The following is a 57,234-nucleotide window of genomic DNA, read 5'->3' as shown; positions in this document are numbered from 1 at the left end:
TTGTGCTGCTAATTGATCTAAGCTATCTAGTAATGGTTTTTCTAATTTGTAGTTTTCCGTACCAATAAGTGTTGTACCTTTAAATGCCAAATGTTCGAGAAAGTGGGCTACACCAGTTTTTCCGTTAGGCTCATCGACTCCACCTACATCTGCATATGTTAAAAAAGAAACAACAGGAGCTTGATGGCGTTCGAGAACAATAAACTTCAAGCCATTGTTGAGACGGAACTCTGTTAACTGCTTAATAACCCGATTTAAATAAGGTTGAATCGATGTTTGAGCAGTGTTTGGGGTTTGTGTCCTAGCGACAGCAACTTCCGGTAGTAAACTCCACCAAAGGAGTATTACTGCCATGAAAGTGACAGAAAGTCGTTGTAATTTCGATGAGAGGAGCATAGGAATAGGACTGTGAACTTCTCTTTGTCTTCTTTTTACTACCCTTTGGTATAAGCAACGCAACTTATTCATACGCAACAATAGAGGTAAAGATCCATTACAACACAACAAAAATAGGTTACTTTGCCAACAGGGTCTTAATCTTGTATTAAGGTTTCTGTATTTGTTGTACTTGACGTTAGACAATAATGCTACACATCCTGTTCCGGATAGTTTACGATAAGTTTTATGCGAGTTTTTAATTCTCCCCCACCATCAGAAGCTCAAACACGCGACCGCATTTTACAGGCTGCTAGGCGGTTATTTGCTTCTCAAGGATTTGATGGTACGACAACCCGTGATTTAGCACAAGCGGCTGGGGTGGCGGAAGGCACTCTGTTCCGTCATTTTTCTAATAAAAAGGCAATATTAGTTGAGGTCGCAACTAGTGGGTGGGTGGAGATTCTCACGGACTTGCTCACAGAACTGAGTGAAATGGGTAGCTACAAAGCTGTAGCTCAGGTAATGCGCCGTCGGATGTGGAATATGCAAAAAAATGCCGATTTAATGCGGGTTTGTTTTATGGAGGCGCAGTTTCATCCAGACTTACGCGATCGCATTCAATTAGAAGTCATTGAGAAAATGACCGATGTTGCCGAAGCATTCTTTCAAACTGCGATGGATAAAGGTATCTATCGCAAAATGGATGCAAAACTCGTTGCCAAAGTTTTCTTGGGAATGTTTGCCATTGCGGGTTTTTCTAACAACACCCTTATGGAACCTGACGCTTCTCCAAAACAAATCCAAGAAATGGCAGAAGGGCTGGCTGATATTTTCTTAAATGGAGTGCTTGCACAAGAATAATGGCTCATGGCTAATTGCACTATTAGCTATTAGCCATTAGCACTTAGCAATTTTGCTTCATAGCTCCATTGTTGAACGCGATCGACAGAAGGGCATAAATCTCGCCGTTGCATTGTTGCTACTACCAAGCGCATAATTTGTTGATGCAATTTGTACGCCGGAATAGCAGCCAACTGTGCAGTAGAACCAATACCGGCGTGCAGTAATAAACCGCAATGCTGGATTCCTACACTGGGAATGCGAGCCAAATCGGCTAGAGCCACCCACTTGTTCACGTACTGAAGATGAATTTTTAATTTATTTGCCAGCGCTAACCGAGTTGCTGGGGTTTTTCCCTGTTTAACCAACGCTGCAGTGGTGGTAATCCCGCAGTCTTGCAGTTGGGATTGTTCTTGCTGGCTCAATCCAGGCAATTGTTCAATGGGCCAATCGCAAGGTCGTATGCTATTCGTAATAGCTTTTTGTTTGAGAGACATTCCTTAAAAAAAAACGGTTCTCTTATATTATAAGCAACAACCCCACGGCTTCAACCAGGGGTTTTTAGTTGTTAAAAAAATCTGTAAACTTCAGCTATTTAGTATTGTAAAACATTGGCTCTTCGCTATCATGATTGACTTGCTGCTCAAGTTCCCAAACCAGACGCCATTTATTATCCAAAAGTGTTGCCCGATCCGTTTTAATACAACTTAAATTTGCACCACATAAGTTGGCTCTGCTTAGATTAGCGCCCTCTAAATTAGCGCCCTCTAAATTAGCGCCCTCTAGATTCGCATCGCTCAAGTCGGCATTCTTCAAATTAGCACTACTCAGGTTCGCACCTCTCAAGTCTGCACCACTAAGGCTAGCATCCTTCAGTTTTGCTTCACTTAAATTAGCATCTTGTAGAATGGCACTCTTGAGGTTAGCATTCCTAAGCCTGGTACTAGTCATATAGGTTCTGCTAAGGTTGGCACCTATAAGTATGGCATTGCTAAGATTTCCACTCCATAAGTAGGCACCACTCAGGTTGGCTTCACTGAGATTAGCTTCCTTCAAATCAGCACCACTCAGGTTGGCTTCACTGAGATTAGCTTCCTTCAAATCAGCATTGCTGAGGTTAGCATTGCTAAGATTAGCTTCCTTCAAATCAGCATTGCTCAGGTTGGCACCTACAAGCTGAACACTGCTAAGGTTGGCTTTTTGAAAGTTAGTATTTTTGAGGTTGGCACCTGTTAACTGAGCATCGCTGAGGTTACTATTTGATAAGTTAGCTTCACTGAGATTGGCATGGTTCAGGTTAGTACCACTTAAATAGGCATGGTTAAGATTAACACCTACTAGGTGAGTCTGGCTCAAATTTTCAAGGATTAAATTAAGGTGCCCGCTGTCTTTCTCTTGAGATGATGAAACCAGAATTTTTTGAACTAAATTTGCTTGATTAATAAGTTCTTGTTCTCTAATATTTTCACATGATTTTTTAGCTTGAACTATTTTCAATAGCTCTTGAGATTCTTCTGAAAAAATCTGTTTTTTTTTATTTAAAGCCAGCAATAAAATACACAAGCCTAAATACAAAGCCACAACGAACCAAGGTGGATTACCTTTTGTTAGGAGAAGAATGACTGTAAAGCCAAAACCAACCAAAAATAATTGCTTGGCTAAGAAAACCAACTTAGCCTTAGCGTCCTCATTAGAACTAAGTTTTTTCTGGTTGGCTATGTCCATGCTCGATTCCTCCTTGTGTTTTTTGAAATCATTTCTTTAATTAGTTGGCAAAATATAATGAAAACATTAGATTTTTCATTATTGTAATCATCTTCTTTGTCGTCTCAGTCAAAATCCCTTGTCTTTCAATAAACAAGCGCGATGCCTTGTTTATGTTTTAACAGAAATATTTTGCTAAAGCAAAATATTGTGAAGACAGGTAGAGCGATAGCTTCGCTACAGCAAAGCGGCAGTTCGCTAAGTGTGCTTTATTTCTAAGGCAATACAACTTCCATTAGTTTAACTGTCAATGCACCTTACCAATCAACTTGATTTGAAGCTGAGATTGAGTCTAGTTTTTCAGCTAATGCTTTCAATAGTTAATTTTTGCTAGAAGTATTAAAACAGAATTCTCCTCAGTAACCTAGATTATTTTAAAACCCAAGATGAGTTGGGTGCAACTTGCTTAATTGGGACTTCGTAATATAGTTTCATTGCTTTGCTAAAAATTTATGGTTGTTGCCAAGAATACAATTTTGAGAAAATTGGTATATAATTTTACGTCTTAACTACACCTTGATTAACAAGACAAATTATTGAGACGCATACTTTTTGTACGTAGAGCGCTGGAAATTGGGTTATACTTACATCTTCAGTTGCAGTAATGAGATTTTTGTTTTGTGGACTGTATTTCATTGCTACACTCCCAGTAAAAAACTACTAAGCTGAATATATAGCGCGTTAAAACTTGCTGGCTAACTACCTGTAACCTAACTCATTATGTTTGAAGCACTAGCTGACCGTTTAGAAGGTGCCTGGAAGAAACTCCGGGGTCAGGACAAGATTTCCCAATCCAACATTCAAGAGGCTTTGAAGGAAGTACGTCGTGCCCTGTTGGAAGCAGATGTCAATCTCCAGGTAGTTAAAGATTTTATTACCGAAGTTGAAACCAAGGCACAAGGGGCTGAGGTGATAGCTGGGGTTCGTCCCGACCAACAGTTCATCAAAATTGTTTATGATGAACTCGTTCAGGTGATGGGAGAGGAAAACGTTCCCCTAGCGCAAGCCGCAAGTTCTCCTACAATTGTCCTTATGGCAGGGTTGCAGGGTACTGGTAAAACAACTGCTACCGCTAAGTTAGCCTTGCATCTACGCAAATTAGAGCGCACTTGCTTGATGGTGGCAACAGACATCTATCGTCCGGCAGCTATTGACCAGTTGGTAACATTAGGTAAACAAATTGATGTACCAGTCTTTGAACTGGGAACCGATGCCGACCCAGTAGAGATTGCGCGACAGGGCGTAGAACGCGGCAGGGCAGAAGGTGTTGATACAGTCATTATTGATACTGCGGGGCGTCTGCAAATTGATGAAGACATGATGGCAGAGTTAGCCCGCATTAAACAAACCGTCCAACCCCATGAAACGCTCTTGGTGGTGGACGCCATGACCGGTCAAGAAGCAGCAAATCTTACCCGTACCTTCCACGGGCAGATTGGTATTACTGGGGCAATTTTGACTAAAATGGACGGTGACAGCCGTGGCGGGGCGGCACTATCCGTGCGGCAAATTTCGGGTGCCCCAATTAAGTTTGTTGGTGTGGGCGAAAAAGTAGAAGCCCTACAACCGTTTTATCCCGATCGCATGGCTTCGCGTATCCTCGGGATGGGTGATGTCCTGACCTTAGTAGAAAAAGCTCAAGAAGAAATTGACCTTGCTGATGCTGAGAAAATGCAGGAGAAAATCCTGTCAGCAAAGTTTGATTTTACGGACTTTCTCAAGCAGATGCGCCTGCTGAAGAATATGGGTTCTCTCGGGGGCATCATGAAACTTATTCCTGGGATGAACAAGCTCTCAGATGACCAACTCCGGCAGGGGGAAACCCAACTAAAACGCTGCGAAGCGATGATCAATTCCATGACAGCGCAAGAACGGCGAGATCCTGATTTGTTGGCAAGTTCTCCAAGTCGTCGCAAGCGCATTGCCAGAGGTTCTGGCTATAAGGAAGCAGATGTTAGTAAGTTGGTCGCTGACTTCCAAAAGATGCGTAATCTCATGCAGCAAATGGGCCAAGGACGTTTTCCGGGAATGCCAGGAATGCCAGGAATGTTTGGTGGAGGCATGGGCAACCCCTATGCAGCAGGTAACCGTCCGCCTGCCCCTGGTTGGCGGGGCTACACTGGTGGTGATACCCCTAAAAAGAAGCCCAAGAAAGACAAAAAGAAGAAAGGTTTCGGAACACTGTAATTAGTGGATAGTGGGTAGTGGTTGGTGGTTAATAGCTAACTCCCAACTACTATAACTACTAACTCCCAACTACTAACTACTAACTCCCGATTAGTGCTAAAATGATATTTTTAGCAACATACGTTCGGCAGCCTACCCTTAGGGAGTAGCTTGTAACTATAGTAGGGACGCCTCGCTTTGGGAGAAGAACGCCCGAAAAAGTCGTCCTCAGGAAGTCTGTACAATAGTGCTTCCTAACGAATAAACTACAAACGGATTCGTAGCAACAGGAGAATGATTTCTAAACCATGATTAAACTGCGCTTGAAGCGATACGGTAAGAAGCGGGAAGCGAGTTACCGCATAATCGCAATTCAGAGCCTCGCTCGCCGCGATGGTCGTCCCTTAGAAGAACTGGGATTCTACAACCCCAGAACTGATGAAGTAGCCAAATGGACGGGGATTCCTGTTAATCGTCTGTTGGAATCCGAAAGGCAAAAGTTGTTGCAATTGGAAAATCACCTCCACGAACGGGTAGTTGGGCAACAGGAAGCCGTGTCAGCCGTTGCAGCAGCTATTCGTCGCGCCCGTGCGGGGATGAAAGACCCCAGTCGTCCCATCGGTTCCTTCTTGTTTATGGGACCTACAGGCGTAGGAAAAACCGAACTTGCCCGTGCTTTGGCACAATTTCTTTTTGATTCTGCTGATGCCTTGGTACGTTTGGATATGTCCGAGTATATGGAGAAACACTCGGTTTCCCGTTTGGTGGGTGCGCCTCCAGGATACGTGGGTTATGAAGAAGGGGGACAGCTTTCCGAAGCCATTCGCCGCCGCCCTTACTCCGTGGTGCTGTTGGATGAGGTGGAAAAAGCTCACCCCGATGTGTTTAATATTCTTTTGCAGGTGCTGGATGATGGTAGAATTACTGATTCCCAAGGACGGAAAGTAGATTTTCGCAACACCGTAATTGTTATGACCAGTAATATCGGTAGCGAACACATACTGGATATTTCTGGTGATGACGCGAACTATGAAAGAATGCGGAACCGAGTTATGGATGCTTTGCGTTCTCACTTCCGTCCCGAATTTCTCAACCGGGTTGATGATATGATTTTGTTCCACACTCTCAATCGCAGCGAGATGCGGCAGATTGTCCGCATCCAACTCAAGCGGGTGGAAAATCTCCTCCAGGAGCAAAAAATCTCTTTTGAAATCTCTTCTGCAGCTTGCGATCGCTTAGTGGAAGTGGGTTACGATCCAGTGTACGGCGCAAGACCCATCAAACGGGCAATCCAGCGAGAAGTGGAAAACCCATTAGCAACCAAGTTGCTGGAGAACACCTTTGTTCCCGGTGATACAGTTGTCATTGACGCAGAAGAAAACGGGCTGACGTTTAGTAAAAAAGTGGTCATGAAAGTCCCAGCACTTCAAAACAAGACCCTCCTAATTGAAGCGTCACGGGAAGCATAAATTGAGGGGCTTATATCAATTCAAAACTCGTAGGGTGGGCACTGCCCACCTTCCTTCCTCCCTCCAAATATCATCTTCTAAGATTTTTATAGAATTGTAGGTTGGGTTGAGGAACGAAACCCAACAAAACCATCTTGAGCAACCAAACCCAACAAAACCGTGTTCAGTAACGAAACCCAATAAAACCATGCATTTGTTCTCAATCCATCAATAAAATGAGGGGTTTAATCGACTCTCAATCAATTTTCCATTATTGTTAGTGATTTAAGATATTCTCTAGATTTTTCAGAAATTATTTCCATCTGAAATGATGATAACTTTAAATACTATCTAAACAGAAAAAGAAAAAATTTATTTATGCAACAATTAATTGCAAAGACGTGCTGTAGTATTTGATTTTGTTAGAAAAAGTCAGAGTAATTATCATAGCGATCGCATAACTGTACAGATACAGCAGATTGCAACGCGGAGTAGGTACAGATTTTTGTAAGGGCGTATGTCCTGCGGACAGGCTGCGCCAACGCGCAGCGTGCTGACGAAGGAAGCATACGGTCGAGAGCCCCCTCAGGAGTCACCAGTCACTCATCACTACTCAAGACTGCCTGCTAAAGCGAGTGATGGGCTGCTAAGTTCTACTTCAATGTGTACAACAAGTCTAATGTTACTTGACGGAACTCATGAGTTAATAGAAACTCCTCTAATTCAGCAATAGCTTGATTTTGCACTGCCCCTCTTCCCAAAACTCTTAACCATAGTGTTTTTAAGGATTCCACAAATTTTGCTGACTATATATCAACAGAGGAGTAAATTTTTTAAAACTGACTGGGAATACTAAGAGTAGCAGTTAAAATTAGACTTTCAACGTATGACTAAGTCCGTTGACTTCACTGTAGCGATCCCTACCTATAACGGGGAAAGCCGTTTACCTAAAGTCTTGGAGAAATTGCGGAACCAGACAGGTGTGGACAACTTGAATTGGGAAATTATCGTTGTTGATAACAAGAGTACGGATGGTACTGCAACACTTGTTAGAGAATATCAAGCTAATTGGTCTATTAATGTACCTTTACGCTACTGTTTTGAAGCTGAACAAGGAGCAGGATTTGCCCGACAACAAGCTATTAAAGAAGCAAGAGGGGAAATAGTTGGTTTTCTTGATGATGATAATTTGCCTTCCCCTAATTGGATAGTAGAAGCCTACAAATTTGCTTTAACGCATCCGAAAGCAGGAGCTTATGCTAGCCAAATTCATGGTGTCTTTGAAGTAGAACCGCCAGACAACATTAAGCCAATTTTATTCTACTTAGCTATTACTGAAAGAGGTGACAACCCTCATCTATTCATACCGCAGAAGAATGGATTTCCTCCTTCTGCGGGATTAGTTGTACGTGGAAATGCATGGAGAGATAACGTTCCTTCTCGATTACTACTGAATGGCAGAATTGGTTCATCCATGCTAGGAAGTGAAGATGCAGAGGCTCTTTCATATATCTATCAAGCAGGATGGGAAATTTGGTATAACCCAAACATGGTAGTAAACCACGTTATACCTTCTCAACGATTAGAAAGAGATTACTTAATTTCTCTGATGCGTGGAGTAGGTTTAGCTCGTTATCATTTACGGATGTTACAACTTAAAAATTGGCAAAAGCCCGTGGCTTCTGTCCTATATTTATTGAATGATATTCGTAAAGTAATACTACATTTTTTACGATATCGTACAGTTATTAAGAATGATGTTGTTGCCGCTTGTGAAATGCAAAGATATTGGTCTACTTTGGTGAGCCCTTTTTATCTAGCCACCCTGCATTTCCAAAGACCATCAAAATAACTTAGCAAACTTTTCTTCTCTTTTATTATCAATGATGCCTAAAGTATCTGTTATTATCCCGGTATACAATGGTGAAAAAACCATTGAAAAAACAGTTAAATCAGTATTAAACCAAACACTGACTGATTTTGAGTTGATCGTAATTAATGGAGATTCTTGTGATTCGACATTTAATATTGTTAATAATATTCAAGACTCCCGTATCAAAATATTTAATTACCCTAAAGCTAATGTAGCTGTTAATCGTAATCGTGGGATAAAACATGCTTCTGGAGAGTGTATTACTTTTTTAGATGCAGATGACCTTTGGACACCAGATAAACTAGAAGAACAGTATAAAGCTCTGCAAGAAAATCCTCAAGCAATGGTCTCCTATAGTTGGACTGACGCAATTGACAATGATGATAAATTTTTACGACCCTGTAGTCATGCTAACTGGGTTGGAAATGTTTATTCAAAGCTATTGTTGGATGATTTTATAGGTAGTGGCTCTAATGCCATGATACGTTCTGTAGCTTTTACTGAGGTGGGTATTTTTAATGAGTCACTTACTAATGCCCAAGATACAGATATGTGGGTAAGGTTAGCGACAAGATATGATTTTGTTCCTATTAAAAAAGTACAAATATTATATCGTATCTCCTCTAATTCTATGTCTTCTGATGTTTTAGGGCTGGAGGTATCCAATTTACGAGTTGCTGAGCAAGCATTTGCCACTGTTCCTTCTTCATTAAAACACTTAAAAGCACATAGAATTGCTAATATCTATAAGCTTCTTTGTTATAAGTCGCTTTCAATGCCTCCAGGGCAACAGAAGACTGCAGCTATTATTCGATTTCTGTGGTTAGCAGTTAAAACAGATCCTTCTCTTCTCTATAAACCTGTTATCTATAAGGCTTGGTTAAAACTTGCTGTCATGACTCTGTTGCCTTCTCAATGGTCTACAGCACTATTAGATAAATTTCCGCGTTTATCTAACACAACTACTTTTTTAGGATATATCAAGCTAGATTTAGCTTGAAAGAAAATCAAACACAGCATAGGTTTTACTTAAGAAGCCAATATACAATGTCTTTTGTATATACTGTAAAGCCTGTAAAGTGACTGGAGTAAATTGAATTATTTGATTCTAGACTTTTTATGAAAATAGCGTATATTACGTCACATAATATTTTAGATAAGAGTGCTTGGTCAAAGCACGAACAAGGATTATGGGCAGCCAGCTATTGTATAAGTAAACATCTTCAAGATGAATCTACTTTTATACAAAATATAAGTCCAATAAACAAAAGTTTTAAAGTATTGACTAAAATAAAATGGAATTTTTACCGATATTTTTTCAAAAAAGATTATTATCGTTGGGCAGAACCAATAGTATTAAAAAATCATGCGTTACAAATTCAAGAAAAATTATTAAGCTGTAATTTTGATATAGTTTTATGCCCGGAAAATGTAATTCCTATTGCATATCTAAATTGTAAACAGCCTATTGTTTTATGGACGGATTCTACTCTAACTTCTCTCATCAATTTTTATCCTCATATGAGTAATTTATGCAAAGAAAATATCAAAAATATTTATGATATAGAATCGGCAGCCTTAAATCGATGCCATCTAGTCATATATACTTCGGACTGGGCTGCCCAAGCAGCTATAGATACTTATGGGATTCCTCCATCTAAGATAAAAGTTCTTCCTTGGTGTGCTAACTTAGAGTGTAACAGAAGCCTTGCAGATATCCAATCCATAGTTGCTGCTAAATCCTCCAGCCCTTGTAAATTACTGTTTCTTGGAGTAAATTGGGTTAGAAAAGGAGGAGACATAGCTTTACAAGTTGTCCAAGAACTAAATAATATGGGTTTAACAACTGAATTAATAGTTGTTGGATGTATTCCAAAGCTTAGTCAAGCATTACAAAAATACGTTAGAGTCATTGAGTTTATAGATAAGTCAAATCAAGAAGATCTAGAAAAACTTAATCAATTATTTCTTGAAGCTCACTTTCTTATTTTACCTTCTTTAGCAGACTGCACTCCTATTGTTTTTTCAGAAGCCAACTCATTTGGTCTTCCAGTTATTTCTACAAATATCGGTGGTATTCCTACAATTATTAAAGATGACCTCAATGGAAAAACTTTTTCCAAAGATGCAAGCTTGAGAGATTATTGTTCTTACATATACTATTTAATTAATAACTATAGTGAATATACAAAGCTAGCATTGTCATCCTTTCAGCAATATCAATCAAGATTAAATTGGGCTACTGCTGTTAATAATGCTAAAGAGTTCATGAGGCAGTTGATATAAAATTTTTAGCTAGACAAAGAATATCATTAATCAGCCAATCCACATTTTCTTATTATCCCTTGTCTAATTAACTTGGCATATAAATTTTGTTAGCAGAAGCATAGGTAATTATTATCTAGCTAGTTGGTATTGTCGTCCCACACCAGCCAATTTTTTCAGGTCAGATTAACTGTAAATGAATCTTTCCAGATATAGGAACCTGAAGTTTGAAGTAGGTAGGCGGAACGAAATACACTTATGTTAAGGAGTGTAAATATCACTATAACCCTTGCAAATGATTTTTGACTCTTGACAAGGGATAACTAAAACCTTAACTTTTACTTGTACCGATCTACCAAGCCTCAATTTCGATGAATGAACCAACGCTGTGGCAGTGTAGTAGGAGCGAGTAGGGAAATCCGAATCACTTTTGGAGGGCAAACAACGCCGTAAAAATGAACATTTGCTTTACTTCAGCATTTAAGATCCTGATTGGTATAGTGCCCTCCACCAGATAGGGTTATTACTCAGATACTGAGAACTAAGGGGCTCTTACCTCAGTTATCATTCAGATACTTGGACTCTAAAGATTACCAATCATGCTAGAACAAGGCACTATCAGTATTCATACTGAGAATATTTTCCCAATTCACACCCTCACCGGTCATAATGACTGGGTTAATGCAGTTGCCCTCAGCAGCGATGGTCAATACGTCGTTTCTGGTTCTTTTGACAACACAATCAAAATTTGGGAATTGGCAACCGCAAAGGAAATTCACACCCTCACCGGTCATAATCACTCGGTTTATGCAGTTGCCCTCAGCAGCGATGGTCAATACGTCGTTTCTGGTTCTGATGACAACACAATCAAAATTTGGGAATTGGCAACCGCAAAGGAAAGAGTTACATTTATAGGTGAAGGGAGTATAAGTTGCTGTGCGATCGCTCCAGATAATACTACAATCATTGCAGGTGACTCGTTAGGAAAAGTACATTTTCTCCGCTTAGAAAATATTGAGGTACAGCCATGAATACCTCACCTCAATTACAGAGAGAATTTCAACAAATTATCTGGGAAAAAAGTAAGAATTTTCTTAACTGTGAATTTGTGTTTAGTGCCATAGATAATTTTCTCCACAAATATAACCGGGGTTATTTCACCATTGTTGGTTCTCCCGGTAGCGGTAAAAGCGCCATCCTTGCTAAATTCGTCAGTTCCAATCCCAACCCGAATCTCAATATTATTTATTACAACGCCCAAGTAGAAGAGAAAAATACTGTTGATGAATTTCTTCAATATGTTTTTACCCAAATTTTTGATATGCTAAATATTATGGTAGAGACACAAAATATTACGTCTCTACATCTGTCTTTATTACTACAGCAAATTAGCGACCAACTCGCACCCAACCAAAAATTAATTATCGCCGTTGATGCGTTAGATGCAATCAACCCGGATAACCAACCACTAGGAACAAACCTGTTGTATCTCCCCCGATATCTTCCCAAAGGGATTTATTTTCTCCTTACCCGTCGTCCCTTCAAAACAGAAAAATCTGGTTTATTAATCGAAGCGCCATCGCAAATTCTCGATTTATCTGAATATGACTTAAAAAACTGGGATGATGAGTCAGCCTTTACCCAACATTGGCAAACAATGCAAGGAGAAGGTTTATCAGATATTGCTGGGAAAATATTGCGGATTCTTGCAGTTGCGGAAGAGGGAATGTCAGTTAGGGAAATCGCCAAGACAATCAATGAAGATGAGTATGACGTAGAAGAAGTGTTAGATAGTTGGTTTGAGTTTTTGCAACAACAGCAAATCGGCAGGGAAATGAAATACAGTTTCTATCATCCCAATTTTCGTAATTGGTTAGTTACAAGAACCATAGCCTCATAAAGGGGAGAAATATAGTATATTTAGTTCCCTCCCCTTGATAAGGGGAGGGTTAGGGAGGGGTATTATCAATGTGTTGCATTCTTTTTCAAAGTGGCATAAGTTGGTAAAAACAAAATCAATTATGTTAAGGAGTATAAAACAGCTAAAACTCTTACAAACGACAAATGACAAAGGACAAAGGACAAATGACGACCCACTTAAGAGCAATAACCAATGTGGTCTTGATTTTCTATCCATCCAGTCTCGCCATTAGAAAAATTGTATCTTTCTAACATCGGAGTTTCATAAAGGTCTATTTGCACCCAGTTTAAATCTTTATTTTTAAAAGCCACAACATTACCATCTGGCTTTACTCTCACCATTAATCTTTGTCCGCTTCTTACTATTGCAATTGGCGTATAGTTCTTATCAGGTTTGGGATAAACCTCATACTCTATGTTCTTCGCGCCTCTGATTCTCCTACAGGATATACCAATAAGTTCATTGTTCTCATCTATCCCTCTAGATGAATCACAAAAATCCAGTACTTTCGTTTGAACATACCCGTATTTTTCTGTTCTTGGCTCAAAAACTGCAATCATTTGAAGACCTTTTCGAGGAGATTCTTGTAACAAAACTTGGTTACCTTTCTCCACAATTTCAATTTGTTGAGATGTTGTAGTGCGTTGTGTAAAAAGAGGAGTATCTGTTGTTGTCTCACGACACCCAAACTCGGGAGGAGAATCTAATTGTTTTGGGCTAGCTTCTACTTGAGTAAATAAAGTTGAATTCCAAAAGATGGTACAAACGATAATAATTTTTGCAGCTTTATAAGCAATCATAGAGCCTGACTTTGGTAGCCCCCTCAAAAAATTCTCGATAATTTTAATTAATTTTTCTGAAAATATCAATGTCGTAGGTTGGGTTGAGGAACGAAACCCAACATCAAAACCCGTAGAGGAACGAAACCCAACACAACCAACACCTTAAACCCAATAACACCACTCAACCCAAAAAAAATCACCCTGAAAGGTACTCTTTTCTATCCATGTTGCATGTAGGGAACTTTGAAGACTGTTTTATCAGTCTTAAAAAAATCTCCTGAAACATAAAAAACACTTTGCTTATGCCTGCTATAGTTAAATACCCTACTCAACGACCCATTTTACAATTTGGTGCATTCGGTCAAATTGTCAAAGAAATGCAAAAAGCTTTAAATCAAAAACTGGTTCAACTGGACACTGTATCGGCATATCCCATGTCGGTTTCCACAACAGGCTACTTTGACCGAGAAACCCAAAATGCGGTGAAATACTTGCAGTGCCTTGCTTTTTTGACTGTAGATGGGATTGTAGGAAAGGAAACCTGGGAATATTTACACAATGGAACTAACAGTCTGCCAGAACTTGGTCTTGGCAGTGAGGGGGCGATAGTCAAAGCAGTTCAAGAGGCATTGAAAGCTGGTGGTTACTACTACGGAAAAGTGGACGGTCTTTTTGGGGCAAAAACAGAGAATGCAGTGCGAGCATTTCAGGCAGAACATTACTTGGTGAGTAATGGTGTTATTCAATCCCGAACTTGGAGTTTGTTAAGCAAGCTTGAGGTTCATGCCTGTCGGTGTAGCATTAACGCCTTTAGCGGTGAGTAGGGTGGGCAGTGCCCACCCTACGTTAGAGACGGTGGGTAATGTCCACCCGAGATGAGAGTAAAATCTATTTATTAAGTTAAATTTGTGGCTTTTAAGCGGATTTGCCGAGGTAAGCTTCTAGAACCTGTGAATTATTTTGAATTTCCTCTGGAGTGCCATCAGCGAGATTTCGTCCTTCTGCAAGTACCCAAACGCGATCGCACAAGGACATGATGACGTCCATATTATGCTCGATAATCAGAAAGGTCATGCCCTGCTCATTCCAGGTAGTGATGCGATCGCATATTTCATCAATCAATCTGGGATTCACCCCTGCAGCTGGTTCATCCAACAAAATTAACTTGGGATTGGTCATGAGCGCCCTTCCCATTTCCAGTAGCTTGCGTTGTCCCCCAGACAAACCTCCAGCATAGTCCTGTGCTTTGTGTACCAGACCGACAGATTCTAATAGAAACATGGCTCGTTCGCGGAGTTCCTTTTGTTCCCGAGCGATTGTTTGTTGTTGGAACTGCACCTGCCAAAAGTTTTCACCCGTTTGTTTTTGAGCCGCCAGCATCATATTTTCCAGCACGGACAACCGCGATAAAGTTCGAGCAACCTGAAAGGTTCTGACCATACCGGCGCTAGCGATTTGATGTGGCTGTAAGTGTTGAATGGGTGTACCGTCAAAAACCACCCGTCCTTTATCTGGGCGGATAAAGTTTGAGAGTAAGTTAAATAAAGTTGTTTTGCCAGCACCATTAGGACCAATCAAGCCAGTGATGCTACGAAAGGGCACTTGAATTTCGGCATTATCGACTGCTTTAATACCGCCAAAACTTTTACAAAGCCCAGTTGCTGACAGCAATGGTATTTGGGATGGCTCTTTATTTACCAAGGGTAAGTTCCTCCTTTTTCCCTAAGATACCTTGAGGACGCGAAATCATCAGTACCATTAAAAGTAGACCTATAATCATAATCCGGAGTGCGCTTAAACGGTCTGCATCCAAAGCGATGATTCTATCTAAATTACGCGTACCTTCATAGTAAATAAAGTAAATAACAGCACCCAAGATTGTGCCGAGATTATTGCCAGAACCACCTAGAATTATCATTATCCAGGCGTCAAAAGTAATCTGGGGTTGAAAATTATCCGGATAAATTGCCGCAAGTTGCCATGCAAAGAAAGCACCAGAAATACCCGCAATTGCACCTCCCAACATTAGGGATTGTAGTTTGTACCAAAAGACATTTTTTCCCAATGCTTTGGGAATTTCCTCATCTTCGCGAATGGCTTTGAGAATACGACCCCAAGGCGATCGCAGCAAAATTTCCAGCCGCCAGAATACAAAAGCCAATACAATGAGAGACAGCAGCATCAAACCTGCGCTTGGGGTGTAATTGTACAAAGAAACCGCACCAGAAATGTAAATGGCTACTATCAGTAATGCCAACAAAATTCCCACGATTAGGCGAGATATAAACTCTTGCTTTTTAGCTGTTTTTTTATTGGAATCAGCGTGTAACTGTTGAGAGGCGCGAATCCACCGCCACAATTGCCACAAACTAATAACAGCAAGTAGAGTCAATAGGGCAATCATCAAAAGTTTAACAAATATATTCGGTACAAGAGTCGCCAGAGGGATGGGATAACTTTGCACGCCAAAGGACCCCGGTTTCCACTCGTTTCCCACGGGTAAATTCTGGTTGTTGACCACAAGCCGAATCACTTCGCCGACACCGATAGTCACAATTGCCAGGTAATCCTCCCGCAACCGGAGAGTGGAAAAACCGATAATTAGTCCCAAAAAAGCCGCTACAATAGCTCCAATGAGGGCAGATAGGGGTATGGGAATGCCTTTCAGGGTTAACAGTGTAGTAGTGTAAGCCCCCAATGTCATAAAGGCGACATGACCAAAGTTGATCAAGCCCGTAAAACCCCACTGTAAATTCAGCCCCAAACCGAACAAAGCAAAAATTGACGTAGAAATCGTTAGAAAAATCAGATACTCGGCCATAAGAAGTTCGCGGTTAGTGGTTAGTGGTTGGGGGTTAGTGGTTAGTGGTTAAAAAGCTACTAACTGCTATCCAATAACGACTAACTCCCCCTTGAGATTGTTAAGCATTACCATCGTTATGGGAACACTATAATTGAGCGTGGTTGGGGTTGTAACATATGAACTTGCTAAGAATTAGAATCCATCATTTAATTGAGCAGTTAGCCGACGAAGACCTAGAGAGTTTTTGGAATACGGTTCACTCCATGCATTGTGACTTTTATATGCTTAAAGCTATACAGGAAGTCAAGCGATCGCAGCAACCTTGGGACACTTTAACCCAAGAAGAAGCGATGCGGCTGTTGATTTTTTCCTAGACGGGGGGATTTTCAGGCTTTGCTCATTCCTCACCGTTCGCTGTTGACAGTTAAGTAGGTTAGTACAAATGAAGTTAAATGGTGAAGGTCATTCTTAGTCATTGGTCAAGAGTCATTTGTACTGGACCGTGAACCTAGGACAAAGGACAAATGACAAATGACAGTAATTAATGGTGACGATTTGTGAGAATGGAAGTGCGCTACGCAAGGTCTTTTTTAAGAGATCTTAAAAGTCTAGAACCTGCGGCATACCAGCGGGTTTATGATTTTGTTTTTATAGAGTTTGCCAAAAAGGGGGTGCTGCACTGCTTACCGGAGATGCGACAGCTTGACCCCGAGGGGATTTTTTATCGTTTTACTGTAGATGATTATTTAATTGGCTTGGAAGTCCGAGGCGAGATTGTCAAGTTCCTGCGGGTCATCCCTATGCCAGATGTTTAAGGTTAAAGTTAAGCCAACACTTAAAACTGTATAAGAGAGACCGAGGAGCGAGCGCACCTTGGCTTAAACTTGTGTTTGAAAATCACTTTACTTGAGATTTCCCTTTGTGAATGGTTAAGCCGCTCATCACTTGCTGGTGCTTGAGCAATTCATGCTGAAAAACCTTTTCGTACAAGCTCAATTCAGAGCTTTGCTGCAATTGGCGAACCTTTTCAACCATTTGTGTAACGGTTTTTTCAGGCTCAGCTTGGATACCATATTGACCAATGACAGTTTCCAGAACGCCCATGTTCTTGTTATCGTCATCGAGCATCTTCCGGATGCGATCGGCGATATCTGAATCGCTGATTTGTCTCAACAACTGTTGCTCATTCTCAATGATTAACTGTTGAATTGCTTTCATATCTGCTAGCTTAATGGCAATAGCAGAACGCTTTGTATCATCTAAAGTTGCAACCATTTTTGGTTCCCCTCTGGAAAGTTCTGTTTTTCATCGTTTCCAATCTAAAATTGGCACAATAATCATTTAGGCTCCATCTTTCTTTTGACCGATAGGTTGGAAAACTTCGGGTAGAAAAAAGAGAATTCTGCTGAAAAAAAGCCTAAATGTACTTTTAGATAGATAATTAAAGAATCTTGATTATTCCACAAGATAGATTAATTTTCTACGCCAATTTTCTAGATTGACGCAAAGAAGGTCAAATAGGAGATTAAAACATAATGCCCGACAGTCCTGGACTGGGAGAGCAGGCGCTAAATAAAGCTGCAGAAATAGGGTTATCTAGCCAGTTAGATGAAGTTGAAAATTTGAATGTAGATATTAAAACAGATCCCCTCAAACTGGTTCAAGGTCAAGTGGATGCAGTGACGATAGAAGGTGAAGGTCTAGTTATGCAAAAAGACCTCCGTATGGAGGAAATAGAAATGCATATAGGTAACGTCGCCATCAATCCCCTGAATGCAGCTTTTGGAAAGATAGAACTGACCAAACCGACTAAAGGTAGGGCACGGGTTGTTCTCATTGAAGAAGATATTAACCGTGCCTTCAACTCTAAGTATATAAGCTCGCAGTTGCAAGAGCAAAAAATTCAGATCGATGGGCAATTCATGACGATTGTTCCCCAACAAGTCGATTTTCATTTACCCGGTAATAGTAAAGTTACGTTGAGTGCTGCTTTAAGTTTGAAAGAAACTAATGAAACTCACAAAGTAGCCTTTTCTGCAGTACCTAAAGTGAGCGCAAATGGACAAACAGTTTCGCTGGAAAATGTAGAGTATGGTGATACACAAGAAATATCTCCAGATTTGACAAAAGCTTTAGTAAATGCAACTAGTAAAATATTAAATTTGAGTAATTTCGATTTAGAAGGAATGTCTCTCCGAATTCAACAGCTAGAGGTTGAACAAGGGAAATTGATACTCCAAACAGAGGCTTTTGTAGAGCAAATTCCTACGGGATAATATTATTGAGGAGTTCGGGAGTTAAGGGCTAGGGTGCAAGCTTTCACCCTTGTGTGTACCCTATTCCCTAACCCCATCCGCGATCGCTAGACTCTTTTATTCCATACAATTACAGGAAGAGACATGACGGAAACTCAAGAAAGAAACACGACACCCTATCCAAATATTCCAGCTTTTCTAGAAAGTGATAACAGAGAGTTTCGCGATACTGGTGTTACCAGTACGGTTTCAGTCGTCGGACACCCCATACATCCAATTCTCGTCCAATTCCCCATCTCCTTTCTTGTCGGGGCGCTGTTAACGGATGCCGTCTTTTGGTTTGCCGGGGATGTATTTTGGGCACGCGCCTCTTTTTGGTTAATCGTTGGTGGCTTGGTAGGAGGTGTAGCGGCAGCTTTAACTGGTATTGTGGACTTTTTAAGGATACCCCGTGTTCGCAAGCGCACTGCTGGCTGGGCACATTTGATTCTTAACGTCGCTGCGCTGCTGTTGAGTATTGTGAACTTAGCACTGCGATGGAATAATCCCGTATCGGCTGTATTGCCTTGGGGACTCGCTATCTCAGTTGTTGTAGCTACACTTCTTGGGGTTTCAGGTTGGTACGGTGGTGAATTAATTTACCGCCATAAAATTGCTGTCATTGGTAACGGGAATCCAAATTACCCATAGCGGCGATCGCATATCTTAACAGATGTAGCGGATAGTTTAGCCATCGTTCAAAATGATACTTTATCCGTTAGACCTGTTACCCAATCTATTGCCAATGCTTTCTAAAAAACCTCCAAACCTTTATATCCTCTCATCTTTGCTCATCGTCGTAGCGATGGGCTTTTTCTTTAAATATTATGTCGGTCCTGCCCATCAATGGGTGAATAATTACGGGGCAGCAGTCTTTTACGAAATATTTTGGTGCTTGTTCGCATTTTTATTTTTTAGAAATCAAGCAGCTGTCTGGCAAATTCCCTTATGGGTTTTTCTTATTACCTGTATACTAGAATTTTTACAATTGTGGCATCCCCCTCTCTTAGAAGAGTTTCGCGCTACGTTAATAGGTAAATGGTTAATTGGCACCACTTTTGCTTGGTGGGATTTTCCTCATTACCTCTTGGGCTGTCTTTTAGGTTGGTTGTGGTTGCAAAAAATTCCAGGAAAAAATTATGCAAAAAAAAGTCAAAGTTAAACCTAATTCAAAAAATCAAAGGATTGAAGAAGAAACAGATGGCAGTCTTATCGTACATTTAAAATCTCCTCCTGTTGATGGTAAGGCTAACGAAGAGCTCGTTAAACTACTTGCAAAAAAATTTGATGTGCCAAAATCTTATATTAGAATTAAATCGGGTTTATCATCCCGGCAAAAGTTAGTCGAAATTGATGGGAATTGATAAACCGATACTATTTGTTTTGGATTTTGAACCACAGATGAACGCAGATGAATGGCGACAATGCTTTGTTCTATCTGCGGGCATCTGGGTGTATTGTTCAGCTAGACAGTCTCTGACAATAACTTAGCACTCAGCAATTTGGAACGGTTTTATTTCTTCTGTGATACTGATATGTCCTGGTTGTGCTTTTACTCGTTCTATCCATGCTTGAATTGCTGGGAAAAGTGACAAATTAAATCCCCCTTCCTCAGCCACATGAGTATAAGCAAATAAACCTATATCAGCAATAGTGTATCGCTCTCCTACAAAGAAATTATGGTTCGATAGGTGTTTTTCCATGATTCCTAGGGCCGCGTAACCAGGTTCGCGTTTTTGCTCTAGAGTTGCACTATATTCTTTAGCTTTCCCTAAAATGGAAATCCAAAATCTTGATGTAGCGATATAAGGCTCATGGCTGTACTGCTCAAAAAACAACCATTGAAGTACTTTTGCTCGTAAAAAGGGTTCATAGGGCAAAAACTCCGTTCCTTCACTGAGATACACCATGATGGCATTTGATTCTGTTAAGTATTTCCCTGGTTTTACTTCCAAAACAGGAATCTTGCCGTTTGGATTTTTACTTAAAAAATCTGCCGTTCGGCTTTCACCTTTGGTGATATTAACCTCTATTCTCTCAAATGGCATACCAATTTGTGTCAATAAAAGACGTATCTTGTAGCCATTACCAGAGGGTAAAAAATCATACAAACGCAGGGTTTCCATGCCAAAAAAAATTGGGATGAATTTGTTGATTGGTCATGCTGTAAAAATACAGCATATTATCGAAAAAAACAAATGAATATGATAAAATTTACAGATATAGAGCATTTTACTAAAAATGAGAATTCTCTGAAAAATAAAAAATAAAAGTAATAATTATTGCTTGGATATTAAATACTTAATATTAATCATTGGTAGAGGAAAAAAGTATGTGTGGAAGATTTACTTTGAGCCAGCCAGCAACAGCCTTAGCACAAAGCTTCCATCTTGAAAAAGCCCCCGACCTAGAACCGCAATATAATATTGCACCTACGCAAATGGTAGCGGCAGTGTTGTATAACCAAGAAAGCGATCGGCGTGAATTGCACTCATTAAGATGGGGCTTAATTCCCTCATGGGCAAAAGACCCAGGAATGGGATCGAAATTGATCAACGCTAGATCGGAAACAGTAGCAGAAAAACCAGCTTTCCGCACAGCTTTTAAACGCCAGCGCTGTTTGGTAGTAGCAGACGGTTTTTACGAGTGGCAGCAACGTGATGGTAAAAAGCAGCCATTTTATTTTCGTTTGCAAAATGAAAATCCTTTTGGTTTTGCGGGATTGTGGGAACAATGGAAATCGCCTCAAGGAGAAACAATAACCTCATGCACGATTTTGACAACCGTCGCCAACGAATTGCTCCAACCAATTCACGATCGCATGCCGGTGATTCTTCAGCAGCAGAATTACGATTTTTGGTTAGATCCGCTCTTAAAGGTACCAGAGATGCTACAACAACTATTGCAACCCTATCCTTCTGAAGCAATGACTGCTTACCCAGTAGGCACTGTGGTTAACAATCCCAGGCACAATAGCCCAGATTGTGTTAAGTCATTGTAAGGAAAATACAGGTGCAAATCAGTTAGATTAGCTATTAAGCAGTAGACTTGTAGCGAGCACCCAAGCGCTGGCTACAGATTTGCGATCGCAATCATGTTGGCGCACCTTCATACAATCTCGATATGCCAAGAACCCAAAGAAAAGATAATTTCATTGACAAAACTTTTACAGTCATGGCGGATTTGATTCTCAAGATCTTGCCAGCAAATCAGAGAGCAAAAGAAGCCTTTGCTTACTACCGAGATGGAATGTCGGCACAATCAGAGGGAGAATACGCCGAAGCCCTGGACAACTATAAAGAAGCTCTAGAACTAGAAGAGGACCCCAACGATCGCAGCTATATCCTGTATAATATGGGGTTAATTTACGCTAGTAACGGCGAGCACGAAAAAGCCCTTGAACTGTATCACCAAGCTCTAGAATGCAACCCAAGCCTACCTCAAGCCTTGAATAACATCGCTGTTATTTACCACTACCAGGGAGAAAAGGCAAAAGAAGCAGGAAACGAAGACCTTGGAGAATCACTCTTTGACCAAGCTGCCGATTACTGGCTCAGAGCTATCCGCTTGGCTCCCAATAATTACATTGAAGCCCAAAACTGGTTAAAAACGACTGGGCGCTCTCAAATTGACGTATTCTTTTAATCAATTGTCATTAGTCCTTTGTTCTGTGTCATTGCCTGAGGACTAATGACAATTGACGAATGACGAATGATTAAGGACTAACTATGATTGACCGTGAACAAGTTCGCAAAGTAGCTCTTTTGGCTCGGTTAGAATTGACACCAGAAGAGGAAGAGCGATTCACCAACCAGTTGGGAAGCATTATTGACTATTTTGAGCAATTGAATGAGTTGGATGTTAGCAATGTGCCACCAACAGCACGGGCAATTGATGTTAGCAATGTAACACGGTCGGATACTTTACAACCCTATAGCGATCGCGAAGCCATTCTTCAGAGTGCGCCCGAGCAAGAAGGCGACTTTTTTAAAGTTCCAAAGATACTTAGCCCTGAAGAGTAGGTCTGAGAAAAGTTAGTAGTTAGTAGGTAGTAGTTAGTAGCTACTAATAACCACCAACCACTAACCACACATTCATCCACCACAAACCTGTTGCAGCGTGGTAACAAATTCCGGGTAAGAAACTGCTGCAGCTTCCGCACGCTGGATATGAGTAGTACCAGAAGCGTTAAGGGCAGCAATTGCCAGACTCATTGCAATGCGGTGATCGGTATAGCTATCGACTTCAGCGCCAGAGAGGGGGGTACCTCCAGTAATTTCCATACCGTCAGGTAATTCTGTGACTTTTGCCCCCATTTTGTTAAGTTGGTGCGCCATGACAGCAATGCGATCGCTCTCTTTCACCCGCAACTCAGCAGCATCTCGAATCGCTGTAGTTCCTATAACGTCACCTTTAGTATGTGGTACCACCACAGTGAAAACTATATGTTGGCGCTGTCCCACGATGAGGTGGTACACGGTAAGAGCAACATCATCGGCAAAATGCCCGGAGATAGATGGCAGCAGTTTGCCAATGTCCGTTGTTTGTTCGCTTACATGTTCACCCACCCCGGAAAGAAAACCATGTTTATGAGCATGGAGTTCGGGCAGTGGAGTGAGTGGAACGTTTGGAGCGATTTGGACTGGCACCTGTTCCAATATGAACCGCACCAACAGCTCAAAGAGTTTTTTAAAGACCTAAACCATCTCTATCGTTCTGAACCAGCTTTGTACACTCAGGATTTTGCTAGAGAAGGATTCGAGTGGATTGACTGTAGCGACAATCGGCACAGCGTCGTGTCGTTTATCCGTAGAGACAAAGACTCGGAGAATTTCGTTGTCACGGTTTGTAACTTTACCCCCCAACCCCATTCTCACTATCGCATTGGTGTTCCAGAACCAGGGTTTTATACCGAGTTGTTCAACAGCGATGCCCGTCAGTACGGCGGTAGCAATATGGGGAATTTAGGCGGTAAGTGGACGGATAATTGGTCATTGCACAGTCGTCCCTATTCACTGGATTTGTGTTTGCCACCCTTGGGAGTATTGGTTCTCAAGTTGGATAAGCAGAAGACGGCAGAAGCGATGGCTGATTCGTAAGCAGTGTCTCTTTTGTAGACGTAGTAGACGTAGGGTGGGCACTGCCCACCAGTAAACTATGCTACATTGGTGGCATTTTAGCGAACTTGGGCAACTCCGGGTTCATGTAATACCAAGGCTGGGCACTAGCTGTGTAAATGTCCATCGCAGGTCGGAACCAGCTTGGGTCATCAAGACTCCCTGCCGTAATACCCATAAGCTCGGGGATCGGGGGCTTGCTAAATAATCGGGAACCGCAGTTCGGGCAAAAGCCTCGACCAACAATGCTTCCGCTATCACCAATTACATTACGGTATTTCACCTCTCCAGTGATAGTGAGTGAATTCTGCGGCACGAGAAGCGCGGAAACACAGGCACTTCCTGCCGCCCGTTGACAATCGCGACAGTGGCAATTCCCCATTGCAATGGGTTCGGCTGAACATTCGTAGCGGACAGCCCCACACAGACAACCGCCGGTAAATTTTGTTGACATCAGAAGTTGATTTTTTTAGACATTTCTAACATTTTTTTAACAAAAGATTTTATTTTTCCCACTTTTCAAGTGGAGAATTCTATACAAAAGTTTTTACGTTTCTTGCTTTTCATACTTTTCATACTAATAAATATAGCTGAATAAAGAATCTGACTTTTCACGTCATGTGGAAAAGCTAACAGAAAACCTAACCCCCCAGCCCCCTTCCCTTGTAGGGAAGGGGGAGAAATCAAAGCTTCTCTAACCAAAAGGAGAACAAAATGAGCAGCGATCGCGTAAACAGTCCAAACATGAAGCTCGAATCGTAGTGTTTAACGTTTCCGACATTAATTTAAAGTGCCAAACAATCCAGGAGCTATTTCTTCTGTTAACTTAGGAAAGAAAGTACGATCGAACTATAAAAAAGCATAAGTAAATAAAAATAAAGACGTAGTAAGAAATAGTAATAACAATGATAAAAGACCTAGAGTTATCAAAGCACTATGCTTACCAAGGGGAAACCAGTAAGGCTGAGCCAATGAAAGAAACTGACTCCATAATTTTATATCAAGGCAATTGATGTTGTAGCCCTTAGTCATGAGAAAACTAATAAACAACTTATGCTTTAAATTTAGTGTAAGTAACAATTGTAAAGAAATTGGAAAGATAAATTTGACATTGCGATCGCACTCTTCACGCCGCTACGAGGTTGCCAGCATTTTGCAACTTATCTAAAAACTTTTTGTTAACTTCACTCTAACTTATCCTTCTTCGCCCACGGAAGTAGGGCTGTACATGGAAACTAAAAATATAAAGACGGAAAAACAACCCTTTCGTTAAATGAGGATTCTTACCATGACTCAGACTGTGACAAACGCTACAACTGCATATTTGCAACAAATTAGTCGAATTCCTTTACTGACCCGCGACCAAGAAATTCAATACGGCAAACAAGTACAGTTAGCAATAGCATTGTATGAAGTGAGATCTAGCTTATTTAATCAGTTAAACCGTTTTCCAACCCATGAAGAGTGGGTTAAGCAAGTTAAAATTTCTCTTGGTAGCGACTATCCCAAAACGGTCTCAAAGCTACAACAAGCGATAACCGCAGGCGAAATGGCCAAACGTAAAATGATGGAGGCTAATTTAAAGTTAGTTGTCTCTATTGCCAAGAAGTATACCAAACATAACGTTGAACTGTCAGATTTGATTCAGGAACGGTATTGCTTATATAGAATAATTCCTAGTTCTCCACCCCCAATCCATAAGGAAAATTAAAAACCTACAAGGGTGCATACATTTCCATTACAAATAAATGCAACAATGTTCGGGAGTTAATACGAAAATGCAAATATCTAGGGTTGAAAATCAAAATAGCACTAGCGGGGATAACTTAGAATTTTTCGTGAATCCAAATTCTACACGTGCGGAATCTGTAGGTGTACTTCACCCCGTGAGTTGGCAATCACTTATCCCGCGCTGGCACTTTGCTATGCTTAATGATGTTGAACGTAATAAAGCATTTGAAACTGCCATAAAACATATTGTGCGTCCAAATTGCACAGTGCTAGACATAGGAGCGGGTTCGGGATTACTGGCGATGATGGCTGCTCGTCATGGAGCTAGTGTAACATCCTGTGAAATGATACAACCAATCGCACAGATGGCTAAGAAAATCATTGCTATCAATGGATTTAAAGACCAGATTAAAATTGTCTCGAAAAAGTCAGACGATCTTGTCGTTGGTCTAGATTTAGCTCAAAGAGCCGATGTTTTAATCACCGAAACCGTTGATTGTGGGCTTGTGGGTGAAGGTATATTGCCAATCATTCGTCACGCTCGGCAAGCATTGTTGACTCCAGATGCAACAATCGTTCCAGCTAAAGCAGTAGTTAAGTTTAGCTTGTTAGAAAGCCATTTAGTACACAATCTGAATTTTGCATCCGACGCAACTAACTTTGATGTTTCGCCGTTCAATGTCTTCTCTACATCTGGGTATTTTCCAGTTCGGCTGTGGATTTGGCCACATCGCTTATTAAGTAAACCCACCACAGCATTTGAATTCGATTTCCGAGTCGATTCACTGAAACCACGTCAGAAAGAAATATGTGTACAAGTCCAACACAACGGGACTGTTCATGGTGTTGTTTTTTGGTTTGAGTTGGATTTAGGTAACGGAGTTGTTTTAAGCAATGCAGTAAATAACGAAAAATCACACTGGATGCAAGCAGTGCAATGCTTTGAACAACCCATGATTGTTCAAAAGGACGAGCTGTTGAAATTAATGGTTCGGCAAAGCGATACTAATATCGATTTTCAGATTACCAAAGCCTTTGAAAATAAGAGGATGTAAAAAATGTTGCTGAAGCTGAAATTTAAGATATCAGCTTCTTGCGATCGCACAACCTTAGAAACTTTTCTCTATGTAGCGATGATTTGAAACGCGCTCGAACCCCTTGCATCATTTTTGACTCACGTTGACTTTGAAGATCTCTTTTGAGTCGTTTGTCTGTCAAGTCAACAAAACTGTTAGCCATTTTTATTTAGATTAAGTAGGTAAAAAATACCATGCAAACAAAAACTCGATTGTCGCAAGAGACCTCTGCTGCTCTGAACATTACTGACTATGATTTTTTCAAGTCATGTTTAGTTGAATATGGCAAATGCGACCTATTTAAGGATACAGAGGAATGGTTGCTTGAAGACAATCCCTATCATCGAACTTTGCGACCGCACATTTTCCATTATTTGGACTTTTCAAAACCTTTAAACCGAAAGAATTTGCTGACTTACAATAGTCTGACTGCTAATCGAACATTGCTAACTGTGTATGAAAGCAATTTTGTCTTCCTGCCGAAACATGATTTTGTTCATAAACGCCAAGATTTTGACAAGTTTTATGATTCAAAACTTCTGGCTTTAGGGAATATTATCAAACCTTGGTTGGAACACTATATTTTCTCATTCCTTGATACTGAAATATCTGTGACTGGTAATTGGAGTGTTGCTGCTGTTGAGGAGTATTTCCAAGAGTATATAGAAACCGTCAAAAAGACAGAAAACAGTCGGGTAATGGAAACAATCGAAGGTTCGACAGATCCAGTCCATGCTGCCAAAACCTTTTTGATTCAATTAGCTGGTGATTTCCTAGTTGAATCTTCAGCAATGTCTAGGAATATTTTGGGCTACTATGGTTCTCTGCAATCAGAGCTATTTAAGATTGTTATTGACGAATACGGCTACGGTGTTCATCAGACAAAACACAGCAAATTATTTGAAGAAACACTCGAAAGTATTGGTTTAGAATCAACGCCACACAGTTATTGGCAATTCTATTTAACATCTTCGCTGATGTTAAATAATTACTTCAATTACATCTGCGCCGACCACTCGAAATTCTTCCGCTATTTAGGAGCCATTTTTTACGCAGAAACAACCTTCATCAAATTCTGCGAACTTACTGCTAAAACCATGAAGAAAATCTTTGGTTCAAGCATTAACAACCGCTATTTTAGCGAACATGTCCATATTGATTATCATCACAGTCGAATGGTGCTGGAAAAGCTGATTAAACCAGCGATCGCCGTTTATGGTGAAGGAATAATTCCTGATATTGTGCGGGGTTTTGAGGAAGCCAGTCTCATATCTGAAATAGCCGACCAAGATTTCATTGACCAGGTGCATTGGGCTGACGACGGGCTGAAGTACAAAGCTTTAGGATCGTCAGTCTACGCGAAAATTCAAGATGGTAGCATCAATCCGAAGATGCAGCAGTTTATTGAGCCTCGCGGTGAATTGTCAGTGACTCACGTTCATGATGGTGATGAGCTTTGTTATATTCAGTCAGGTGTAATGAAGTTCGTTACAGGTCACGATCGCTACACAATACTCAATGCTGGCGAAGGCACGGTCATTCAGCATAATCGACTGCATGGAGCCATCATTGAATCCGAAGAATGCGTGTACAACATCTATTCAATCGGAGACTATCAAAAATGCCTGTTGTAAAATTCGATCCGCATCTATTAAACTTTCTGATTCATGATAATAGGCGTTTCTTCCTCATATCCTTAGACAACGGCATATTCTTAGTAACAGATAATTGTCCTCATCGGGGTGGACCGCTTCATCTAGGCCACTTTGATTGTCAAAAAAGCACTATTGTCTGTCCTTGGCATGAGTTAGTTGTTTCTATAAATCATCTACAACAACATGCTATGCCTTTAGTCTGGCGTAACGATATTGCAGTAGCTGTTTTACCTGAGACAAAGTCGAAGTCAATTGCGTTCAAGCGTCGTCATATATTAGCTACTTCAGAAGTTTCAATTCAGGGGACAAGTTCTGTAATTGTCGAGTAGCAAATAATTTTTTGCAAGAGCCAAGTTTTGACTTCAGCCCTCGGGATCTAAAACCCCACCGTTTACACGGGAGCCAGTACTGTAAGAAGGATAGCCCGACCTAGGTATATGGCGTTGCTCGCAATCGGTAGGGGTTTGAATCCCCAACAGAAATGTACATAGTTGCCTCTTACCGCTTCTAAAACTTTGGACAAAGTTACCCACAATTAGATAAATTTGGACAAACCCAACTCTACGGTATAAGTTCGCTCAACTAGAAGCGCTCGCTCCCCCTCTCCCTCTCCCCCCCTCTCCCCCTCTGCCTTAATGATAAGTCTTTACCCGGACATGATATGACCCATCTCTACAACAATCTTAAGTGACTCAGGAATCTGTCTTTAGGCAATCTGAAGCGTTAAACCCTTTACCTAAAAAGCATTTTCACGCTTTCTCTCTCACTCACTTAAAAAAGTGCATCAGTAAATTTTGCTTGCATCTATTAAAGATTGAAGGTAAGCAAATCAGGTTAACTCGATGAGAAATCGGTAATTAGTTTTTGCTTTCTATAAAAAGAGCTATTAAGGCAAGCAAACTAAGCTTAACAAACCTTAGCTCGTAACAATTTGTTATTAAGAACACAACCAAGATTATGTCTGCATACAACGTTAATTCTTCTCATAACGTCTGTGAATTTACTGTGCCTATCAAATTAAACATTCCCATTCATATTGAGCCGACAGTAGTTCTCAAAAAACCTGATTCTGTTCGTGAGAAAGTACACATACATCTCGAACCAGATATTCGCCTGAATCCAGAAGTACGGGCAGTTCCGCCTGTTTGTCACCAAAATGGCTACGACAAATATCAGTTGCCTGCTTATGAAACTGCACAACCAGCATAACCAATTTCTCTATTCACATTACTAACCAACTAAAGGAGTCAAAAAAATGTCTGAATACAAAGCTGAATCTTACAAAGCTTGCGAATTCAATGTTCCCATCAAATTAAATATTCCCATCCAAATTGAACCCACAGTAGCCATTAAAACACCTAACGCTGTCCGCGAAAAAGTGGCTGTTTACCTCGAGCCAGATATTCGCCTAAATCCAGAAGTACGAGCAGTTCCACCTGTTTGTCACCAAAATGGCTATGACAAATACCAGTTGCCCGCACAACAAACTACAGAACAGTCATAAGTAATATTTTTCATTCACATTATTAACCAACTCAAGGAGTCAAACCAATGTCTGAATACAAAGCTGAATCTTATAAAGCCTGCGAATTCACTGTTCCCATCAAATTAAATATTCCCATTCATATTGAGCCCACAGTAGCCATTAAAACACCTAACGCTGTCCGCGAAAAAGTGGCTGTTTACTTCGAGCCAGATATTCACTTGAATCCAGAAGTGCGGGCAGTTCCACCTGTTTGCCATCAAAATGGCTATGAAAAATACCAATTACCTACATATCAAAATGCACCAGAAGCATAACCAATTTCTCTATTCACACAATTTTTAACCAACCAAAGGAGTCAAACCAATGTCTGAATACAAAGCTGAATCTTATAAAGCTTGTGAATTTACCGTGCCTATTAAATTAAACATTCCCATCCACATCGAACCCACGGTAGCCGTCAAAACACCTGATTCTGTGCGCGAGCAAGTTGCTGTTTACCTCGAACCAGATATCTACCTCAATCCAGAAGTACGAGCATTACCACCCGTATGTCAGCAAAATGGCTACGACAAGTACTAATTGCTTGCACAACAGACATACAGCATTTTTCAAGTAAATAAAGTACATGGGTAGGGGCAAACGGTTGTTTGCCCTTACAACAACCTGTACCTCCTCAGCGTTGTAATCTGCTGTATTTTAGATAGTCGATTTTATTGACAATCTGTCATAAATCCTTAGTTTTGAGTTACTTGTTTTATACCATTTCACGAAAAGGATCATACAAATCGATAGTACAGAGACGCGCCATGGCTCGTCTCTACAAAATTTATATTGATTGTGATTAGCGTGAAACGGTATTAAACTATGCGATCGCTAAAAAAAGAATAATCTCTTTCTAAATTCTTTCTTTTTCAAGACTTTCAATTACCGAAACTCAAAATTTCCAAAACTTATGTCTATATCACCCAATCCAAACAGCTATTCAAAAGGACAAAAGATTAATGTCTCTATGATGTTAAAAGTACCTATCGATATTGAACTGGAAATTGTCGGAGTACCATCCACACAAAGTCAGCAAACAGAGGATAAAGAAACGGTTAGATTGATAGAAGAAAATTCTGATGCTCGGGTAATAGTTAGTGGGATCGGTTTGGCTAAATTACAAGAAGATAATCAAGCTTTATTCAGCCAAATTGTAAATCAGCTTCAACAAGAAAACAAAATTTTTTCTACATTAACTCAAATCCAACCAGAGCAAGATAATACAGGAAATACTGGAAACTTAGACCAGAAGTGCGATAGTCTGCCTATTGCCAACGAATTTATGCCAGAAGTCCCTTCCCTATTACAGAACAACAGCACAAGCCCAGGAAGCGAGGTTGGGCAAAAGGATGCACTTTGCGATCGCATCGATACCTTGCAAAATGAAAACTTTACCGTTCTCCAACCTCAAACATCACGACCTAATAAAAAACTGACAGTACGCTTGAGTGACTCACTAAACGATGGTATGACCCTTGCTGTTAACACTATAGGAGCAATTCTCTTTTTAGGTAAACTGGCTAACTATAGCTGGGAGGAACAATGAACCAACATTTTTTGAAGTGTCTATGAGTACGTAATTTTTTTTTGCAAAGAGTTAATGATGCTAAGAAAAACTTTGCGTCTTTGCGTGAAATCTTCAAGACTTCCGTTCATTCAGAACATTTTTAGGCTGATAGCGTCTCAACTACTGTTATAGTACCTAGCAAAGGTGACATCGTTTCAACCTGCCAAACTGAGACCTTCGCTGCCTACCCAATCAGTATGGCGGGTGAAAAGTCAAATGAGACCTACGGAAAGGGGGCATCCGCAGGTTTTCTTTGTTTGGCTGTGAAGAAAGAATCACCAAACCACTTGAGGAAAATGCTGTTAAAGCTGCCAAACGGAGTCGAACGGAATCGTGCTTAATATGAAGCGCAAAAATGCATCACTTATTTCTTTAACTCTCATCTCAACTTTTATCGCACCATACTCGGTCATTGCTGCACCACCAAGAAACCCAGATAAAACAGTTAATTGCGATATCCTTGTCGTGGGTGGTGGGCTTTCTGGTGCTGCTACCGCCTATGAAGGGTTACTTGCAGGAAGAACTGTTTGCCTGACGGAAATTACTGATTGGGTGGGAGGACAAATTTCTTCTCAAGGAACTTCTGCTTTGGATGAACGCCCTACCCAGCGTAATAAATTATTTTACTCTCGAGGTTACTTAGAATTACGCCAGCGCATTGAGCGTAAGTATAAGGGAGATATCAATCCCGGTGATTGCTGGGTGAGTGATTCTTGCTATTTGCCTCGTGATGGTCACGAAATCTTGACCGCAATGCTTAAGGATGCCGAAAGGAAGGGTCGAGGGAAGTTACAATGGTTTCCCAACACGGTCATTAAAGATTTGGAATATAGCAGCGATGGTAAACTGATTAACGCTGCGATCGCGATCCAACATCAACCAGCCAAAAGCACACCACCCCTCAACACATTCCCCTTATCTCAAACCATCGAAGACGCCTATACCTACGAAAACTCTTCTCGGTTTACGAAAAACATTATTCGCCTTGTTCCCAGGGCAAGCAAAGCCAAAGGAAACACCAATGCTCCAAACTGGTATGTTGTGGACGCCTCGGAAACTGGAGAAATTATTGCTCTCGCTGATGTGCCCTACCGACTGGGCATTGATGCTCGCTCTTACTTAGAACCTTCTTCTTCCAGTGCCACCAACGACCCCTTTTGTACCCAGGGCTTTACTTACACCTTTGCAATGGAGGCTACGGAGGGACCGCAAAACCAGACGATGCCACCATTTTACCCGCAGTATGCACCATACTACAGTTACGAATTAAAACGACTGGCAAGTTTTCCTTTGGTCTTCACTTACCGTCGAATTTGGAGTCCCAGAGAAGGGGAACCGATGCAATTCGGAGGAGTTAAGTTTTCTGCTCCTGCCCCAGAAGACATTTCCATGCAAAACTGGACTTGGGGGAATGACTACCGTCCCGGAACCTCGAAGGATAACCTCATTTATACCCGCGAACAGCTACAAGCTTCCGGTCAGTTGAAATCAGGAGGTTGGATGGGTGGACTGAGGACAGATGCTTTACGCAAAGGTGAAGAGATTGCCCTAGGTTATTATTACTGGCTGGTGGCTGGGACTACCGATTCCCAATTGGGTGATGGAGTCAAGCAACTGCACCCCAATAATCGCTATCTATCGGGGTTAGATTCCCCAATGGGAACAGCCCATGGCTTGTCCAAACATCCTTATATGAGGGAAGGAAGGCGCATTATTGGACGCCCGAGTTGGGGACAACCCCAAGGGTTTACTATTTGGGAAATCGATATTTCTCGTCGCGACTACACTGACGAGTACTACCGCAAAACACTCCCACCGGATGAGTATCGCCGTCTTAAAGCTGCATTAGCTGGTTTGGAAGCAGCATCGGTTCTCTCCGGTCAAAAGCCACCAGAAAACACAATGCGACGAACTCGTTCTACCATTTTCCCCGATGCTGTAGGTATCGGTCACTACGCCATTGATTTCCATCCTTGTATGACTCAAAGCCCTCCAGAAGCACCCGGTAATACGGAACGTGCAGGAGAAAGACGTGGTGCCGGACAGGCTTATCCGTTCCAAATTGCTTTAAGAGCAATGATTCCGCAAAAGATTGATAATTTGCTAGTGGGTGGTAAGAGCATTGCAACCAGTCATATTGCTGCCGCAGCCTACAGGGTACACTCTTTTGAGTGGTCAGCTGGTGCTGCCGCAGGAACAACGGCGGCTTTCGCCCTAAAAAATGGTATTGCACCTTATCAACTTGTTGACGAGTTACCCAAACCAGAATCGCAATTACAAGCGTTGAAACAGTTGTTGGAGAAAAACGGCAACCCCACCGCCTTTCCAGATACCTCGATTTTCAACGAAAATTGGGATGAGTGGAAATAATTTAGTCATTTGTCCTTAGTCATTGGTGGGCAATGCCCACCCTACGTCTTTCCCAAAGAACAAATAACAAATGACAAATGACAACTGACTATGGATTAAACTAATTAATCGTAGTGTAGTTTTGTTAAGCCTTTTAGGCAAGCATGATTATGATGACACGACTTTCAGCAGCTTCAACTTCACCAACTATAGCTCCTGAACGGTCTAGTCAAGTGACCCAAAAGCCATATCCGAATTATAAAGTGATAGTCTTGAATGATGACTTTAATACATTCCAGCACGTTCATGACTGTTTGGTAAAATACATTCCGGGTATGACTAGCGATCGCGCTTGGGAACTGACTAACCAGGTGCATTACGAAGGTCAAGCCATTGTTTGGGTAGGTCCGCAAGAACCTGCTGAACTTTATCACCAACAGTTACGTCGAGCTGGATTAACAATGGCTCCTCTTGAAGCAGCGTAAAAATAATGACTAAACCCTCTGAGGGCAGGCTTGTTTGGAATCACTCGACCCATATTAGCGGCCTTATCCCAGTCCTAGAGCGACTGACGAAGCAGAATGGAATTCAAACCATAACACCTGGGGAGCTTGGGCGAGTCAAAGGTCACTGCCCTCATTTACAATTGCGGGTATCTGTACCAATTCGAGGTGGCTTTAAGGTCATTGCACGTCAGGGGAAAACGGTGCAAGAGGTATTTATTCTGACCAATTTAGCTAAAGAGCAACTTGAAGAAGCAATTTCTGTTGCAATGAGAAAATAGCCGTTGGTCTCTTGGCCTTAGTCCTTTGTCCTTAGTCCTTTGTCCTTGATAGTTACAAATGACTCATGACCAATGACAAATGATCACTTGGGTGTGACAATTGAAGCTGACATTATCAAACAAAAGTTGCCTGAAAATAACAATGGCTACGGAGCCGTTGCTAAGGGAACTGGCAAAAGTTACGGTAAAACCCACGAGCGGGTTTACACTGACTTAACAACCGATCATCCAATTGATTTGACTCGTTACCAAGTCTTGAATTGCTACTGCGGACGTGCAGGGCTGATTAATTCTGGTGGGGCTTCCGGGAAAAATGACTTTGCTGAGGCAGTTCGCACGGCGATCGTTAACAAGCGTGCTGGCGGTACAGGGCTTATTTCCGGGCGAAAGGCATTCCAACGTCCATTCCAAGAAGGAGTGAAGTTATTTCATCTCATCCAAGATGTCTACTTATCATCTGAGGTGACCATAGCTTAACCGCTTCTCACCCAACACAATCCGTCAGTTGTTAATTTGCGGAACGAACCTTACAGAGGTTCTTAGGTGAGTAAGGTACAAAGAGAAATATAAAACTCTTGTGGGGTGGGCATCCCTGCCCGCCCTAGTCATTTGTTGGGTTTCGCTGTCCCTTAACCCAACCTACTAGCTATGCCGTACAACATTTGAAGTGCCACAGCCCTAACTACAAAAATTGTTAAATATAGAGCACTGAAATCGGTAATCTACCAATGCTCAAGCAATATTTAACCAACAATTTGGTTTGCCATTATATCAAGACCAACAAAATCTTGAGCTTACTCAGAATTTCCTCACTATTATTTGCTTAAATGAATAGTCAGTTTATTTGTTCAGCGATATCTGCATTTACAATTCCAAAAGTCACGACTTGCAACAGCAACAAAGGATGTGCCGGAATAAGTAGTTATTTAAATTGGCTCGAGTAGGGAGAAGTACAATGAACCAATCAAACACTTTGCAGTACGAGTTTTTTCGCATTTTTGCACTAGATACTGAGAATGGAAGTTACTTTGTCGGAAGGGTTCAAAATTTTCTCAGCCAGCCAGACTCTTTTTTCTGGTGTAGTGCCAGCGAACCGTTAACAGTAGGAAATGTAGTGAAGGGATACGTGGGCAAATCCAACAGAATGAAGTCATTACCCGTGCTATTTCTACCTAGGCAAAGGCTAAGGGTATGATTTTTTGTGGTTTCCACGCTCTTGAAGGTCTTTAGATGAGAATGGTAGACCCAATTATGGGACGTGTTACCACAAATGCTCAACCATACTTTTTATATACTAAGTAACCAACCTAGAGGATGAAGCTAGCTTTCGGCAAGTTTCCCTAACATTCAGGGGAATTCTAAATAAGGAGAAAATTTTCCGAATGTTAGATTATAACACAAGATTGAATCAATTGCGCCGCAAGATAGCAGTCGTTTTACTCGCTGGTTTAGTCTGGTTCATTAGCCTACCTGCTCTCTCAGTTCAAGCTGCAGGTTACTATTCAGGCGATTATTCAACCAACTCAAGTGCCATCAAAGCAGGTATTGAGAAAGCAGAAGAAAAAATGGGAAGTTACGCCAATATTAAACCAAATATTGATGGTGATGACTACCTTGAGAGCGGTAAGGGAGCTGCACAAGCCCTCCCTAAAGATTCGGGAATCGGTAGTAATCAGAACAACCCTCTCAATATGTTAAAGAGAACTGGTGAAGAACTTGGTAACAACCAAGTTCAGCGTGCTTTTGGGGCAAAGGATTACGATCGCCAGTCCCGTTAAGCAAGAACTTGCCCGTAACAAAGTACAAAGTGGAAAATAGGCAACGGTTGGCAGGGAATGTATGTAGTTAGTAGTTAGTAGTTCAATTTTACTACTAACCACTAACCATTAACCTCTTACCAAAGTAATTCTTAAAAGACAAAAATCGATAAAGTTTCTGGGATATTCTTAAATAGGTAAGAATTTACCTAATTTTAAGTGACAATGAAGCTTGCAGGAAGAGTTAGTCAGGTAACGCCTTCCATAACCTTAGCCATCGCAGCAAAAGCCAAGGCGATGAAGGCAGATGGAATAGATGTTTGTAGTTTTAGCGCTGGAGAACCAGATTTCGACAGTCCGGCGCACGTCAAAGCTGCTGCACAAAAAGCTTTGGATGAAGGTAAAACCAAATATGGACCAGCAGCTGGGGAACCGAAGTTAAGGGAAGCGATTGCTCGCAAGCTAAACACTGATAACGGTCTGGATTATAAAGCAGAAAATGTCATTGTCACCAATGGCGGTAAACATTCGCTGTTTAATTTGATACTGGCATTGATTGAATCAGGGGATGAAGCGATCGTCCCTGCCCCTTACTGGTTAAGCTACCCTGAAATGGTTACGCTTGCTGGTGGAGTATCAGTTATTGTGTCTACCGATGCTTCTACGGGTTATAAAATTACTCCCGAACAATTGCGGAAATCGATTACACCTAAGACAAAATTACTCATCCTCAACTCCCCATCCAATCCCACCGGGATGGTTTACACACCAGATGAAATTAAAGCGATCGCTGAAATTGTCGTTGAGAGTGATATCCTTGTCGTTTCTGACGAGATTTACGAAAAAATTCTTTATGACGGTGCAAAACACGTCTCTATTGGTTCACTCGGAGAAGAAATTTTTGCCCGCACTATTATTAGCAATGGCTTTGCCAAAGCTTACTCTATGACAGGATGGCGGATAGGATATTTGGCAGGACCTCTTGATTTGATTAAAGCAACAATTACTATTCAAAGCCACAGTACATCTAATGTGTGTACTTTTGCCCAATATGGTGCCATAGCAGCTTTGGAAGGTTCTCAAGACTGTGTCGAAGAAATGCGCCTAGCTTTCGCAAAACGGCGAGAGGTGATGTTAGAAAGACTGAACGCCATACCGGGGCTCACGTGTTCCAAACCTGATGGCGCTTTCTACCTATTTCCGGATATTAGCAAAACAGGGCTAAAATCTCTGGAATTTTGTAACGCCTTGCTGGAAAAAGAGCAAGTGGCAGTTATTCCAGGAATAGCCTTTGGTGCTGATGACAATATTCGCCTTTCCTATGCCACAGATCTGGCAACAATTGAAAAAGGAATGGATAGATTGGAAAGGTTTGTAAAATCAGTTATTGGTTAGTGGTTAGTGGTTGATTGTCTCATAACAACTAACAACTAACTACTAACTACTATCAATTCAACAACCCCATCTCTTGCAAACCTTGGCGCAGGCGCTTTGCCTCGTCAGGGTTTTGTTGTTCGTGAAGAGCGATCGCAGTTCTAAAAGCAGTTAAACTGTCTTGGACATAGCCAAGTTTTAGCAGTACAACTCCTAGGTTCTGAAATGCTTCGGCATATTTAGGATTTAACTGAATTGCTTTTTGATAAGCAATAATAGCGTCTTTGAACAAACCCATTGCTTTCAGTGTCATTCCCAAATTGTAATGTCCCACTGCAAAACCGGGATCTATTTTCAAAGCCGTTTCATAAGCAATCTTTGCACCATTTAAATCTCCAGATGCTTTGAACAAGTTACCAAGATTGTTATAAGCTCCTAACTTTAGTATCGGATAAATAGGCAACTTGATAGCCGCTTGATAATGAGCGATCGCTTGTCTGGTATTTTGCAAGCGACTGTAGGCAATGCCCAAATGATAATAGAGTTCGTACAAAATATCGTAGTTTTCCTCAGCAGAAGCAACTCCTCGCGCTAACAACTCGATACCTTGTATGATTTTCCCGTGTTCTACGTACAATGCACCCAATTTACTACAAACATAGGGATCGCTGGGATTTGCTTGCAGAAACTCTTCCATTGCTACTTGTGCTTTAGCAAATTTATTTTGCCGGTCTATTGCCTGCTTTTGATAACCCGTGTGTAAAATAGCAACTTCTTCCAAATAGCCAATTTGCCATTGTGATTCCTTACGAAGAAGTGCGGAGACACTGTCATCCACCAAAGCGTGATATGGGCGAGAAAAGGAAATTTCAGGATGCTTGCGGAATAAACGAGAAACTAAAGAGTATGGGGATTGTTCCGCACCTACTTCATGGCGAAGGAGGTTGATCAGGATATATTCTTCTCGTTGTATGGATTGTTTTAACTGGGGTACTATTTTCTGCGTCAGAGTTTCATCTGCGTCAAGTACAAGAACCCAATCACCCGTAACATATTTTAAAGCTTCATTTCGGGCAGCACTGAAGTTGTTACACCATTCAAAGTGATATACCTTGGCTCCGAATTTTTTCGCAATTTCTGGAGTGCTATCTGTTGAACCTGTATCTAACACTACCATTTCATCTACAACATTTCTAACACTGCCAAGGCATTTAGGTAATGTTGCTTCTTCGTTCTTGACAATCGTGCACAAGCTGAGTTTCATAATCTGTTTGTATCCAGACTTACTGCAAAGTAGAAGGAGAGCGATTGTCCGTATAGCAAGGGGTTCTTTCAGAAAGCCTTCCACCGTGCAAAAAGCACTCGTCAACCGCAGGAAGTGCGTCTGTGAAAGCAGAACCCGCATGGCGATCGCCCTAGCAATACTAATGCTAGATTTATAGCATCCTTCGGAAAGGAGCTAACTATCTCCTTGCCTTGGGTGCTTACTACCTCCTGTGCGATTTGCCGCTATGCTGTAGCGAAGCTATGGTATTTCGGTAGTTTTAACATTGAAAAATTATTTATATAGGTCAATTTAAAAAATGAACAAAATGCAGATAACCCAAGTAACTTCCTTAACACTAGTGCCAGATGTAAACTTTTTCAAAAAGATAGAAATTATTTAAATTTGTCTAAAATTAACAAACATTAGCATAATTATTTGCTAGCCTTTTCCAGTAGCTCAAACAGTGCTCATCAAAAGTATTGATCTAGGTGCATCCTAGCCCAAACAGCAAATACCTAGCTCAAGTAAAATCTCGGCTACACCTCCAAGCGATAGATGCTTGAGAATTAGGCAGCATGGTTCTATCACAAATCTTAATATTTAGACAGCACTGACTGACGTTATTGGGATATTCACCAAACGGAAATTTAGAATTTAGTAGCGAGAGACTAAAAGTTGTGAAGTACTTCTTTTTATCCGAAGGTTGGACAGTTGGTAGAGTGTGGGCATCTGATGGACTATGGCAGGTGTCCGCATGGCGTCGCCAACCAGATATTCACCGATTGAATATCTGTCTTGTTGAACAAAACGAAGTTCTGTGGCTTTACCAAGTTGAAGATACCGTTCTCATGGTAGAGGTAAAGCCAACAGCACAAGCACAAGTAGGAAAATCAGGTCAATCCATTGGTCAAGTTGTGCTGAAGCGGTTGATTAGCGCCGAACAGGTCATCGACCGTTTGGGGACTGCATCGGCTAAATGCCAACTACAGAGTATTGAGGCTGTAGTTTAGCAATTTAGAGAGAAATTCGGGTGCGTGGAAGCCAAAAGCCGAAAATTCCGCAGATCGGGCGTCAGTTGTCAAATTTTTACTGATAACTGACGCCCGGTAAGTTTAGTAACGTAAAGTACTGTCAAGCTACGTAAACCCATGTGCTTACACGCTTGCAAACAGCTCCATCAAAAGTTACACTTTTTTAAACATTCTCATTTTTGTCTTGGCAAGTGCGACTCTACGGAGTCATGCTGCAAGAGAATATATTCTAGTTGCTCAACCCCATACTGTCTGATTTATAAGGTCAAGTGGTGGATCGGTTCGAGCTCTGGTGATAACAAAAACTGAAAACTTGCTTTGTAAACAAAAATCATCGAGGAGGAGCGTAGTCGATGGGACTACCCTGGTACCGTTCATGCTATCATGCACGCACCACTGGGCGATGATTACTTCAACGTCATGCGCTCAATGTTAGAGCGGGAGAGAAACTTCACCCCGGTCACAGCCAGTATTGTTGACCGCAACGTCTTGGCACGCGGTTCACAAGAAAAAGTGGTGGACAATATCACCCGTAAAGACGCGGAAGAGCGCCCAGACCTGATTGTGTTAACTCCCACCTGTACTTCAAGTATTCTACAAGAAGATTTACAAAACTTTGTAGAGCGGGCAACGCTGGAAACTAAGTCCGATGTGTTGTTGGCGGATGTCAATCACTACCGGGTTAACGAACTACAGGCAGCCGATCGCACTTTACATCAAATCGTACAATACTACATTGAGAAAGCTCGCAAGAAAGGCGAACTTCCAGAAGGGAAAACGTCCAAGCCCTCGGTCAACATTATCGGTATTTCCACCCTTGGTTTCCACAACCAACACGACAGCACGGAATTGAAGCGATTGATGGCTGACTTGGGCATTGAGGTCAATGTCGTTCTTCCAGAAGGTGCTTCCGTTCACGAGCTGAAAAACTTGCCCCGCGCCTGGTTTAACCTCGTACCATACCGGGAACTAGGTATTATGGCAGCTAGTTACCTGGAAGCAGAATTTGGGATGCCCTATGTAGACATTACTCCTATGGGTGTTGTGGAAACGGCTCGTTGCATCCGCAAGATTCAGCAGGTGATTAACGCTCAAGGTGCCAATGTTGATTACGAAGAGTACATCAACGACCAAACCCTGTATGTTTCTCAAGCAGCATGGTTCTCCCGTTCTATTGACTGTCAGAACTTGACTGGCAAAAAAGCAGTGGTGTTTGGTGACAATACCCATGCAGCAGCCATAACCAAGATTTTGGCACGGGAGATGGGCATTCACGTTGTTTGGGCAGGAACATACTGTAAGTATGATGCTGATTGGTTCCGGGAACAAGTCAGCGAGTACTGTGATGAAGTCATTATTACCGACGATCATACCGAAATTGGCAATGCGATCGCCCGTGTTGAACCCTCTGCGATTTTCGGTACCCAGATGGAACGACACGTAGGTAAGCGATTGGATATTCCCTGCGGTGTTATTGCTGCGCCCATCCACATCCAGAACTTTCCCATTGGTTACAAACCATTTGTAGGTTACGAAGGCACAAACCAAATTGCCGATTTGGTTTACAACTCCTTCACCTTGGGAATGGAAGACCACCTCTTAGAAATCTTCGGCGGACACGATACCAAAGAAGTTATTACCAAGAGTATTTCCACCGATTCTGACTTCGCTTGGACTAAGGAAGCCCAGGCAGAATTAAACAAAGTTCCTGGATTTGTACGCGGTAAAGTGAAGCGCAACACAGAAAAATTTGCTCGCGAGCGGAATTTCTCTCAAATCACTCTAGAAGTGATGTACGCTGCTAAGGAATCCGTTGGGGCATAAGTTAATCGTAATCTTACCTTTGTGACCTTCGTGTCTTCGTGGTTACTAAAATATGTTTGAACCGCGAAGGCACGAAGATCGCAAAGAACTAGAAAATTCTTTCGTGTCTATTTCAGTGAGAAACTAGGTAAAGTCATTATTCATCCTAATGAATTGGAAACTGTAGCCTAGTACTGGAGAACTTAGGTATGGGATTGCGCTATTGCTGAACCCGATGAAGTGACGATAAGCACATTTATATACTGAAATTCATACTACATATATTTTCATAACTACTTGGATTTACGCCGATAATAACCTCTGACAAATGTTCCATCTTTACGTCTATAACCTTTAATGTATCTTTTTTCACCTAGACTATCAAGATATTTTTGGTCCTGCGCGTGGTTAAAATCATTTAAATATGACAAAAAAATAAAAAGTATCATCAAACTTAAACAAGTCATGAAATCGGAAGGATGGTTCTTGGCAAAATTATAAATTTGTGAATATATAAACTGCATTAATTCAATCATCTATTAACCTTGATTTTCTCTAATGGAAGTACTGATTTAGAGAGATATTAATCTTTAGTTTTCTTCTTTAGTTATGTTTTTATCAGTTACTTATTGCTAAAAAAACAGAGAAAATACTTAATAAAAATGGTGCTGCTCTGATTTCATCTTAAGTTTCAAGCTGTGCTTGGTAAGGTAGTAATAGAACGTATATTTACTGAATTGTGATAGTACATTTTGCGATCGTTAAAAGCATTCTTCTGTACTATTAATTTACTTATATAGAAGACAAGAACAACTTCTTCACGCTCGACCGATGTATCTTCTACTCCCCTGAATACAAAAGTGTCAGAGAACCTTCACAATCTCCACCTGTCAAAATCAGCGAATGCGTGGTAAGGTTTTAAATTCATCATCCTCCATGACTGCCTTACCAATGTATCTGTACGATTTACACAACCAGCACCTTGAGGAATTAGTCAATGATAGTGGTATAAATTTAGACATTGCTAAACTCAACTTTAAGTCACTTCAAGGCACAGCGGCTTATGAATATCTGTTAATTTCCGAACATCTACCTCGTACAAACACCGGAATGGTGAGAAGTGGGTGGTTGCAGCGTTATGCTCATATCACAGATGGTGGTTGGTGGTGTTCCGGGCTCGATCCATTGAACCATTGGAAAGCTATGGAGTGGGGGTGCTTTAAGCCAAACCAACCCCGACTGAATGAAAATCAAAAATCCATCAAGTACGAGCATCCCCCCAGTACGCCAACACGAATCTTTTGTCTGCGGGTACCACTTCATATCTGGCAGCAAGTGTCTGGGCGTTACAATGTGGCTATGCCCGATAGTCTGAGCATCAACTCTTATGGCGAAGCAGAAGGCTTTTGGCAATGGGTGATGGAAAGGAATGTACCCGTAATTATTTGCGAAGGTGTCAAGAAAGCAGCAACACTGTTAACACAAGGGTATGCAGCTATAGGCATTCCTGGAATTACAAGTGCTTACCGCGTTGTCAAAGATGAGTTTGGCAAAGTAATTAGTCGTCAGCTGATTCCCGATTTAGGGGCATTCACTATCACTAAGCGTACATTTTATATTTGCTTTGATTTTGAAACTCAACCAAAGAAAATTGTAGCTGTAAATAATGCTATCGCTCAACTAGGTTTTTTATTACAAAAAAGAAATTGCCCCGTTCAAGTTGTCGAACTTCCAGGAATGGAGAAAGGAGTAGATGATTTTATCGTTGCTAAAGGTGCGAGTGCTTTTGAGTCTCTTTATCGCCAAAGCATTGATTTAGAAGTTTATCTTGCTCATAGTAAGCCACACACTGAATTAACCATTCCTCCTACCCTAACGTTCAACCGTCCCTACTTGGGCGAAATACCTTTTCCATCTTCTGGATTAGTCGGAGTTAAGTCTGCAAAAGGAACGGGAAAAACTACAGCACTGCAAACTGTTGTCAAGGAAGCAAAAAGTAAAAATCAACCAGTCTTATTAATTACTCATAGAATTCAATTAGGACGATTTTTGTGTGAAAAAATCGGTATTCAATGGGGGTTGGGAAAGGAGGAGAGGGAGATTTATCAACCACACTCCCCTACCCCCTACTCCCTGGGACTATGCATTGATTCTATTTGGAAACTCAATCCTCAAGATTGGCAAGGGGCGATTATCATTTTGGATGAGGTCGAACAATCATTATGGCACCTACTGAATAGCAGTACTTGTAAAGATAAACGTGTCAAAATTTTAAAAAGATTTCAGGAGTTAATTTCAACCGTACTCAAGACAGAGGGATTAGTTATAGCTCAAGATGCCGATCTATCAGATGTTTCATTGGAGTATTTGCAATCCTTGGCTGGAATTAAAATAGATCCTTGGCTTTTGGTTAATCAGTGGAAACCAAAGCAAGGTTGGAATACGACCTTTTATGATTCTCCAAATCCAACTCCTCTGATTCATCAGCTTGAATTAGATTTAATGACAGGATATAAATGTTATGTAACAACTGACAGTCGCTCTGGACGTTACAGCTGTGAAACAATTGAACGCTATCTTAAAGAACGTTTAGCTAGATTACAACACAAGTTTCCCAACACTCTAGTTATTAGCAGTCATACAACTAATACTCCCGGTCATGCAGCAGTTGATTTTGTAGCATCTATTAATCAGAAAGTTGCTGAATATGACACGGTTTTTGTCACGCCTAGCTTGGGTACCGGAATTAGTATTGATGTTCAACACTTTGACCGAGTTTATGGTATTTTTCAGGGAGTTATTCCTGATTTTGAAGCACGACAAGCATTGGCAAGAGTACGCGATAATATACCCCGCTTTATTTGGTGTGCCAAGCGAGGAATTGGTTTAATTGGTAGTGGCAGTACAAATTATCGTTCTTTATCATGTTGGTATCAGGAAAATCAAAAAGAAAACTTAGCTTTGCTGAGCCCGGTACACAATATAGATGTTGATTTACCATTAGTGTACGACCCTATTCATTTACGAACATGGTCAAAATTAGCTGCAAGAGTAAATGCTTCCATCACCTTCTACCGTCAATCGATGAAGGAGGGTTTGATGGCAGATGGTCATCAAGTTTCTATGCGAAGTAATGATACGCAAAAGAATATTATCCGGGATTTACGCTTTGCATTTTTAGCGACCGATCCCAAGGACTTATCCACTCGCAAAAGATTAATTTTGGAAATCTTCAAGGTACAAAAAGATTGGGCGCAAAGCCGTAAGAATACACAAGAAATTAATACTAAAATTAGGGAAATTAAGCGACAGAATCAATTGGCATTGGCAACGGCTGTAGCTAATGCACGGGATATCGATCGCTTGGAATACGAACAGCTTTTAGGGAAACATTCCCTGACTTATGAGGAACGTCACAAAATCAATAAATATATTCTGAAACAAAAGTATGGTATTGAAGTGACTCCACAATTAAAGTTACGGGATGATAAAGGATATTATTGTCAATTACTATCGCACTACTATCTAACACACGAGAGTGAGTACTTTCATCTCAAGGATAAGCAGGAATGGGAACGACAATTATCTTGTGGTGATGGTAAAGTTTTTCTGCCAGATTTGAGAAATTACACTTTAAAAGTAGAGGCATTGAGAGCATTAGGAATACTCAAGTTTCTAGAACCAGAACGAAAGTTTACCGAGCATGATGCGGATTTGATTTTGTTAAAAAATATTGCGTTTCAATGTAGTAAACATATTAGAAGAACAATAGGTATTAATTTAGTTATGGGAAAAGGGAGCGTTTCTGCTATAAAAATCCTGGAACGGTTACTGCATTTGTTGGGTTTAAAGTTGAAGCGGGTCAATGATGTTTATCAAATTGATACAGCAACGCTCAATGATGAAAGGCAAGAAATATTTGCTATATGGCAACAACGCGATGAGTTGATGTTGTTAAATATAAGTGGTATACAAAATGGAATGGCTAATACTCCCCTGTCTGGGAGGCTCGACCCGGCAAAAATGAGTCCGACTGCGGCAGGTTATATGATATAGAAACTTGTTGGTTGCTAATAGCTTTGTTTGCGATCGCCTAGTAAGGTAAAATTAGTAACTTCAAGTCAGCGAGCTAAAGACTGCGAAACCCAGTGGCAAACCTTAGAAGAAACTACAAATCCGATACATTTTCGCTAACGATTTCCAACACACGTTAACAAATACTCAAGTCAAGATTCTCTCTTAACCAGGGCGTATCAACCAATGCACGAAGGAAAATCCAAACTCGCTCCCCCTCTCCCTCTCCCCCCCTCTCCCCCTCTGCCTTAATGATAAGTCTTTACCCGGACATGATATGAGAGGTACATTTGATGAAATGTTGGGTTTCGTTCCTCAACCCAACCTACGAAATCTTTGTGCTCTTTGCGTCTTTGCGGTTTTTTGATTTTAGATGCCTGATGCCATCATAGTTGTTGACGTCGTATAAGTTGGCTAAACAGTCCCCCTTGAGATGCAAGTTGCTGGAAATTTCCCTGTTCTACAACTCGGCCATCTTGCAAAACGTAAATGCGGTCGGCATTGCGAATGGTGCTGAGACGATGAGCAACAACGATACGGGTAACATTGAGCTTTTCTAAACTTTCACTCACAATTGCTTGAGTTCGATTGTCCAACGCACTGGTTGCTTCATCAAAAAGCAGGATTCGGGGACGCAGCGCCAAAGCACGGGCGATGAGTAAGCGTTGCCTCTGTCCGCCAGAAAGGTTACTCCCACCTTCACTCACGACGGTATGCATCCCCATTGGCATTGCTGCGATGTCTTCCGCAAAACCAGCCATTCTTGCTGCTTCCCAGGCTTCATCCATTGTAATTAAAGCACTACTAGCAATGTTTTCAAAAATAGAGGCGGACATTAAGCGGCTATTTTGCAGCACTACACCTAACTGACGGCGCACTGCATGAACGTCCAATCCGGCAAAATCTTGCCCGTCATAATAGATAGTGCCAGCTTCTGGAGTATCAAATCCCAATAACAATCGAAACAGGGTGGATTTACCGCTTCCAGAAGGTCCGACCAGAGCAATAAATTCTCCTGGTTTTGCTTGTATACTGACGTCATCAAGAGTGAGAGGACCATCAGTTCGATAGCGGAACACGACGTGTTTAATTTCAACTCGTCCGGAGAGACGACCGGGGTCTGTTTTACTGGTATCAACTTCAGGGGTTGCTTGGAGAATTGGTTGGGTACGTTCCCACAGGGGTAAAACTTCTAAGATGTCTACAACTGTGGTGCTTAAGCTAGTGGCACCGCTGATAAATGTTCCAAATGCAGCATTAAAGGCAAGAAATGTACCAGTGGAGAAGGCACCGCCATTGGCTTGGGAGTTTTGGAGTAAGCTTGTGGCGCATGCAAAAATGACTGCAGGAGTTAATGCAGATAAGATATTGTTAATTACTGCAAGATTATCTTCAATCCCCTGGGAACTCAGCATAAGTTGTAATTGATGGCGGTATTGTCTTCCCCAGTAGGCAAATGCTCTGGCTTCTGCACCAGCAATGCGGAATTTAGCCACACCGTTGATGATTTGCACCATCATCCCAAAGAGTTTTCCTTGGAGGTTGAGCAAGGGACGAACTTTGCGTAAGGTCAAAATACCGGAAATGATGGTAACTCCAATGTTAATTACAGCAACAAGTGTGGCTATGAGTGCCAATGGAACGCTGTAGTAAAATAGCAATCCTAAATTGAGCAAGGCAAACAAACTGGAGAAGAAACTTTTTAGAAGGGTGTTGCTGAGTTTTTGACGAATCTGGGTGATGACACTGACGCGGGCGCTCAAATCCCCGATGGAATATTGGCGAAAAAACGATGCTTTGAGGTTTAAGAGTCTGTCCCACACTGCAGCTTGAGTTGAAGTGTCAGCAATTGTCTCCAACCTCATGATGGCAATGGCTTGGGTGACTTGAAATAGGGTTGCACCCAGTGCTGTTGCTAATAAACCGCAAGCAACCTGTACCAGCAACAATCGATCTGCGTCTGGAATTGCATGGTCGATAAGGATTGCTGTTGCTTGAGGGGTAATCATACCCAGTAATGTTGTGACAAGTCCAGCAAGCAGAACTATGAAGAGTTCTTTGAAATGTCCGCGCAGTGCAAACTGAAATAGAGATAGGAAGTTTCGCGGTTTTTGGGGTAATGGTCGGTAAAAGGTGTAGGCTGTTGGGGAGATTGTTGCAGCTGTTTTGCGATCGCAAGACGTTCTGGTTTGTTGGATGGGGTCGATGATTTCGTAACGGGTTTCAGAAATGGGTAGTATTGCTACGGGGCGGTTGTCTTCTGAGGTATAGGCTAGTAAGGGACCGCTATCTTGCTGCCACCATTGGTCTCGCAACGTAATGCGTCGGATGCGGATGCGAGAAGCACGGGCGATCGCTTCTAAGGGGTCGCGAACTCGTCGCAAGTCTTCGGAGTTGCCGGGAGGAGAAATTGTAATTCCTAGGACTCTCCCTACCGCACCAGCCGCAATCATCAGTGCTTCTTCGTTATTGAGGGGTTGCTTGACAGCAGAGCTTTTATGTGTATCGGCTTCAAAGATGGTGGCAAAGTTGTCTAAGGTGTTAGCAATTGCTTGGTTGTTGAGTTGTGCCCGTTGTTGGAACCGCACCAATTCCTGCTGCGTTTCTTGCGCTTCCAATCTCTGAATCGCAAGCATGACATAGGTTTGCAGGTGATTTAAACCCTCTAATAGCAAGTTTTTATCAATTTCCTCGCTGTAGAGGATATCAATTTCAACAATATCGACAGCTTGCAACCATAAGTGTGATTCTAAAGGAATTCTTCCTATATTGGATGCAATTTCTAAGCTATCCAACCCCAACAAATTTGCACATCCCTGCAAAACCCTTACCCAAACAACTTTTCCATGTGATGGTTGAAATACTTCTTTGTTTGCCAAGACACCACAGCCCGTTGGTGGTAATGGTGTAGGTAAAGTGGGTGAAATTATCCCCGATACTACAGAACCCAAGCGATAAACCCAACGTTCAATTTGGTCAATGGCTGTTGTGTCTCCCACCATCCTCTGATAGAACTGGGTTTTGGAAACTTGCAATAGTTCCGTTTCCTCTAAAGCCACTGCAAGGATTTGATGCTGTCCGTCCACAGACGACACGCTAGCAGAAAACATCGCTTCCCCTGCTTTTACGGTGAATAAGAAGCGTCGCTTGCCTTTGGGAATGCCGCGTTCTACATTGATAGCAAACAGCGCTAAAGACCCAGATTTGACAAGCCAAATTGTTTCGCGATCGTCAAGTAACAGGGGTTCATTGCCTTTGAAAAGATAAACGTCTTCAGGCAAACTTGTAAGATTGTGTTCAGCCAACATTCTTCCGTCTCCTTTTATCAGACAGCACTACTCCCTAGGCTATGCAAATGACTATTTCTTGGAGGGGTTAGCATATGCAGATGGCAATGTGGGATGATGTGCGATCGTCCTAAAACACAGCTCAATTGGCAGCAATGTCGATTACCTATAGGGCTGTGAAAAGGTCGTGAGATAAGCATTGCGTAGGTTGGGTTGAGGAACGAAACCCAACATTTACAGTACATTTCTACAACAGGGAGAAGATTAGATATTACACAGATTACGACTCGTGTGACTCAAGATTTTTCAGCAATGGCATTTGATTCTCAAGGTAAGTTGTATGTTTTAGACACTTTGAATGAACGCTTATTCACGGTAGATCCAAATACTGGTAGAGTTTTCACTGGTGTTAATCTGAACATTAAGTTAGGTCCAGGTGCAGGCATGGATTTTAATCCAGCGACAGGGCAATTGTTAGTTGCAGATGGAGAAGTTTTGTCTCCATATTTTGGTGCTAGAACTGCAAACATTAAAATGTACACCCTGAATCCCCAAACTGGTAATTTATCTTTAGTTGGTGTTTTATTTAATGCTAGTGATGGGTTAGTCGGACTAACATTTAGGTAAGCAAAATTTGATTGCGGCATTGGATATTAAAGATGCTGTGTTCAGCCTTGATTCTTTACCTGTTTGTACTGTTTATAGAGGAAGTTTTAGCGAATCGCAACTGTTGAATAGGTTGAGTCAAGGTTCATGCGATCGCTCTTTGAATCTGTGAAGCGCAATGGCAATGAGAGATACAGTTAATATCAAGCCAAATGTTTTTAAGAGACAGCACTCTCCTTAGACAAAACCACAAAAATAGAAAATGGCAGAACCAACACGTGAGCAATTTGGAGCAATCTATATAGTCTGCTACTCTTCATTCACTCCACGGCTTCAAACTCCTGCGTTTGACCAACACTTGCTTGCTGCTTAACAATTCTACCCTATCGCCACCGCCCGTTAGCACCCTACTTGCTTGCCGTATGACAATGCTGGAACATCCTGCTGTCCTGGCTTCGGGTTTCTCATTTTCTGGATTGTTCAATCAACTGGCTACGCATTAACACTTGTTTTTACAGAGATAAAAGGGTAAAACGTAGCTGTCGTCTGCCTCTCACCCTTCTAAGCATGTGACTGCCCGACGACTGACCCTGGAAATTTTTTTAAAAACATCACTTAGCCGATAAAAATACTGTAGTATTTATGAGAATGAACTAAGACTTCTGTTTAAACAAAATTATTTACAGGTTAATTCCTGTTTAAGCAGCTTGACAAAGTTCATGTTTATGCTAGTAAACTCAGTTTGTTCTTCTCAAAAGCTATCTAAACCCTTCCATGCTTAAAATGAGGATGACACATGCTTAAGGCAATCGCGTGTGCCGGGATACTCCTTGTAGTTGGAGACTTCCTTTCGACTTTCTGCTATCACATACCGGAACATATTTTTGGTAGCCTCCATTTACAAACTCACCACTCCTACAAAAAGCACTTTCACCATTATGCGATTCTGACACTCAATCCCCTAGTTCTTCTAGATGGGATATTGGGTGCGTTGCCGTATTTCCTAATTGCAGTCGTTTTATGGTACTTTTCCCCTAATGGTGTTGTATGCGGATTACTATTTGGTCAGTTTCACGTGTGGTGGAGACACACAAGTATTTTGGGTTGGCAAACTCCAAAGTCAGTAGAGCTTGTGTGTCGAATTCTTTTCATCACAACTCCAGAAAGACATTGGCAACACCATCATAAAACTCACGAGAGTTACGGTGATATCTTCACATTCTTTGAACAGCCAGCTAAAAGTTGGTTCCGCTTACTACGTTTGTTAAGAATTCGTTTCCCACAATTACGGTGGCGGGGAACAGCCTTTGTCTTGCCATCACACTCGACCTGTTCGACACTCAAGTAACCTACTCAAAGGCATCGGCAATACTGCTATCCCCGACCTCAAAAGACAGCCGTAGTTGCACAAAGCCGACTTTATTTGTACTGTTTATAGAGGAAGTTTGAGCGATAAGCCAGGTACGGCTTGCGCCAAAGCGATCGCAATTGTTGAATAGGTTGAGTCAAGGTTCATGCGATCTGCCGCTGTGCTGTAGCGAAGCTATCGCTCATTTCTTACTAAAGAAATTTTCAGCTATAATTACTCCTTTCCCGCCAGAAGATTACCTATTTATAATGAACCGCAAAGACGCAAAGGACACGAAGAAATTCAATTTTTTTAGTCGCATTCAAACACTTGAAATCACGCACTTAGAAACCCTTGGTGAGGCTTTGTTAGATTTTCTAGCGATTGAGGATTTACTTAACTGGTTGGAAGTAAATCAAACAGCATAAGTAAGATTTGCGAGTTGCGAGGGCGTTCACGCAGCGTGCCGACGCTCGTTGGTATACAACCGTTCGCCACTACAAATGTAGTTTATTTATTGTAGTGTCAATTTCATGTCGATAGTTTTCTATAGCTTCGAGCATTTGCTCAAATTGTGGGTCATATCATGTCCGGGTAAAGACTTATCATTAAGGCAGATGGGGAGATGGGGAGAGGGGGAGATGGGGAGAGGGTTTTCCCACTAACTACTAACCACTAACCACTAACCACTAACTACTAACTACTAACCTCCTAACTAGAAGCACTAGTATAAAACCGCAGTGCAAACCGCCAGAATCTAGTGGAAACAAAAAATAGCACCAACGCCAAGACTCCTGCGCCGAGTATCCAAGAGGGTTGAGTTCGTCCGAGCATTGCTTCTGCTGGTATAGTTGTTAAAAAAGCAACTGGAACAACAAAGGTAAAGAAAAAGCGAAAAGCAGCAGGATAGGCTACCATTGGATACCTGCCAGCTTCTAACAATCCCCGCAGCACCTCAGTGACATTGTAAATTTTTACAAACCAAATGCTAGTTGCCCCTAGCATAAACCAGAGGCTGTAAAGAATGATAAAGCCAAAAAATAGGGGAATTGCACTGACAAGATAGTTATTTATTCCGAACCCGAGTTTTTTTCCTGCATAACCAATTATGATGCCGCCAAAGATAACATCCGGCAATCCCCAAGGGGATATTGTGTGGGTGGAGAGCCAAAACTGACTGCGGATGGGCTTGAGTAGAACAAAGTCTAGAGTACCTTCTTGTACGTGGCGGACAATTCGACTTAGGTTTGGGGCGAGAAAGGTTGCGGAAAAACCTTGCAGCAAAGTAAAAACCCCCAAGACTAACAAAGCTGCTTCCCAGGACCAACCAGCAAAGCGGTAGTTGTTACCGTAAAATAAGAACAGTCCGAAGATACTACCTGCCATATTACCTAAGCTACTCAATGCTGCTATGAAGAAATTGAGGCGGTACTCCAGTTCAGCAGCTACAGCAGCACTCCAAAATAGTGTTATGACTTTCAGGTATCTATTTATCACGACCGGACACGGGTTTATGAGAAAGAAGTTACTATTCCCTAATTATCTCATTGCCACACTCTACTGAAACAAAAGTTCTGTTTATTCCCGTCCGTCTACTAAATCGTCAGTTGCTTTTTCTGGCAAAGTTTGTTCAAAGACGTGCTTTAACAAAATCAATCCTTCCTCTATTTGTAGAATTTCCTCTTCTGAAAGGTTATTCAGGAGGTCGGCAATGTAAGCGCGAGTTTGATTGCGAGCTTGTTGAAGGTGATGCTTACCCGGTTCAGTCAAATTTAGAACAATGCGCCGTCGTTCTTGAGGGTGGTCGTTACGATGCACATAGGTACGCTGTACAAGTCGTTCAATGGTTGCTGATGCTGTAGCGCGAGTGACTCCCAAGTGTTCCGCTAAATCAGAGAGTGAGGCACCGGGGTTGCGATCTAAAAATGCTAGTGTCCGGAATTGAGGAACGGATAGTGTCGTGGAGCCGCGATCCCGCATTTGCGATCGAATCGCTCTCATGACCAACGGAATTGTCTCCATCACCTTAGCCGCACAATCTTGCGAAGTTGTTTTTTGAGAAGTTTGCTCTAAGCCCATCTGAATATTAATTTTCCTTCTCTCATATATATTGATGTAGGCGTTGCATCTCTAGTCTATAAATAACGATTTCTTAACTTATTCTCATGTAGGTAGGGCAATGCCGCACATCTCTAAGTGTATTCAGTATTGCGAATCACTGTGGTTAGTTTACATACTGACTCGTGGGTACAATTGTCCAGAGATAAAGGTCAAGACGACGACTGCAAGCAACAGAACACCAAAATCCAATGGATACCCATATGTGCTGGTACCATTAAGCCTTATATTTTGATTTTCAAAGAGATTTCTGAACCAGTAAAACTGATTTCACAGGTCGCTTTACTGGATTACCTTCTAAATCCACTTTGCCGTAGAAAGTTTTGCCATTGTAATGAAAAGAAGAAGAACTTCCACCATCTAAGTTCATCGCTTTTTCAGCACCCAAACTTTTCATGAATTTTGCAAGAGTAGGCAATGACATTCCAGAGTTCGCAGGAGCTTCTGGATTTTGAGCTATCATGACCAAAATAACACCACCATCACGGGTAATACCTACAGCAGTTCTAGCATTAGGTTGATTGCTGCCCAAAGCGTCTCTGGATTTGGCGGAATCTACAAACCCCTCTTCTTCTAAAGTGAGTTCTGGTAATAGCTGGGGTCCCCCACCTAAAACATCAACTAACTGGCAATCCGTAGGTCGTGAAGTGGTGTGAAAAGTAATGTCATAACGAAGGTTTTGACCGCATTGGTAACGTCGGAATTCTGTACGATTAAAAATTTTGTTGAGGTAAGGTTTTAAGTTGGGATTGTTAACCAGCCGCTCATTAATCCTCGGATCGGCGACTAGTTTCCCTTGAATAACAATATTTGATGTCGTTTTTTGGTTATTTGGGTCAAAAAAACCACCGTTTATAGTGGCGATCGCTTGATACTTTTGAGCAATTTTTTCTACAGTTTCTAACTTTTCTGATAGTGCAGGTGTAACTAAAAATTTCCCTTGAGATGGAATTAACAAAATATGGGCTTCACTTTGCCCTATAGTGCGTCTTTCATACCGTATAGTGTTTTCTGATAATGAAGTTTTTTTTGGTATAGTTGCACCTCCTAATACAGAGTGTTGTGAGGAACGCCAAACAAATATCATTAATATGCCTACGCTGGTCAGCGTCCCTAACAACAGCCAAATTTTTCTCATAAAAAACCTCAAGGGAGTTTGGAAACCCAGCAGCTAAAATATAATTATAAGAGGCTATTTATAAAGCAGGGCTATTTCATTCTAACTGTAGGAGCTTTGTGGTATAATGAGGCGCGTTGATAGGCAATGTGCATTTACATACCCGAAATTAGAATGAAATAGCCCTGCATTCAAGGGTTGGGGGTGCAATGAAATTTCAAGACTTTGAGCCATGTAGTCAACGAAAATGCCCTTTCGTAGAATTGAAGAATTTGGGATGAGTAGAATGAAGTGGTTGCATCCAAAGACTGTGCAAGCTTAAGTCGTATCGCCTATCTGCTTTTACTCTAGCAAGAAACTTTTTCTGGATATTCAGAAAAAAGTCAGTTCATTGACAAAAAAGGCATTTATTTGGCTCTAAGCAGAGCCAGAGGTGCTGCACTTGGGGCAAGCAACACTCGCGGATTATTTTTCCAGAGGTTGGGTTAAACCCGTGTTGGCATCCACTTTCTACACGGCAACCAAGCGCTAAAATTTTCTCGCTTGGGTCATTATTGAAGCTTTGCAGTTGCGATCACTCTCACGTAAGATGGGACAAGCTAGCGATATTCCTGCATAAGTTAAGCTTAATTTCATCTATTAAATATAAGAATTATCTTGCCAACTTTCTGGCTACCTCATATTCTGTCTAATATGTCAACGCGTAAGTACTAACCCCAGCCCTTTCTCCAAGCGCTTATGAGTCACAGCCCGCGTGTCAAAACAATCCTGATTCTGACTGCAATTCCTCACGGTTTGCGCTTGTATCGGGAAATTCGCTCAATTGAAGAAGCTATCCGCCGCGCTGCAAAGCGAGATTTATTCAAGATTACGCTCAGGACTGCTGTCCGCCCGACTGATATTCGCCGCGCTATTGCAGAAGAACAACCGCAAATCGTCCACTTTTGCGGACACGGGCTAGAAGATGGCAGCTTGCTGTTAGAAGATGACTCAGGAGAAAACAAGCCCGTCCCAGCAAAAGGACTAGCATCACTGTTTCAGTTGCACGCAGATTATGTACAATGCGTACTGCTTAATGCCTGTCATTCTGCCAAACCAGCTATTGCAATCAGTGAATCTATTAATTATGCGATTGGGATGAATCAGCCTATTGGAGATAAGGCTGCGATCGCATTTGCTATTGGGTTTTACGATGGATTGGGCTACGCAACTCCAGATAATCTTGATGTGTTTCAAAGGGCTTTTGAGGAAGGTAAGGTTGCAATTCAACTAGAACATCTACCTGAAGCGCAAATTCCAGTTATTAAAACAAAAACCAAAGATAAATCATATAAATCAATGGATATACCTTTGCTTGTTAAATTTTTAGCGCCCTGTCTGCCATTTCTACTGAATGTGGGCAATAAGGCATTGGAAGGTGCTTCCGAGAAACTTGGTGAAGATGTATGGAATAAAGCCAAGAATATTTGGGGTAAGCTACAACCAAAGGTGGAGGCGAAGGAAGCTGCTATTGAAGCGGCGGTGGATGTAGCAAAAAATCCAGAATTGGAGGATTCCCAAGCTGCTTTGCGTCAACAACTCAAGAAAATCCTGGAAAGTGATTCATCTCTAGCAGCAGAAATTGCCAAGATTTTTGCAGAATCGGCAGTAAAACCAACAGGTGACAATATTCAGATGAGCGGTAAGTCCTACGACCAAAGTACCTTTAAGCAAGTAGGGAAGATTCAAGCAGACAAGGTTGATTTTTAGTAGGAGTAAATTGTCACCATCCCCTGTAAATTATGTTTGTTCTCAGCAATGGTAGAAGTAAAAAACTCTAATCCTTCAGATAATTTCAACCTTGAAGCAACTGCCCACGAACAGGGTCAAGTAAATCAAGTAGGGCAGATAAGAGCACATACGGTAATTTTTGGGACTGCACAACGAGCAGACAAACCTTTCCAAGCACCAGCTTTACCAAGTAATTTTGTAGAACGTCCCTTACCCCAACAAGCGGTAAAAGCAGTTTTACTGGAGCAAGAAGCTTTTCATCAAGGAACTTTAGTTGTTAGCGCCATTTATGGATTGGGTGGGATTGGAAAATCAATATTAGCTGCGGCTATAGCCCATGATCCGGATGTTAAAGCTTATTTTACAGATGGGGTTTTGTGGGCAACTTTGAGTAAAGAACCCGATTTGTTGCAATTATTAAGTAGTTGGATTCAGGCTTTGGGAGACAACAACTATAAACCAATTAAACCAGATGATGCAAAAAGACACTTGCAGACATTACTTTATGATAAAAAAGTCTTGCTGGTGGTAGATGACGCTTGGAATCCAGAACACGTTGAATATTTTCAAGTTGGAGGTGCTGGGTGTCGAGTACTTGTAACCACAAGAGAGGCTGTGATATCTGGGGCTTGCCGCTATGATTTGGACGTGATGACAAGGAGCGAATCGCTCAAGCTTCTAGAAAGTCAACCACAGGCGAGGCAACTTACTCAAGCAGAAAAACAGCAGGCAGAACTTTTAGCAGAAACGGTTGGTTATTTACCCTTAGCATTAGAATTAGCAGCAGCGCAGATAGCAGATGGAATAACGTGGGAAGAATTGTTAGAAGATTTAAGGGCAGAAATAGCTCATTTAGATGCACTTGATTTATTTGTAGACTGTAGTAGTGAAGAAAAACGTAAAAAGTATTCTCTGAGAGCTTCTTTTAATCTCAGCTTGAATTCTTTAACTCCAGAATTAGTACAACAATTTGCTTGGTTTGGAGTTTTACCAGAAGATGTGGTATTTACCCATGCAATGGCAGCAGTGCTTTGGGGTGTTAATTCTAGACAAGCTTTGACAATATTACGTCAATTACGGTCTAAAGCATTACTGCAAATGGAAGCAATTCAGTTTGACAAAAAACCAACTTACAGGCTACATGACTTAATGCATGATGTAGCTGTTGGATTACTTAGAGGAGAGAAAGTTCCTAATCAACCAGGATTAGTACCAGGCTTGGGATTCAGTTTACCTGCCGCTCATTCGGCGTTATTAGACCGTTATCAAGAAAAAACTCAATCAGGGCAATGGCATACGTTACCAGCTGATGGTTATATTCATGCTCATTTAACTTGGCAT

At 41.5% G+C, this 57,234-nt stretch carries 57 protein-coding genes and 5 pseudogenes (1 of these 62 only partly in view); 45 read left to right on the top strand and 17 right to left on the bottom strand.

Annotation, left to right across the window (positions count from 1 at the left end):
• The coding region annotated (locus ACYRY3_RS07265) for an insulinase family protein (RefSeq protein WP_460201029.1) crosses the window boundary (this coding region is incomplete at its 3' end): on the bottom strand, positions 1-354 show 354 of its 561 nt. The annotated region extends 207 nt beyond the left edge of the window.
• 270 nt (positions 355-624) lie between these two features.
• Here ACYRY3_RS07265 and ACYRY3_RS07260 point away from each other — a divergent pair.
• On the top strand, positions 625-1,239 hold the full coding sequence (locus ACYRY3_RS07260; RefSeq protein WP_460201028.1) for a TetR/AcrR family transcriptional regulator: 615 nt from the start codon (positions 625-627) through the stop codon (positions 1,237-1,239).
• Positions 1,240-1,268: 29 nt separating this feature from the next.
• On the opposite strand, the gene ACYRY3_RS07255 is transcribed toward ACYRY3_RS07260, so the two are convergent.
• Positions 1,269-1,715: a DUF4332 domain-containing protein gene (locus ACYRY3_RS07255; RefSeq protein ID WP_460201027.1), complete on the bottom strand. Its 447-nt coding sequence runs from the start codon at positions 1,713-1,715 to the stop codon at positions 1,269-1,271.
• Positions 1,716-1,809: 94 nt separating this feature from the next.
• A complete protein-coding gene (locus tag ACYRY3_RS07250; RefSeq protein ID WP_460201026.1) occupies positions 1,810-2,943 on the bottom strand; it encodes a pentapeptide repeat-containing protein in 1,134 nt (377 codons plus the stop codon).
• Between the two features lie 759 nt (positions 2,944-3,702).
• Here ACYRY3_RS07250 and ffh point away from each other — a divergent pair.
• The 8 genes from ffh (at position 3,703) to ACYRY3_RS07210 (ending at position 12,634) form a co-directional block, all read left to right on the top strand.
• Complete coding sequence (ffh, locus tag ACYRY3_RS07245; RefSeq protein WP_460201025.1) at positions 3,703-5,169, top strand: signal recognition particle protein; 1,467 nt, start codon at positions 3,703-3,705, stop codon at positions 5,167-5,169.
• Between the two features lie 287 nt (positions 5,170-5,456).
• Positions 5,457-6,617, top strand: a complete 1,161-nt coding sequence (gene rpsP, locus ACYRY3_RS07240; protein WP_460201024.1) for a 30S ribosomal protein S16 — start codon at positions 5,457-5,459, stop codon at positions 6,615-6,617.
• Positions 6,618-7,113: 496 nt separating this feature from the next.
• Positions 7,114-7,329 (top strand): hypothetical protein, encoded by a 216-nt coding sequence (locus ACYRY3_RS07235; RefSeq protein WP_460201023.1) that lies wholly within the window; start codon positions 7,114-7,116, stop codon positions 7,327-7,329.
• 153 nt (positions 7,330-7,482) lie between these two features.
• Positions 7,483-8,448 carry a hormogonium polysaccharide biosynthesis glycosyltransferase HpsE gene (gene hpsE / locus ACYRY3_RS07230; RefSeq protein WP_460201022.1) on the top strand — a complete coding sequence of 322 codons (966 nt, stop codon included), beginning with the start codon at positions 7,483-7,485 and terminating at the stop codon, positions 8,446-8,448.
• 31 nt (positions 8,449-8,479) lie between these two features.
• Complete coding sequence (locus tag ACYRY3_RS07225) at positions 8,480-9,469, top strand: glycosyltransferase family 2 protein (RefSeq protein ID WP_460201021.1); 990 nt, start codon at positions 8,480-8,482, stop codon at positions 9,467-9,469.
• A 119-nt stretch (positions 9,470-9,588) separates the two neighbouring features.
• Positions 9,589-10,755 carry a glycosyltransferase family 4 protein gene (locus ACYRY3_RS07220; RefSeq protein ID WP_460201020.1) on the top strand — a complete coding sequence of 389 codons (1,167 nt, stop codon included), beginning with the start codon at positions 9,589-9,591 and terminating at the stop codon, positions 10,753-10,755.
• A 578-nt stretch (positions 10,756-11,333) separates the two neighbouring features.
• Complete coding sequence (locus ACYRY3_RS07215) at positions 11,334-11,765, top strand: WD40 repeat domain-containing protein (protein ID WP_460201019.1); 432 nt, start codon at positions 11,334-11,336, stop codon at positions 11,763-11,765.
• Complete coding sequence (locus ACYRY3_RS07210) at positions 11,762-12,634, top strand: P-loop domain-containing protein (protein WP_460201018.1); 873 nt, start codon at positions 11,762-11,764, stop codon at positions 12,632-12,634. The genes ACYRY3_RS07215 and ACYRY3_RS07210 overlap by 4 nt, the downstream gene beginning before the upstream one ends.
• Before the next feature lie 197 nt (positions 12,635-12,831).
• Here the strand turns inward: ACYRY3_RS07210 and ACYRY3_RS07205 are convergent, their stop codons facing one another.
• On the bottom strand, positions 12,832-13,524 hold the full coding sequence (locus ACYRY3_RS07205) for a hypothetical protein (protein ID WP_460201017.1): 693 nt from the start codon (positions 13,522-13,524) through the stop codon (positions 12,832-12,834).
• A 215-nt stretch (positions 13,525-13,739) separates the two neighbouring features.
• Here ACYRY3_RS07205 and ACYRY3_RS07200 point away from each other — a divergent pair, with 215 nt between their 5' ends.
• Complete coding sequence (locus ACYRY3_RS07200) at positions 13,740-14,261, top strand: peptidoglycan-binding domain-containing protein (RefSeq protein ID WP_460201016.1); 522 nt, start codon at positions 13,740-13,742, stop codon at positions 14,259-14,261.
• A 91-nt stretch (positions 14,262-14,352) separates the two neighbouring features.
• On the opposite strand, the gene ACYRY3_RS07195 is transcribed toward ACYRY3_RS07200, so the two are convergent.
• On the bottom strand, positions 14,353-15,138 hold the full coding sequence (locus ACYRY3_RS07195) for an ABC transporter ATP-binding protein (RefSeq protein ID WP_460201015.1): 786 nt from the start codon (positions 15,136-15,138) through the stop codon (positions 14,353-14,355).
• On the bottom strand, positions 15,128-16,258 hold the full coding sequence (locus tag ACYRY3_RS07190; protein ID WP_460201014.1) for a branched-chain amino acid ABC transporter permease: 1,131 nt from the start codon (positions 16,256-16,258) through the stop codon (positions 15,128-15,130). The genes ACYRY3_RS07195 and ACYRY3_RS07190 overlap by 11 nt, the downstream gene beginning before the upstream one ends.
• A 158-nt stretch (positions 16,259-16,416) precedes the next feature.
• Here ACYRY3_RS07190 and ACYRY3_RS07185 point away from each other — a divergent pair, with 158 nt between their 5' ends.
• Positions 16,417-16,614, top strand: coding sequence for a hypothetical protein (locus tag ACYRY3_RS07185; protein WP_460201013.1), 198 nt, complete (start codon positions 16,417-16,419; stop codon positions 16,612-16,614).
• 189 nt (positions 16,615-16,803) lie between these two features.
• Positions 16,804-17,055 (top strand): cytotoxic translational repressor of toxin-antitoxin stability system, encoded by a 252-nt coding sequence (locus ACYRY3_RS07180; RefSeq protein WP_460201012.1) that lies wholly within the window; start codon positions 16,804-16,806, stop codon positions 17,053-17,055.
• An 88-nt stretch (positions 17,056-17,143) separates the two neighbouring features.
• Here the strand turns inward: ACYRY3_RS07180 and ACYRY3_RS07175 are convergent.
• Positions 17,144-17,515, bottom strand: a pseudogene (locus ACYRY3_RS07175) (hemerythrin domain-containing protein); the annotation flags it as partial.
• Between the two features lie 260 nt (positions 17,516-17,775).
• On the opposite strand from ACYRY3_RS07175, the gene ACYRY3_RS07170 reads away from it, so the two are divergent.
• From ACYRY3_RS07170 to ACYRY3_RS07155, 4 genes are all read left to right on the top strand, one after another.
• Entirely contained in the window at positions 17,776-18,516 is a 741-nt protein-coding gene (locus ACYRY3_RS07170; protein ID WP_460201011.1) for an LmeA family phospholipid-binding protein, read from the top strand.
• Positions 18,517-18,639: 123 nt separating this feature from the next.
• Positions 18,640-19,185, top strand: coding sequence for a DUF2231 domain-containing protein (locus ACYRY3_RS07165; RefSeq protein ID WP_460201010.1), 546 nt, complete (start codon positions 18,640-18,642; stop codon positions 19,183-19,185).
• 94 nt (positions 19,186-19,279) lie between these two features.
• The gene (locus ACYRY3_RS07160) at positions 19,280-19,696 is read left to right on the top strand and encodes a ribosomal maturation YjgA family protein (protein ID WP_460201009.1); all 417 of its coding nucleotides are present in this window, start codon (positions 19,280-19,282) and stop codon (positions 19,694-19,696) included.
• The gene (locus ACYRY3_RS07155; RefSeq protein ID WP_460201008.1) at positions 19,674-19,898 is read left to right on the top strand and encodes a DUF167 domain-containing protein; all 225 of its coding nucleotides are present in this window, start codon (positions 19,674-19,676) and stop codon (positions 19,896-19,898) included. The genes ACYRY3_RS07160 and ACYRY3_RS07155 overlap by 23 nt, the downstream gene beginning before the upstream one ends.
• A 123-nt stretch (positions 19,899-20,021) precedes the next feature.
• Here the strand turns inward: ACYRY3_RS07155 and ACYRY3_RS07150 are convergent, their stop codons facing one another.
• Positions 20,022-20,660 (bottom strand): glutathione S-transferase family protein, encoded by a 639-nt coding sequence (locus tag ACYRY3_RS07150; protein WP_460201007.1) that lies wholly within the window; start codon positions 20,658-20,660, stop codon positions 20,022-20,024.
• A gap of 206 nt (positions 20,661-20,866) precedes the next feature.
• Here ACYRY3_RS07150 and ACYRY3_RS07145 point away from each other — a divergent pair, with 206 nt between their 5' ends.
• From ACYRY3_RS07145 to gatC, 3 genes are all read left to right on the top strand, one after another.
• Complete coding sequence (locus tag ACYRY3_RS07145; protein ID WP_460201006.1) at positions 20,867-21,535, top strand: SOS response-associated peptidase; 669 nt, start codon at positions 20,867-20,869, stop codon at positions 21,533-21,535.
• 122 nt (positions 21,536-21,657) lie between these two features.
• Positions 21,658-22,179 (top strand): photosystem I assembly protein Ycf3, encoded by a 522-nt coding sequence (locus ACYRY3_RS07140; RefSeq protein ID WP_460201005.1) that lies wholly within the window; start codon positions 21,658-21,660, stop codon positions 22,177-22,179.
• A gap of 83 nt (positions 22,180-22,262) precedes the next feature.
• Entirely contained in the window at positions 22,263-22,556 is a 294-nt protein-coding gene (gatC, locus tag ACYRY3_RS07135) for an Asp-tRNA(Asn)/Glu-tRNA(Gln) amidotransferase subunit GatC (protein WP_460201004.1), read from the top strand.
• A 72-nt stretch (positions 22,557-22,628) separates the two neighbouring features.
• On the opposite strand, the pseudogene ACYRY3_RS07130 reads toward gatC, so the two are convergent.
• Positions 22,629-22,934, bottom strand: a pseudogene (locus ACYRY3_RS07130) (3-phosphoshikimate 1-carboxyvinyltransferase); the annotation flags it as partial.
• A 3-nt stretch (positions 22,935-22,937) separates the two neighbouring features.
• Here ACYRY3_RS07130 and ACYRY3_RS07125 point away from each other — a divergent pair.
• Positions 22,938-23,633, top strand: a pseudogene (locus tag ACYRY3_RS07125) (alpha amylase C-terminal domain-containing protein); the annotation flags it as partial.
• Positions 23,634-23,694: 61 nt separating this feature from the next.
• Here ACYRY3_RS07125 and ACYRY3_RS07120 read toward each other — a convergent pair.
• Positions 23,695-24,105, bottom strand: a complete 411-nt coding sequence (locus ACYRY3_RS07120) for a GFA family protein (RefSeq protein ID WP_460201003.1) — start codon at positions 24,103-24,105, stop codon at positions 23,695-23,697.
• Between the two features lie 834 nt (positions 24,106-24,939).
• Between ACYRY3_RS07120 and ACYRY3_RS07115 the strand changes: the two genes are divergently transcribed.
• Both ACYRY3_RS07115 and ACYRY3_RS07110 read left to right on the top strand, forming a co-directional pair.
• Positions 24,940-25,362, top strand: a complete 423-nt coding sequence (locus ACYRY3_RS07115; protein WP_460201002.1) for a sigma-70 factor domain-containing protein — start codon at positions 24,940-24,942, stop codon at positions 25,360-25,362.
• Between the two features lie 67 nt (positions 25,363-25,429).
• Entirely contained in the window at positions 25,430-26,437 is a 1,008-nt protein-coding gene (locus tag ACYRY3_RS07110; protein ID WP_460201001.1) for a 50S ribosomal protein L11 methyltransferase, read from the top strand.
• A gap of 22 nt (positions 26,438-26,459) precedes the next feature.
• Here the strand turns inward: ACYRY3_RS07110 and ACYRY3_RS07105 are convergent, their stop codons facing one another.
• A complete protein-coding gene (locus ACYRY3_RS07105; RefSeq protein WP_460201000.1) occupies positions 26,460-26,621 on the bottom strand; it encodes a hypothetical protein in 162 nt (53 codons plus the stop codon).
• 31 nt (positions 26,622-26,652) lie between these two features.
• Between ACYRY3_RS07105 and ACYRY3_RS07100 the strand changes: the two genes are divergently transcribed.
• From ACYRY3_RS07100 to ACYRY3_RS07030, 15 genes and pseudogenes are all read left to right on the top strand, one after another.
• Positions 26,653-28,092 (top strand): iron-containing redox enzyme family protein, encoded by a 1,440-nt coding sequence (locus tag ACYRY3_RS07100; protein ID WP_460200999.1) that lies wholly within the window; start codon positions 26,653-26,655, stop codon positions 28,090-28,092.
• Positions 28,041-28,259, top strand: a pseudogene (locus ACYRY3_RS07095) (Rieske (2Fe-2S) protein); the annotation flags it as partial. The gene ACYRY3_RS07100 and the pseudogene ACYRY3_RS07095, both read left to right, overlap by 52 nt.
• 42 nt (positions 28,260-28,301) lie before the next feature.
• Positions 28,302-28,442 carry a hypothetical protein gene (locus ACYRY3_RS07090; RefSeq protein WP_460201033.1) on the top strand — a complete coding sequence of 47 codons (141 nt, stop codon included), beginning with the start codon at positions 28,302-28,304 and terminating at the stop codon, positions 28,440-28,442.
• A gap of 628 nt (positions 28,443-29,070) precedes the next feature.
• A complete protein-coding gene (locus tag ACYRY3_RS07085) occupies positions 29,071-29,322 on the top strand; it encodes a hypothetical protein (protein ID WP_460200998.1) in 252 nt (83 codons plus the stop codon).
• Between the two features lie 46 nt (positions 29,323-29,368).
• Positions 29,369-29,617 (top strand): hypothetical protein, encoded by a 249-nt coding sequence (locus tag ACYRY3_RS07080; RefSeq protein WP_460200997.1) that lies wholly within the window; start codon positions 29,369-29,371, stop codon positions 29,615-29,617.
• Between the two features lie 47 nt (positions 29,618-29,664).
• Positions 29,665-29,913, top strand: a complete 249-nt coding sequence (locus ACYRY3_RS07075) for a hypothetical protein (RefSeq protein WP_460200996.1) — start codon at positions 29,665-29,667, stop codon at positions 29,911-29,913.
• Between the two features lie 49 nt (positions 29,914-29,962).
• Positions 29,963-30,178, top strand: coding sequence for a hypothetical protein (locus ACYRY3_RS07070; RefSeq protein WP_460200995.1), 216 nt, complete (start codon positions 29,963-29,965; stop codon positions 30,176-30,178).
• A 373-nt stretch (positions 30,179-30,551) separates the two neighbouring features.
• Positions 30,552-31,187, top strand: coding sequence for a hypothetical protein (locus tag ACYRY3_RS07065; RefSeq protein WP_460200994.1), 636 nt, complete (start codon positions 30,552-30,554; stop codon positions 31,185-31,187).
• A gap of 363 nt (positions 31,188-31,550) precedes the next feature.
• Positions 31,551-33,578 (top strand): FAD-dependent oxidoreductase, encoded by a 2,028-nt coding sequence (locus ACYRY3_RS07060; RefSeq protein ID WP_460200993.1) that lies wholly within the window; start codon positions 31,551-31,553, stop codon positions 33,576-33,578.
• Positions 33,579-33,727: 149 nt separating this feature from the next.
• On the top strand, positions 33,728-34,042 hold the full coding sequence (clpS, locus tag ACYRY3_RS07055) for an ATP-dependent Clp protease adapter ClpS (protein ID WP_460200992.1): 315 nt from the start codon (positions 33,728-33,730) through the stop codon (positions 34,040-34,042).
• A 5-nt stretch (positions 34,043-34,047) separates the two neighbouring features.
• Positions 34,048-34,341, top strand: coding sequence for a DUF2103 domain-containing protein (locus ACYRY3_RS07050; RefSeq protein ID WP_460200991.1), 294 nt, complete (start codon positions 34,048-34,050; stop codon positions 34,339-34,341).
• Positions 34,342-34,422: 81 nt separating this feature from the next.
• A pseudogene (locus ACYRY3_RS07045) lies at positions 34,423-34,818 on the top strand (beta/alpha barrel domain-containing protein); the annotation flags it as partial.
• A gap of 478 nt (positions 34,819-35,296) precedes the next feature.
• Positions 35,297-35,536, top strand: a complete 240-nt coding sequence (locus ACYRY3_RS07040) for a hypothetical protein (protein ID WP_460200990.1) — start codon at positions 35,297-35,299, stop codon at positions 35,534-35,536.
• Between the two features lie 187 nt (positions 35,537-35,723).
• Positions 35,724-36,119: a hypothetical protein gene (locus tag ACYRY3_RS07035; RefSeq protein WP_460200989.1), complete on the top strand. Its 396-nt coding sequence runs from the start codon at positions 35,724-35,726 to the stop codon at positions 36,117-36,119.
• 204 nt (positions 36,120-36,323) lie between these two features.
• Positions 36,324-37,493: a pyridoxal phosphate-dependent aminotransferase gene (locus tag ACYRY3_RS07030; RefSeq protein ID WP_460200988.1), complete on the top strand. Its 1,170-nt coding sequence runs from the start codon at positions 36,324-36,326 to the stop codon at positions 37,491-37,493.
• Between the two features lie 52 nt (positions 37,494-37,545).
• On the opposite strand, the gene ACYRY3_RS07025 is transcribed toward ACYRY3_RS07030, so the two are convergent.
• A complete protein-coding gene (locus ACYRY3_RS07025) occupies positions 37,546-38,736 on the bottom strand; it encodes a glycosyltransferase family 2 protein (RefSeq protein WP_460200987.1) in 1,191 nt (396 codons plus the stop codon).
• A gap of 680 nt (positions 38,737-39,416) precedes the next feature.
• On the opposite strand from ACYRY3_RS07025, the gene ACYRY3_RS07020 reads away from it, so the two are divergent.
• The 3 genes from ACYRY3_RS07020 (at position 39,417) to ACYRY3_RS07010 (ending at position 45,629) form a co-directional block, all read left to right on the top strand.
• Positions 39,417-39,749, top strand: coding sequence for a hypothetical protein (locus ACYRY3_RS07020; RefSeq protein WP_460200986.1), 333 nt, complete (start codon positions 39,417-39,419; stop codon positions 39,747-39,749).
• Positions 39,750-40,100: 351 nt separating this feature from the next.
• Positions 40,101-41,594 carry a ferredoxin:protochlorophyllide reductase (ATP-dependent) subunit B gene (gene bchB / locus ACYRY3_RS07015; protein WP_460201032.1) on the top strand — a complete coding sequence of 498 codons (1,494 nt, stop codon included), beginning with the start codon at positions 40,101-40,103 and terminating at the stop codon, positions 41,592-41,594.
• A 930-nt stretch (positions 41,595-42,524) separates the two neighbouring features.
• Entirely contained in the window at positions 42,525-45,629 is a 3,105-nt protein-coding gene (locus ACYRY3_RS07010) for a plasmid replication protein, CyRepA1 family (protein WP_460201031.1), read from the top strand.
• A 404-nt stretch (positions 45,630-46,033) separates the two neighbouring features.
• Here ACYRY3_RS07010 and ACYRY3_RS07005 read toward each other — a convergent pair whose 3' ends face one another.
• Complete coding sequence (locus ACYRY3_RS07005) at positions 46,034-48,955, bottom strand: NHLP bacteriocin export ABC transporter permease/ATPase subunit (protein ID WP_460200984.1); 2,922 nt, start codon at positions 48,953-48,955, stop codon at positions 46,034-46,036.
• Between the two features lie 192 nt (positions 48,956-49,147).
• Here ACYRY3_RS07005 and ACYRY3_RS07000 point away from each other — a divergent pair, with 192 nt between their 5' ends.
• Complete coding sequence (locus ACYRY3_RS07000) at positions 49,148-49,561, top strand: NHL repeat-containing protein (RefSeq protein WP_460200983.1); 414 nt, start codon at positions 49,148-49,150, stop codon at positions 49,559-49,561.
• Positions 49,562-49,856: 295 nt separating this feature from the next.
• Here ACYRY3_RS07000 and ACYRY3_RS06995 read toward each other — a convergent pair whose 3' ends face one another.
• Positions 49,857-50,024: a hypothetical protein gene (locus tag ACYRY3_RS06995; RefSeq protein ID WP_460200982.1), complete on the bottom strand. Its 168-nt coding sequence runs from the start codon at positions 50,022-50,024 to the stop codon at positions 49,857-49,859.
• A 312-nt stretch (positions 50,025-50,336) separates the two neighbouring features.
• Between ACYRY3_RS06995 and ACYRY3_RS06990 the strand changes: the two genes are divergently transcribed.
• On the top strand, positions 50,337-50,888 hold the full coding sequence (locus ACYRY3_RS06990; protein WP_460200981.1) for a fatty acid hydroxylase: 552 nt from the start codon (positions 50,337-50,339) through the stop codon (positions 50,886-50,888).
• Between the two features lie 269 nt (positions 50,889-51,157).
• Positions 51,158-51,316: a DUF4351 domain-containing protein gene (locus tag ACYRY3_RS06985; protein ID WP_460200980.1), complete on the top strand. Its 159-nt coding sequence runs from the start codon at positions 51,158-51,160 to the stop codon at positions 51,314-51,316.
• A gap of 283 nt (positions 51,317-51,599) precedes the next feature.
• On the opposite strand, the gene ACYRY3_RS06980 is transcribed toward ACYRY3_RS06985, so the two are convergent.
• The 3 genes from ACYRY3_RS06980 to ACYRY3_RS06970 all read right to left on the bottom strand — a co-directional run bounded on the left by ACYRY3_RS06980 (position 51,600) and on the right by ACYRY3_RS06970 (position 54,144).
• Positions 51,600-52,382, bottom strand: a complete 783-nt coding sequence (locus ACYRY3_RS06980; RefSeq protein WP_460201030.1) for an ABC transporter permease — start codon at positions 52,380-52,382, stop codon at positions 51,600-51,602.
• An 84-nt stretch (positions 52,383-52,466) separates the two neighbouring features.
• Positions 52,467-52,967 carry a MarR family winged helix-turn-helix transcriptional regulator gene (locus tag ACYRY3_RS06975; protein ID WP_460200979.1) on the bottom strand — a complete coding sequence of 167 codons (501 nt, stop codon included), beginning with the start codon at positions 52,965-52,967 and terminating at the stop codon, positions 52,467-52,469.
• Positions 52,968-53,244: 277 nt separating this feature from the next.
• Positions 53,245-54,144: a phosphodiester glycosidase family protein gene (locus ACYRY3_RS06970; protein ID WP_460200978.1), complete on the bottom strand. Its 900-nt coding sequence runs from the start codon at positions 54,142-54,144 to the stop codon at positions 53,245-53,247.
• A 717-nt stretch (positions 54,145-54,861) separates the two neighbouring features.
• On the opposite strand from ACYRY3_RS06970, the gene ACYRY3_RS06965 reads away from it, so the two are divergent.
• The gene (locus ACYRY3_RS06965) at positions 54,862-55,872 is read left to right on the top strand and encodes a CHAT domain-containing protein (RefSeq protein ID WP_460200977.1); all 1,011 of its coding nucleotides are present in this window, start codon (positions 54,862-54,864) and stop codon (positions 55,870-55,872) included.
• 48 nt (positions 55,873-55,920) lie between these two features.
• Positions 55,921-57,234: NB-ARC domain-containing protein (locus tag ACYRY3_RS06960; protein WP_460200976.1), on the top strand; the 1,314-nt coding region annotated here is incomplete at its 3' end.

This window comes from Scytonema sp. NUACC21 (assembly GCF_054684315.1).
Note: the sequence above shows the minus strand (reverse complement) of the source record. Positions and strands in the feature narration are given on the sequence as shown.

Excerpts from the sequence above, each read along its gene's own strand:
- ACYRY3_RS06985 (WP_460200980.1), top strand. The coding sequence starts at position 51,158 with ATGAACCGCAAAGACGCAAAGGACACGAAGAAATTCAATTTTTTTAGT.
- ACYRY3_RS07235 (WP_460201023.1), top strand. The coding sequence starts at position 7,114 with ATGTCCTGCGGACAGGCTGCGCCAACGCGCAGCGTGCTGACGAAGGAA.
- ACYRY3_RS06970 (WP_460200978.1), bottom strand. The coding sequence starts at position 54,144 with ATGAGAAAAATTTGGCTGTTGTTAGGGACGCTGACCAGCGTAGGCATA.
- ACYRY3_RS07080 (WP_460200997.1), top strand. The coding sequence starts at position 29,369 with ATGTCTGAATACAAAGCTGAATCTTACAAAGCTTGCGAATTCAATGTT.
- ACYRY3_RS07155 (WP_460201008.1), top strand. The coding sequence starts at position 19,674 with ATGCAAAAAAAAGTCAAAGTTAAACCTAATTCAAAAAATCAAAGGATT.
- ACYRY3_RS07170 (WP_460201011.1), top strand. The coding sequence starts at position 17,776 with ATGCCCGACAGTCCTGGACTGGGAGAGCAGGCGCTAAATAAAGCTGCA.
- ACYRY3_RS07220 (WP_460201020.1), top strand. The coding sequence starts at position 9,589 with ATGAAAATAGCGTATATTACGTCACATAATATTTTAGATAAGAGTGCT.
- ACYRY3_RS07090 (WP_460201033.1), top strand. The coding sequence starts at position 28,302 with ATGCCTTTAGTCTGGCGTAACGATATTGCAGTAGCTGTTTTACCTGAG.
- ACYRY3_RS07145 (WP_460201006.1), top strand. The coding sequence starts at position 20,867 with ATGTGTGGAAGATTTACTTTGAGCCAGCCAGCAACAGCCTTAGCACAA.
- ACYRY3_RS06990 (WP_460200981.1), top strand. The coding sequence starts at position 50,337 with ATGCTTAAGGCAATCGCGTGTGCCGGGATACTCCTTGTAGTTGGAGAC.
- ACYRY3_RS07185 (WP_460201013.1), top strand. The coding sequence starts at position 16,417 with ATGAACTTGCTAAGAATTAGAATCCATCATTTAATTGAGCAGTTAGCC.
- ACYRY3_RS07100 (WP_460200999.1), top strand. The coding sequence starts at position 26,653 with ATGCAAACAAAAACTCGATTGTCGCAAGAGACCTCTGCTGCTCTGAAC.
- ACYRY3_RS07150 (WP_460201007.1), bottom strand. The coding sequence starts at position 20,660 with ATGGAAACCCTGCGTTTGTATGATTTTTTACCCTCTGGTAATGGCTAC.
- ACYRY3_RS07200 (WP_460201016.1), top strand. The coding sequence starts at position 13,740 with ATGCCTGCTATAGTTAAATACCCTACTCAACGACCCATTTTACAATTT.
- ACYRY3_RS07035 (WP_460200989.1), top strand. The coding sequence starts at position 35,724 with ATGTTAGATTATAACACAAGATTGAATCAATTGCGCCGCAAGATAGCA.
- ACYRY3_RS07225 (WP_460201021.1), top strand. The coding sequence starts at position 8,480 with ATGATGCCTAAAGTATCTGTTATTATCCCGGTATACAATGGTGAAAAA.
- ACYRY3_RS07060 (WP_460200993.1), top strand. The coding sequence starts at position 31,551 with ATGAAGCGCAAAAATGCATCACTTATTTCTTTAACTCTCATCTCAACT.
- rpsP (WP_460201024.1), top strand. The coding sequence starts at position 5,457 with ATGATTAAACTGCGCTTGAAGCGATACGGTAAGAAGCGGGAAGCGAGT.
- ACYRY3_RS06975 (WP_460200979.1), bottom strand. The coding sequence starts at position 52,967 with ATGGGCTTAGAGCAAACTTCTCAAAAAACAACTTCGCAAGATTGTGCG.
- ACYRY3_RS07115 (WP_460201002.1), top strand. The coding sequence starts at position 24,940 with ATGACTCAGACTGTGACAAACGCTACAACTGCATATTTGCAACAAATT.
- ACYRY3_RS07250 (WP_460201026.1), bottom strand. The coding sequence starts at position 2,943 with ATGGACATAGCCAACCAGAAAAAACTTAGTTCTAATGAGGACGCTAAG.
- ACYRY3_RS07070 (WP_460200995.1), top strand. The coding sequence starts at position 29,963 with ATGTCTGAATACAAAGCTGAATCTTATAAAGCTTGTGAATTTACCGTG.
- ACYRY3_RS07110 (WP_460201001.1), top strand. The coding sequence starts at position 25,430 with ATGCAAATATCTAGGGTTGAAAATCAAAATAGCACTAGCGGGGATAAC.
- ACYRY3_RS07210 (WP_460201018.1), top strand. The coding sequence starts at position 11,762 with ATGAATACCTCACCTCAATTACAGAGAGAATTTCAACAAATTATCTGG.
- ACYRY3_RS07075 (WP_460200996.1), top strand. The coding sequence starts at position 29,665 with ATGTCTGAATACAAAGCTGAATCTTATAAAGCCTGCGAATTCACTGTT.
- ACYRY3_RS07025 (WP_460200987.1), bottom strand. The coding sequence starts at position 38,736 with ATGAAACTCAGCTTGTGCACGATTGTCAAGAACGAAGAAGCAACATTA.
- ACYRY3_RS07120 (WP_460201003.1), bottom strand. The coding sequence starts at position 24,105 with ATGTCAACAAAATTTACCGGCGGTTGTCTGTGTGGGGCTGTCCGCTAC.
- gatC (WP_460201004.1), top strand. The coding sequence starts at position 22,263 with ATGATTGACCGTGAACAAGTTCGCAAAGTAGCTCTTTTGGCTCGGTTA.
- ACYRY3_RS07190 (WP_460201014.1), bottom strand. The coding sequence starts at position 16,258 with ATGGCCGAGTATCTGATTTTTCTAACGATTTCTACGTCAATTTTTGCT.
- ACYRY3_RS07030 (WP_460200988.1), top strand. The coding sequence starts at position 36,324 with ATGAAGCTTGCAGGAAGAGTTAGTCAGGTAACGCCTTCCATAACCTTA.
- ACYRY3_RS06965 (WP_460200977.1), top strand. The coding sequence starts at position 54,862 with ATGAGTCACAGCCCGCGTGTCAAAACAATCCTGATTCTGACTGCAATT.
- clpS (WP_460200992.1), top strand. The coding sequence starts at position 33,728 with ATGATGACACGACTTTCAGCAGCTTCAACTTCACCAACTATAGCTCCT.
- ACYRY3_RS07215 (WP_460201019.1), top strand. The coding sequence starts at position 11,334 with ATGCTAGAACAAGGCACTATCAGTATTCATACTGAGAATATTTTCCCA.
- ACYRY3_RS07005 (WP_460200984.1), bottom strand. The coding sequence starts at position 48,955 with ATGTTGGCTGAACACAATCTTACAAGTTTGCCTGAAGACGTTTATCTT.
- ACYRY3_RS07105 (WP_460201000.1), bottom strand. The coding sequence starts at position 26,621 with ATGGCTAACAGTTTTGTTGACTTGACAGACAAACGACTCAAAAGAGAT.
- ACYRY3_RS07085 (WP_460200998.1), top strand. The coding sequence starts at position 29,071 with ATGTCTGCATACAACGTTAATTCTTCTCATAACGTCTGTGAATTTACT.
- ACYRY3_RS07050 (WP_460200991.1), top strand. The coding sequence starts at position 34,048 with ATGACTAAACCCTCTGAGGGCAGGCTTGTTTGGAATCACTCGACCCAT.
- ACYRY3_RS07180 (WP_460201012.1), top strand. The coding sequence starts at position 16,804 with ATGGAAGTGCGCTACGCAAGGTCTTTTTTAAGAGATCTTAAAAGTCTA.
- ACYRY3_RS07255 (WP_460201027.1), bottom strand. The coding sequence starts at position 1,715 with ATGTCTCTCAAACAAAAAGCTATTACGAATAGCATACGACCTTGCGAT.
- ACYRY3_RS07140 (WP_460201005.1), top strand. The coding sequence starts at position 21,658 with ATGCCAAGAACCCAAAGAAAAGATAATTTCATTGACAAAACTTTTACA.
- ACYRY3_RS07160 (WP_460201009.1), top strand. The coding sequence starts at position 19,280 with ATGCTTTCTAAAAAACCTCCAAACCTTTATATCCTCTCATCTTTGCTC.
- ACYRY3_RS07040 (WP_460200990.1), top strand. The coding sequence starts at position 35,297 with ATGAACCAATCAAACACTTTGCAGTACGAGTTTTTTCGCATTTTTGCA.
- ACYRY3_RS07165 (WP_460201010.1), top strand. The coding sequence starts at position 18,640 with ATGACGGAAACTCAAGAAAGAAACACGACACCCTATCCAAATATTCCA.
- ACYRY3_RS07065 (WP_460200994.1), top strand. The coding sequence starts at position 30,552 with ATGTCTATATCACCCAATCCAAACAGCTATTCAAAAGGACAAAAGATT.
- hpsE (WP_460201022.1), top strand. The coding sequence starts at position 7,483 with ATGACTAAGTCCGTTGACTTCACTGTAGCGATCCCTACCTATAACGGG.
- ffh (WP_460201025.1), top strand. The coding sequence starts at position 3,703 with ATGTTTGAAGCACTAGCTGACCGTTTAGAAGGTGCCTGGAAGAAACTC.
- ACYRY3_RS07010 (WP_460201031.1), top strand. The coding sequence starts at position 42,525 with ATGTATCTGTACGATTTACACAACCAGCACCTTGAGGAATTAGTCAAT.
- ACYRY3_RS07260 (WP_460201028.1), top strand. The coding sequence starts at position 625 with ATGCGAGTTTTTAATTCTCCCCCACCATCAGAAGCTCAAACACGCGAC.